At 64.5% G+C, this 57,178-nt stretch carries 50 protein-coding genes, 1 tRNA gene and 1 riboswitch (2 of these 52 only partly in view); of the genes, 30 read left to right on the top strand and 21 right to left on the bottom strand.

What is annotated here, in order from left to right; genetic code table 11:
• From addA to soxZ, 6 genes are all read left to right on the top strand, one after another.
• Positions 1 to 1,907, top strand: partial view of a double-strand break repair helicase AddA gene (gene addA / locus GTW25_RS08160; protein WP_252911560.1) — the 3' portion only. It extends 1,615 nt beyond the left edge of the window; the window shows 1,907 of its 3,522 coding nt (coding positions 1,616-3,522); the start codon falls outside the window, past its left edge; the stop codon is at positions 1,905 to 1,907.
• Positions 1,908 to 1,986: 79 nt separating this feature from the next.
• Complete coding sequence (locus GTW25_RS08155; protein WP_252911559.1) at positions 1,987 to 3,210, top strand: NAD(P)/FAD-dependent oxidoreductase; 1,224 nt, start codon at positions 1,987 to 1,989, stop codon at positions 3,208 to 3,210.
• A 146-nt stretch (positions 3,211 to 3,356) separates the two neighbouring features.
• Positions 3,357 to 3,674 (top strand): c-type cytochrome, encoded by a 318-nt coding sequence (locus GTW25_RS08150; protein ID WP_252911558.1) that lies wholly within the window; start codon positions 3,357 to 3,359, stop codon positions 3,672 to 3,674.
• 11 nt (positions 3,675 to 3,685) lie between these two features.
• Entirely contained in the window at positions 3,686 to 4,975 is a 1,290-nt protein-coding gene (locus tag GTW25_RS08145) for an NAD(P)/FAD-dependent oxidoreductase (protein ID WP_252911557.1), read from the top strand.
• Positions 4,976 to 5,181: 206 nt separating this feature from the next.
• Positions 5,182 to 6,243: a YeeE/YedE family protein gene (locus GTW25_RS08140; protein ID WP_252911556.1), complete on the top strand. Its 1,062-nt coding sequence runs from the start codon at positions 5,182 to 5,184 to the stop codon at positions 6,241 to 6,243.
• Between the two features lie 49 nt (positions 6,244 to 6,292).
• Positions 6,293 to 7,087 carry a thiosulfate oxidation carrier complex protein SoxZ gene (soxZ, locus tag GTW25_RS08135; protein ID WP_252911555.1) on the top strand — a complete coding sequence of 265 codons (795 nt, stop codon included), beginning with the start codon at positions 6,293 to 6,295 and terminating at the stop codon, positions 7,085 to 7,087.
• On the opposite strand, the gene GTW25_RS08130 is transcribed toward soxZ, so the two are convergent.
• On the bottom strand, positions 7,088 to 7,621 hold the full coding sequence (locus GTW25_RS08130; protein ID WP_252911554.1) for a cytochrome b: 534 nt from the start codon (positions 7,619 to 7,621) through the stop codon (positions 7,088 to 7,090).
• 130 nt (positions 7,622 to 7,751) lie between these two features.
• Here GTW25_RS08130 and GTW25_RS08125 point away from each other — a divergent pair, with 130 nt between their 5' ends.
• The 4 genes from GTW25_RS08125 to GTW25_RS08110 are packed head-to-tail and all read left to right on the top strand — an operon-like array spanning position 7,752 to position 11,652.
• A complete protein-coding gene (locus tag GTW25_RS08125; protein ID WP_252911553.1) occupies positions 7,752 to 8,486 on the top strand; it encodes a CDP-alcohol phosphatidyltransferase family protein in 735 nt (244 codons plus the stop codon).
• Positions 8,483 to 9,226, top strand: coding sequence for an FkbM family methyltransferase (locus tag GTW25_RS08120; RefSeq protein WP_252911552.1), 744 nt, complete (start codon positions 8,483 to 8,485; stop codon positions 9,224 to 9,226). The genes GTW25_RS08125 and GTW25_RS08120 overlap by 4 nt, the downstream gene beginning before the upstream one ends.
• A 10-nt stretch (positions 9,227 to 9,236) precedes the next feature.
• Positions 9,237 to 10,832 carry an alkaline phosphatase family protein gene (locus tag GTW25_RS08115; protein WP_252911551.1) on the top strand — a complete coding sequence of 532 codons (1,596 nt, stop codon included), beginning with the start codon at positions 9,237 to 9,239 and terminating at the stop codon, positions 10,830 to 10,832.
• Entirely contained in the window at positions 10,819 to 11,652 is an 834-nt protein-coding gene (locus GTW25_RS08110; RefSeq protein ID WP_252911550.1) for a RibD family protein, read from the top strand. Before GTW25_RS08115 ends, GTW25_RS08110 begins: the two co-directional genes overlap by 14 nt.
• 99 nt (positions 11,653 to 11,751) lie before the next feature.
• Here the strand turns inward: GTW25_RS08110 and GTW25_RS08105 are convergent, their stop codons facing one another.
• From GTW25_RS08105 to GTW25_RS08090, 4 genes are read right to left on the bottom strand one after another with little or no spacing between them, the layout of a single operon-like run.
• Positions 11,752 to 12,510: a class I SAM-dependent methyltransferase gene (locus GTW25_RS08105; RefSeq protein ID WP_252911549.1), complete on the bottom strand. Its 759-nt coding sequence runs from the start codon at positions 12,508 to 12,510 to the stop codon at positions 11,752 to 11,754.
• Complete coding sequence (locus GTW25_RS08100; protein WP_252911548.1) at positions 12,507 to 13,553, bottom strand: glycosyltransferase family 4 protein; 1,047 nt, start codon at positions 13,551 to 13,553, stop codon at positions 12,507 to 12,509. Before GTW25_RS08100 ends, GTW25_RS08105 begins: the two co-directional genes overlap by 4 nt.
• A complete protein-coding gene (locus GTW25_RS08095) occupies positions 13,550 to 13,945 on the bottom strand; it encodes a 6-pyruvoyl trahydropterin synthase family protein (protein ID WP_252911547.1) in 396 nt (131 codons plus the stop codon). Before GTW25_RS08095 ends, GTW25_RS08100 begins: the two co-directional genes overlap by 4 nt.
• Complete coding sequence (locus GTW25_RS08090; RefSeq protein WP_252911546.1) at positions 13,946 to 14,920, bottom strand: zinc-dependent alcohol dehydrogenase; 975 nt, start codon at positions 14,918 to 14,920, stop codon at positions 13,946 to 13,948. It abuts the gene before it with no gap.
• Positions 14,921 to 15,114: 194 nt separating this feature from the next.
• Here GTW25_RS08090 and GTW25_RS08085 point away from each other — a divergent pair, with 194 nt between their 5' ends.
• On the top strand, positions 15,115 to 16,392 hold the full coding sequence (locus tag GTW25_RS08085) for a polyhydroxyalkanoate depolymerase (protein ID WP_252911545.1): 1,278 nt from the start codon (positions 15,115 to 15,117) through the stop codon (positions 16,390 to 16,392).
• Positions 16,393 to 16,411: 19 nt separating this feature from the next.
• On the opposite strand, the gene GTW25_RS08080 is transcribed toward GTW25_RS08085, so the two are convergent.
• Entirely contained in the window at positions 16,412 to 17,218 is an 807-nt protein-coding gene (locus tag GTW25_RS08080; protein WP_252911544.1) for an undecaprenyl-diphosphate phosphatase, read from the bottom strand.
• A gap of 200 nt (positions 17,219 to 17,418) precedes the next feature.
• On the opposite strand from GTW25_RS08080, the gene GTW25_RS08075 reads away from it, so the two are divergent.
• The 8 genes from GTW25_RS08075 (at position 17,419) to GTW25_RS08040 (ending at position 25,250) form a co-directional block, all read left to right on the top strand.
• Positions 17,419 to 18,111, top strand: coding sequence for a glutathione S-transferase family protein (locus GTW25_RS08075; RefSeq protein ID WP_252911543.1), 693 nt, complete (start codon positions 17,419 to 17,421; stop codon positions 18,109 to 18,111).
• Position 18,112: 1 nt separating this feature from the next.
• Positions 18,113 to 19,264, top strand: a complete 1,152-nt coding sequence (gene queG / locus GTW25_RS08070; protein ID WP_252911542.1) for a tRNA epoxyqueuosine(34) reductase QueG — start codon at positions 18,113 to 18,115, stop codon at positions 19,262 to 19,264.
• Positions 19,261 to 20,151, top strand: a complete 891-nt coding sequence (locus GTW25_RS08065) for an SDR family oxidoreductase (RefSeq protein ID WP_252911541.1) — start codon at positions 19,261 to 19,263, stop codon at positions 20,149 to 20,151. Before queG ends, GTW25_RS08065 begins: the two co-directional genes overlap by 4 nt.
• Positions 20,120 to 21,214 (top strand): penicillin-insensitive murein endopeptidase, encoded by a 1,095-nt coding sequence (mepA, locus tag GTW25_RS08060; RefSeq protein ID WP_372493122.1) that lies wholly within the window; start codon positions 20,120 to 20,122, stop codon positions 21,212 to 21,214. The genes GTW25_RS08065 and mepA overlap by 32 nt, the downstream gene beginning before the upstream one ends.
• Positions 21,215 to 21,279: 65 nt before the next feature.
• Complete coding sequence (locus GTW25_RS08055; RefSeq protein ID WP_252911539.1) at positions 21,280 to 22,317, top strand: glucokinase; 1,038 nt, start codon at positions 21,280 to 21,282, stop codon at positions 22,315 to 22,317.
• Between the two features lie 179 nt (positions 22,318 to 22,496).
• A complete protein-coding gene (locus GTW25_RS08050; RefSeq protein ID WP_252912043.1) occupies positions 22,497 to 24,227 on the top strand; it encodes an ABC transporter ATP-binding protein in 1,731 nt (576 codons plus the stop codon).
• The gene (dapB, locus tag GTW25_RS08045; protein WP_252911538.1) at positions 24,224 to 25,039 is read left to right on the top strand and encodes a 4-hydroxy-tetrahydrodipicolinate reductase; all 816 of its coding nucleotides are present in this window, start codon (positions 24,224 to 24,226) and stop codon (positions 25,037 to 25,039) included. Before GTW25_RS08050 ends, dapB begins: the two co-directional genes overlap by 4 nt.
• Positions 25,040 to 25,165: 126 nt before the next feature.
• Positions 25,166 to 25,250 (top strand) — tRNA-Leu (locus GTW25_RS08040).
• Between the two features lie 267 nt (positions 25,251 to 25,517).
• Here GTW25_RS08040 and GTW25_RS08035 read toward each other — a convergent pair.
• The 7 genes from GTW25_RS08035 to glpD form a co-directional block, all read right to left on the bottom strand.
• Positions 25,518 to 27,308, bottom strand: coding sequence for an ABC transporter substrate-binding protein (locus tag GTW25_RS08035; RefSeq protein ID WP_252911537.1), 1,791 nt, complete (start codon positions 27,306 to 27,308; stop codon positions 25,518 to 25,520).
• Positions 27,309 to 27,380: 72 nt separating this feature from the next.
• The gene (locus GTW25_RS08030) at positions 27,381 to 27,662 is read right to left on the bottom strand and encodes a DUF2160 domain-containing protein (RefSeq protein ID WP_252911536.1); all 282 of its coding nucleotides are present in this window, start codon (positions 27,660 to 27,662) and stop codon (positions 27,381 to 27,383) included.
• A 12-nt stretch (positions 27,663 to 27,674) separates the two neighbouring features.
• Positions 27,675 to 28,493 carry a carbohydrate ABC transporter permease gene (locus GTW25_RS08025; protein WP_252912042.1) on the bottom strand — a complete coding sequence of 273 codons (819 nt, stop codon included), beginning with the start codon at positions 28,491 to 28,493 and terminating at the stop codon, positions 27,675 to 27,677.
• A 113-nt stretch (positions 28,494 to 28,606) separates the two neighbouring features.
• Positions 28,607 to 29,479 (bottom strand): carbohydrate ABC transporter permease, encoded by an 873-nt coding sequence (locus GTW25_RS08020; protein ID WP_252911535.1) that lies wholly within the window; start codon positions 29,477 to 29,479, stop codon positions 28,607 to 28,609.
• A 3-nt stretch (positions 29,480 to 29,482) separates the two neighbouring features.
• Entirely contained in the window at positions 29,483 to 30,562 is a 1,080-nt protein-coding gene (locus GTW25_RS08015) for an ABC transporter ATP-binding protein (RefSeq protein ID WP_252911534.1), read from the bottom strand.
• Positions 30,563 to 30,572: 10 nt separating this feature from the next.
• Entirely contained in the window at positions 30,573 to 31,655 is a 1,083-nt protein-coding gene (locus GTW25_RS08010; protein WP_252911533.1) for an ABC transporter ATP-binding protein, read from the bottom strand.
• A 73-nt stretch (positions 31,656 to 31,728) separates the two neighbouring features.
• Entirely contained in the window at positions 31,729 to 33,270 is a 1,542-nt protein-coding gene (gene glpD, locus GTW25_RS08005) for a glycerol-3-phosphate dehydrogenase (protein WP_252911532.1), read from the bottom strand.
• 316 nt (positions 33,271 to 33,586) lie between these two features.
• Between glpD and GTW25_RS08000 the strand changes: the two genes are divergently transcribed.
• Genes GTW25_RS08000 through mprF form a run of 4 tightly spaced genes read left to right on the top strand, consistent with a single transcriptional unit; the run spans position 33,587 to position 40,068 of the window.
• Complete coding sequence (locus GTW25_RS08000; RefSeq protein WP_252911531.1) at positions 33,587 to 34,855, top strand: AcvB/VirJ family lysyl-phosphatidylglycerol hydrolase; 1,269 nt, start codon at positions 33,587 to 33,589, stop codon at positions 34,853 to 34,855.
• Positions 34,856 to 34,896: 41 nt separating this feature from the next.
• Positions 34,897 to 35,895 carry an HlyD family secretion protein gene (locus GTW25_RS07995; protein WP_252911530.1) on the top strand — a complete coding sequence of 333 codons (999 nt, stop codon included), beginning with the start codon at positions 34,897 to 34,899 and terminating at the stop codon, positions 35,893 to 35,895.
• A 2-nt stretch (positions 35,896 to 35,897) separates the two neighbouring features.
• Entirely contained in the window at positions 35,898 to 37,433 is a 1,536-nt protein-coding gene (locus GTW25_RS07990; protein WP_252912041.1) for a DHA2 family efflux MFS transporter permease subunit, read from the top strand.
• Positions 37,434 to 37,455: 22 nt separating this feature from the next.
• On the top strand, positions 37,456 to 40,068 hold the full coding sequence (gene mprF, locus GTW25_RS07985; protein WP_252911529.1) for a bifunctional lysylphosphatidylglycerol flippase/synthetase MprF: 2,613 nt from the start codon (positions 37,456 to 37,458) through the stop codon (positions 40,066 to 40,068).
• Between the two features lie 7 nt (positions 40,069 to 40,075).
• Here the strand turns inward: mprF and GTW25_RS07980 are convergent, their stop codons facing one another.
• On the bottom strand, positions 40,076 to 41,092 hold the full coding sequence (locus GTW25_RS07980) for a substrate-binding domain-containing protein (RefSeq protein ID WP_252911528.1): 1,017 nt from the start codon (positions 41,090 to 41,092) through the stop codon (positions 40,076 to 40,078).
• A gap of 258 nt (positions 41,093 to 41,350) precedes the next feature.
• Here GTW25_RS07980 and GTW25_RS07975 point away from each other — a divergent pair, with 258 nt between their 5' ends.
• Genes GTW25_RS07975 through GTW25_RS07955 form a run of 5 tightly spaced genes read left to right on the top strand, consistent with a single transcriptional unit; the run spans position 41,351 to position 46,892 of the window.
• Positions 41,351 to 42,412, top strand: a complete 1,062-nt coding sequence (locus GTW25_RS07975; RefSeq protein WP_252911527.1) for an ABC transporter substrate-binding protein — start codon at positions 41,351 to 41,353, stop codon at positions 42,410 to 42,412.
• A gap of 54 nt (positions 42,413 to 42,466) precedes the next feature.
• Positions 42,467 to 43,273 carry an ATP-binding cassette domain-containing protein gene (locus GTW25_RS07970; protein WP_252911526.1) on the top strand — a complete coding sequence of 269 codons (807 nt, stop codon included), beginning with the start codon at positions 42,467 to 42,469 and terminating at the stop codon, positions 43,271 to 43,273.
• Positions 43,270 to 44,526, top strand: a complete 1,257-nt coding sequence (locus GTW25_RS07965) for a sugar ABC transporter permease (protein WP_252911525.1) — start codon at positions 43,270 to 43,272, stop codon at positions 44,524 to 44,526. The genes GTW25_RS07970 and GTW25_RS07965 overlap by 4 nt, the downstream gene beginning before the upstream one ends.
• A gap of 12 nt (positions 44,527 to 44,538) precedes the next feature.
• Positions 44,539 to 45,264, top strand: coding sequence for an SDR family oxidoreductase (locus tag GTW25_RS07960; RefSeq protein WP_252911524.1), 726 nt, complete (start codon positions 44,539 to 44,541; stop codon positions 45,262 to 45,264).
• A 2-nt stretch (positions 45,265 to 45,266) separates the two neighbouring features.
• Positions 45,267 to 46,892, top strand: a complete 1,626-nt coding sequence (locus GTW25_RS07955) for an FGGY-family carbohydrate kinase (RefSeq protein ID WP_252911523.1) — start codon at positions 45,267 to 45,269, stop codon at positions 46,890 to 46,892.
• A 37-nt stretch (positions 46,893 to 46,929) separates the two neighbouring features.
• On the opposite strand, the gene GTW25_RS07950 is transcribed toward GTW25_RS07955, so the two are convergent.
• Complete coding sequence (locus GTW25_RS07950) at positions 46,930 to 48,108, bottom strand: GNAT family N-acetyltransferase (protein WP_252911522.1); 1,179 nt, start codon at positions 48,106 to 48,108, stop codon at positions 46,930 to 46,932.
• Complete coding sequence (locus GTW25_RS07945; RefSeq protein WP_252911521.1) at positions 48,105 to 49,427, bottom strand: MATE family efflux transporter; 1,323 nt, start codon at positions 49,425 to 49,427, stop codon at positions 48,105 to 48,107. The genes GTW25_RS07950 and GTW25_RS07945 overlap by 4 nt, the downstream gene beginning before the upstream one ends.
• Positions 49,428 to 49,787: 360 nt before the next feature.
• A riboswitch (cobalamin riboswitch) is annotated at positions 49,788 to 49,998 on the top strand.
• 99 nt (positions 49,999 to 50,097) lie between these two features.
• Between GTW25_RS07945 and GTW25_RS07940 the strand changes: the two genes are divergently transcribed.
• Both GTW25_RS07940 and GTW25_RS07935 read left to right on the top strand, forming a co-directional pair.
• Entirely contained in the window at positions 50,098 to 52,989 is a 2,892-nt protein-coding gene (locus tag GTW25_RS07940; RefSeq protein ID WP_252911520.1) for a ribonucleoside-diphosphate reductase subunit alpha, read from the top strand.
• Between the two features lie 158 nt (positions 52,990 to 53,147).
• Positions 53,148 to 54,266, top strand: a complete 1,119-nt coding sequence (locus tag GTW25_RS07935) for a ribonucleotide-diphosphate reductase subunit beta (protein WP_252911519.1) — start codon at positions 53,148 to 53,150, stop codon at positions 54,264 to 54,266.
• 31 nt (positions 54,267 to 54,297) lie between these two features.
• Here GTW25_RS07935 and GTW25_RS07930 read toward each other — a convergent pair whose 3' ends face one another.
• The 5 genes in view from GTW25_RS07930 to GTW25_RS07910 are tightly spaced (each overlapping or abutting the next) and all read right to left on the bottom strand, a layout consistent with a single transcriptional unit that may run on beyond the window.
• A complete protein-coding gene (locus tag GTW25_RS07930) occupies positions 54,298 to 54,756 on the bottom strand; it encodes a PTS sugar transporter subunit IIA (protein WP_252911518.1) in 459 nt (152 codons plus the stop codon).
• Positions 54,753 to 55,148, bottom strand: coding sequence for a monovalent cation/H(+) antiporter subunit G (gene mnhG / locus GTW25_RS07925; RefSeq protein ID WP_252911517.1), 396 nt, complete (start codon positions 55,146 to 55,148; stop codon positions 54,753 to 54,755). Before mnhG ends, GTW25_RS07930 begins: the two co-directional genes overlap by 4 nt.
• On the bottom strand, positions 55,145 to 55,426 hold the full coding sequence (locus GTW25_RS07920; RefSeq protein WP_252911516.1) for a K+/H+ antiporter subunit F: 282 nt from the start codon (positions 55,424 to 55,426) through the stop codon (positions 55,145 to 55,147). The genes mnhG and GTW25_RS07920 overlap by 4 nt, the downstream gene beginning before the upstream one ends.
• A complete protein-coding gene (locus GTW25_RS07915) occupies positions 55,423 to 55,908 on the bottom strand; it encodes a Na+/H+ antiporter subunit E (protein WP_252911515.1) in 486 nt (161 codons plus the stop codon). The genes GTW25_RS07920 and GTW25_RS07915 overlap by 4 nt, the downstream gene beginning before the upstream one ends.
• Positions 55,905 to 57,178, bottom strand: partial view of a monovalent cation/H+ antiporter subunit D gene (locus tag GTW25_RS07910; protein WP_252911514.1) — the 3' portion only. It continues 346 nt past the right edge of the window; the window shows 1,274 of its 1,620 coding nt (coding positions 347-1,620); its start codon lies off the right edge, out of view; the stop codon is at positions 55,905 to 55,907. The genes GTW25_RS07915 and GTW25_RS07910 overlap by 4 nt, the downstream gene beginning before the upstream one ends.

The following is a 57,178-nucleotide window of genomic DNA, read 5'->3' as shown; positions in this document are numbered from 1 at the left end:
TCTGGCCGTCGCTGACGCCGCAGGAGGTCGAAGCGCCCGACGACTGGACGCTGGCCATCGACCATACGTCCGCACCGGCCGCGCGCCTGGCCCGAAACATAGCGGTGACGCTGAAAAGCTGGCTCGATTCGGGCGAGACAATTCCCGGTCACGGCCGGCTTCTGACGCCTGGCGACGTCATGGTGCTGGTCAGGAAGCGCGGCAGTTTCGTCCATGCGCTGTCGCGCGAGCTGAAGAACAGGCATGTGCCCGTGGCGGGTGCCGACCGGCTGGTTCTTGCCGACCATATCGCCGTCAAGGATCTGATGGCCATCGGACGCTTCGCGCTTCAACCGGAGGACGACCTGTCGGTGGCCGCATTGCTGCGCAGTCCCATCTTCGGCCTGTCGGAAGAACGGCTCTTCGAGATCGCGCATGGTCGCGGTCGCGCCTCGCTTTACGCTGTCCTGCGGGGAGAAGCCGAAAGCGATGTCGAATTCAGGCTGATCCGCGACCAGTTGAACGTCTGGCGCGACGAAGTCGGCTTCATGCCCGCCTTCGAATTCTACGGGCGGATTCTCGGCCGGGACGGCGCGCGCGCCCGGATCGTCGCCCGGTTGGGGCCGGAAGCCGGCGATGTCGTCGACGAATTCCTGAACTTCTGCCTTGCCGCCCAGAAAAGCGGCGCGGCCGGCCTCGAGGCGGTTCTGGCGATGCTCGACGGTGACGGCCCCGAAATCAAGCGCGAGATGGACCAGTCGCGCGGCGAGGTCCGCATCATGACGACGCATGCGGCCAAGGGTCTGGAAGCGCCGGTCGTCTTTTTGGTCGACAGCGGATCGGCTCCCTTTTCCGACAGCCATCTGCCGATCCTGATGCCGTTCGATGCGCCGAAGCGCGAATGGGCGGGGCGCGGATTTCTGTGGCGCGCCGGTTCCGACACCAACAACGATTTCGCGCGCGCCATCGCCGCAATCGCGCGGACAAAGGCGGAGCAGGAATATCGACGTCTGCTCTATGTCGGCATGACCCGCGCGGAAGACAGGCTGATCGTGTGCGGATATCAGGGCAAGCGCGCGCCCACCGACATGACCTGGCATGCAATGGTCGCGCGCGCGCTGGAAGCCTCGCCGGCGACGGCGCGCCAGACGCATGCGCCGACCGGCGACGACATCCTCGTCTATCGCGTCACGCCGCGTGCGACCGCACCCGTGATCGTGACGCCGGATGCGGCCAGGGACGAGCCCGTGCCCCTGCCGGCCGCCCTGAGCCATCGCCTCGCTGCGCCTCCGCCAGTGCCGCGCCCGCTCGCGCCCTCCGGCGTCAGGCTCGTGATCGAACCGGGGGCTGAAACCGCCGTTTCCGGCTCGCCGGTGCTGGACGCGGTTGCGGGAACGTCGCACGCGCTCGAACGCGGAACGGCGATCCACAGGCTTCTCCAGTCCTTGCCGGACGTTGAGCCGCAGGACCGGGAGGCGAGCGCGCATCGCTATCTCGGCCGGCTGGGCGCGGGGTGGAGCGAGGTCGATCGCGCGCAGGCCTGGAGCCGGATCGGCGCGATCCTCGGCGATCCCGAATTCGCGGACCTTTTCTCGGCGAACTCGCGCGCCGAGGTCTCGATCATGGGCCGCGTGCGCATAGGAAGCGCGGATCGTGCGATTTCCGGCAAGATCGACCGTCTGGTCGTGACGGACGACAGCGTGCTGATCGTCGATTACAAGACCAACCGCCCGCCGCCGGCCACGCTGGCGCAGGTGCCTCCTTCCCATGTGGCGCAGATGGCTCTTTACCGCGCCTTGTTGCAGCCGCTTTATCCCGGTCGTCCGGTGCGGGCCGCATTGCTCTTCACCGAGGCGCCGGTGCTGATCGAGGTGCCGGAGGACGCGATGGAGGCAAGCCTTGCCCGGCTTGGCGAAGCCGTCAGCTAGACGCCACGAAAGGGCTTGCGGCGCGTCTTGTCCGATCGCACATAGATGCCGAAATCGGATATGACGGCGAGGTTTGAGGGTGGAAGAGCGCGTGATCATCATCGGCGGCGGGCATGGTGGCTCGCAGGCCGCCGCAAGCCTGCGTCAGGAAGGCTTCGACGGGGCGATCGCCCTCGTCAATGATGAAACGGAACTGCCCTATCACAAGCCGCCTCTGTCGAAGACGTTCCTGAAGACGCCCGGTGGCGGCTCGCAGATGCTGCGCCCGGAGAGCTTCTATCGCGACAACGGGGTCGAGCTTCTGTTCGGCCGACGGGTCGAGGAACTCGACCGGTCGGCCGGAAGGGTGAGGCTCGATGACGGCGTGTCATTGCCCTTCTCCCAAATCATTCTCGCGACCGGGGCCCGGCCGCGCCTGCCACAGGTCGAGGGAAACGGTCTCGACGGGATTTTCGCGCTTCGCAATTTCGCCGATGCCGGTCGCATTCGCGAGGCGACGGCGGCGTCGCGGTCGGCCATCGTGGTCGGTGGCGGCTTCATCGGCATGGAGATCGCGCATACGCTGGCTGGTCTTGGAAAGCACGTCACGCTGGTCGAAATGGCGCCGCGCGTTCTGGGCCGCTCGGTCGCCCCGCTCATTTCGTCCTATGCGGAACGCCGTGCGCGCGAGGCGGGGATAGATCTGCGCACAGGCGTGGGGGTGTCAGGCTTCGGGGGTGCGAACGGGCGCGTCGATGCCGTCCGGCTGACGGACGGGTCGCGTATCTCCGCCGATCTGGTCGTCCTCGGCACCGGCGTTGTTCCCAATGTCGAACTCGCGGCCGCTGCCGGTCTCGCCATCGACAACGGCATCGTCGTCGATGAGCAGATGCGCACCGCCGATCCGCGCATTCTGGCATTGGGCGATGTCACCAGTTTCCATCACTGGCATGCCGCGCGCCCCGTCCGGCTGGAATCGGTGCAGAACGCAAGTGACCAGGCAAAGCACGCGGCACGGACGATCACCGGAAAACCCTCCGCTTTTCATGAGGTGCCGTGGTTCTGGTCCGACCAGGGAGATATCAAGTTGCAGACGGCCGGCCTCTCTTTCGATGCGGACAGGCATCTTCTTGCCGGCGATCCCGAGGCGAACGCGTTTTCGGTCTGGCATTTCGCCGGGCCACGGCTGCTGGCGGTGGATTCCATCAACCGCGCGGCCGATCACATGATCGCACGCCGTCTGCTGGCAGCCGGGATCGACCCGACCGAGGAAGATATCAATCTCGGTACGCCTCGATTGAAGGAAATGATTTCCTCCAAATAGCCCGTAAGCGAGTACTCAATTCCATTATTACCTCGGCTACGAAGCTGTGAAAGTATAGAGTTGCGAAGGGCGCATCCTTTTCTATAATCATTCCAAAGAGGCGATGCGTTTGCTCGCCGAGGGTTTTGGAAAAGGGGGGCTGATCCATGTTCTCGAAGCATTTTCGAAGGGGCGTCGTCGTCGCGGCGATGCTTGCCGCATTCGCCGGGCCGGCCAGTGCCCTCAGCGAAGACGAGGTGTCGGTGCTGGCCGGCACCTGCGCCAACTGCCACGGCACGGACGGCCGCTCGCCCGGCGCTATCCCGGCGATCGCCGGTCAGGATTACGACATCCTGCGCGAGCAGCTTCTCGCATTCAAGGCGGGCGAGGTCGAGGGTGCGACGATCATGACGCGTCACGCGACCGGCTATACCGACGAGGAGCTCGACGCCCTCGCCCGTTACTTCTCCGAAATCGAGCCGTGAGGGAGCGCACCATGATCACACGTCGCAACATGCTTGCACTGGGCGCCGCCGCTTTCGTCGCGCCGCTCGCCATGCCCAATATCCTGCGCGCGCAAGGTTCTGCCGGCCGCGTCGTCATCGTCGGCGGCGGCTTCGGCGGCGCGACCGCCGCGAAATACATCAAACGACGCAATCCCGACATCGACGTCACGCTGATCGAGGCACAGGAGCGGTTCTACACCTGTCCCTTTTCCAATCTCTATCTCGGCGGCCTGCGTGAGTTCGAATCGATCGGCCATTCCTATGAGGAACTGACCGGCGAATACGGCGTCAATCTCGTCACCGCGCTTGCCGAAGACGTCGATGGCGACGCCCACACGGTCACGCTGTCGAATGGTGAGACGGTCGAATACGACAAGCTGATCCTCTCGCCGGGGATCGACATCAACTGGGGCGCGCTGGAAGGCTATGACGAGGCGGCGGCGGAACTTGCCCCGCATGCCTGGAAGGCCGGCGCGCAAACGCAGCTCCTGAGGCGTCAGCTCGAGGAAATGGAAGATGGCGGCCTGTTCGTCCTGTCGGCTCCGGCCGATCCGTTCCGCTGCCCGCCCGGACCTTACGAGCGCGTCTCGCTGGTCGCGCACTATTTCAAGGAGCACAAGCCGAATTCCAAGATACTGATCCTGGATTCCAAGGACGCCTTCTCCAAACAGGGTCTGTTCACCGCCGGCTGGCAGTCGCTTTACGGCGACACGATCGAGTGGGTCGGCCTGTCGGATGACGGCCGCGTCGTACGCGTCGATGCCGAGGCGCTGGAAGTCGAGACCGAGTTCGGCATGGTTCACAGGGCGAATGTCCTCAACGTCGTTCCTCCGCAAAAGGCCGGCTTCATCGCCGAGCGCGCAGGGGTGACGAACGAGGGCGGCTGGGTGCCGATCAAGGCATCGACCTTCGAGTCGCGTCAGGTGGCCGACATCCATGTCATCGGCGATGCCGCGATCGCGTCTCCGATGCCGAAATCCGGCTTCTGCGCCAACACGCAGGGCAAGGTGGCGGCTGCGGCGATCGTCGCGAGCCTCGCGGGCAACGAGGCCCCGGCAGCGTCATGGACGAACACCTGCTACAGCCTGATCGGCCCGGATTACGGCATCTCCGTCGTCGGCGTCTATGAGGCCGTCGATGACGAGGTCGTTCAGGTCGAAGGCTCAGGCGGCGTCAGCCCGGCCGATGCGGATGCCGATTTCCGGCTGCGCGAGGCGCAATACGCGGTCGGCTGGTATGACGCCATCGCCAATGACACATGGGGCACCGTGCCGGCCTGATACCAGCGCGCTTGCCCCTGGCGGCGGCGCGCTTTATCGAAAAGAAAGCCGGTCCAGTCGCGAGCATCGGACCGAAAAGTGGAATCCGGTTTTCGGAATGATCCGATGCTCAACTAAAGTTTGGAGCGTCCTTTGTGCGTCTGAAAGACGCACGGCGCTCCACGCGGCCGGGCCGGTTCTCATTTGACGGGACGGGGACAAAACGCATGACGCCATCGCCGGAAACGATGCTCTGGGCCGCTTTCGCCATCGGTCTCGTCTTCGGTGCAGTCGGTCAGGTCAGCGGCTTTTGCCTGATGAGCGGATTACGCGGCTGGTGGGTCGAGGGTAACGGTCTTCGCATCCGTGCTTTCGCGCTCGCGCTCGCGGTCGCGATCCTGGGCAGCCAGATTCTCGATGAGTCCGGCACGGTCCGTCTGGCCGGCTCTCTCTACATGCAGCCCGTCCTGCCGATTCCGCTCCTGCTGATCGGTGGAGCGCTGTTCGGCTATGGCATGGTCATGGCCAATGGCTGCGGTGCGCGTTCGCTGGTGCTGCTCGGTTCGGGCAATCTGCGCTCGGTACTCGTCCTGCTGTGCCTCGGCATTGCTGCGCATATGACCCTGACCGGCCTGATCGCGCCGTGGCGCGTCGCCGCTCAGTCCGTTCTGTCGCTTCCGGCACCCGTCTCGCCGCCGACGCTGACTGCCCTTTTCGGTGGGCTGGGGCTGGCCGAAAGCGTCGCGCGATGGCTCATCGTGGCGATCGTCGCCGGTGGTCTTGCCGCTTTCGCCTTTGCGAATGCTGCTTTCCGCGCCGCGCCGATCCACAGTCTCGGCGGCATGATCGTCGGATTGCTCGTCGTCGCGGGCTGGTACGCGACCGGCGTGCTCGGCGCGGACGATTTCGATCCCGCCCCGCTCGCCTCGCTCACCTTCATCGCGCCGATAGGTGACACGATCCAGTATGCGATGCTGGCGACCGGCGTGCGGCTTTCGTTCGGCGTCGCGGTGGTCGCGGGCGTCGTCCTCGGCGCGCTCGGCACGGCGCTGATAACGCGCAGTGCGAAACTTCAAGGCTTCACGCGGCCCGGGTCCATGCTGCGCTACATGGGCGGCGGCGCGCTGATGGGGATCGGCGGCGCGCTCGCGCTCGGCTGCTCGATCGGGCAGGGGCTGACGGGTCTGTCCACGCTGGCGTTGGGCTCGTTCATAGCGGCCGCCGGCATCCTGGCCGGCGCCGCGCTCGGCCTGCGTGGACCCTTGCGCCTTCCCGCGCCGCAGCCTTGAGCGGTTCGGAGAAGTTTCTATATTCGAGGGCATGACGAGAATGCACGACATGACCCGCCTTACCCGCCGCTCCGTTTTGGCTTTGTCCGGCGCGGGCGCGCTGGCTTTGATGCTGAGGCCCGCAACGGCGCAGGCCGGAGCGTGGCAACGCCTAGACGCCGCGCGCGAACTCGTCGGTGATGCAACGCCGACGGATGGGATCGAACTCGAACTGCCGCTCGTTTCGGAAAATGGCGCGGCCGTGCCGCTTTCCTTCCGCGTCGAGCGCGCGCTGGACGATGCCGATCCGGTCGAGACGGTGCATCTGTTCGCGCCGAGCAATCCTGATCCGCTGATCGCCGTTTTTCACTTCTCGCCGCTTGCCGGCCGCGCAGATGTCGCAACGCGCGTTCGTCTGAACGAGAGCCAGACCGTGATCGCGATTGCCCGCACGGCCTCCGGTGAAGTGATGGTCGGCGAGCGCGAGGTCCGCGTGACGACGACGGGCTGCCTGATGGTCGACGACACCTATGAAAGCGCCAACGTCTTCCAGACGCGGTTGCGCGCGCCGGGCAGCGTGTCGACCGGCGAGCCGGGCAAGGTGCTGTCGATGATCAATCACCCGATGGAAACGGGCCTTCGCACCAATTCCAGCGGCGAGACGCTCCCCAAGCGGATCATCGAGCGGGTCGAGGCGACGATGGGCGGGGAACCGGTCCTGACTGCGGAACTCAACCGGTCCGTCTCGGCCAACCCGTATCTGCGATTCTTCGTGGCTCCAACGCAATCGGGAACGCTCGAACTGGTCTGGACGGAGGACACCGGCGAAACGGTCGAGGCGAGCGCCGAGATCTCTGTCGGATAGCTATGCCCGGCCGGCCGGCGGCCACATGCGCGAAAACACGCCGTCGCGGCGGATCAGGCCGTGATAGGACGCCGCGCCGATATGCAGAACGATGAAGAAGATCAGCGTGAACTTCGCCGTCGCGTGGATGGACTTCGCTCTCTCGGCCAGCGCCTCGTCGCGCGGCACGAATGACGGCACGCCGAGCGCATCGAGCATCTCGATGGGAAAGCCGCCCGCCCGCACCCGCACATAGCCGCTGACCGCCATGACGACGAGCAGCAAATAGAGCGCGAAATGGCTGACCTTGGCCGCTGCCTTCTGCGCGGCCGGCATCGCGGCCGGAAGGGGCGGCGCAGGGTGCGTGACGCGCCATGAGAGGCGGATTGCCAGGAGCACGATCAGCAGCGCGCCCGTATTCTTGTGAAAGATGAACAAAATGTCCTGAAGAGCGCGGTTCTCGGTATCGGCCATGATAAGGCCCGCCGGAATCATCGTCAGCACGATGACAACCGTCAGCCAGTGCAGAATGCGGGAAATCCGATCATAGCCCATTGGCGTATTGAACCTCGTTGGGACACTCGAAGAATGACGCGAATGTGAGCAAAGTCAAAGCCCTGAAAGACACGAAGGACTTGCAGCCGGCAAAGTCTCGGTCGACATCTTCGTCATGGAGGAGATCGTGATGGATGTGACGGCTCGCCGGCTCCCGTATGCTCGGGGCCTCGTTATGCGCACCGCCCTGTGGCTGCAGGCGGTGGGTTTGGTCGTCTGCATCGCGGCTGTCTGGCTGGACATGCTCGGTTATGGCTCAGGCGTCGCGGCGATCCTGCTCTATCTGGTCGTCGCCGCCTGCGTCATCACGCGCATTTCCGGCAGTCACCCGCATGAAGCCTTTGGTGCCGCCAACGCCGTGACGCTGGTCCGGGCCGGTATGATCGCGCTCGTTGCGGCGACGGCGTTCGAGACGCTCGACGATGGGGCGGCACTCGCCATTGCCGCCTTCTGCGGGCTGGCACTGGCGCTCGACGGAATCGATGGCTGGCTTGCCAGGCGAAGCGGGCTTGCGTCAACCTTCGGTGCGCGGTTCGATCTGGAGGTCGACGCGCTCTTCGTCCTGATCTTGTCCGTCTGCGCCTACATGCACGGCAAGGCCGGCATCTGGGTGTTGCTGATCGGCCTGATGCGCTACGGCCTGTTGAGCGCCGGGTTCCTGTCGAAACGGCTCGAGGCGCCGCTGCCCGAATCGCTGCGCCGCAAGGCTATCTGCGTCGTCCAGATCGCGGCACTGGCTCTTCTTCTGCTTCCGCAGATCGTGCCGCCCGTGTCGGCCTGGATCGCGGCCGTCGCGCTTGCCCTTTTGACCTGGTCCTTCGCGGTGGATATCCGCTATCTCCTGCGGCGGGACCGATCCGCATGAGCCTTCGCAGCGTCGCCGGTCTTGCCCGTTCCCTGATCATCTATTATTCCCGGCCGCACCGGATCGGCAGGACGGCGCGTCTTTATGCGCAGTTCGCCGGGCCGGGCGACGTCGTCTTCGATATTGGCGGCCATGTCGGCAACCGCTCGCGCGCCCTGCGCCGCACCGGCGCGAAGGTCGTCACGCTCGAACCGCAGCCGCTCTTCTATGGATTTTTGAGGCGCACATTGCCGGCCGATATCACCATTTTGCCGCTTGCCGCCGGGCCGCGCGGCGATCGTGCCGCCGCAATGGCCGTGTCGAGCCTGCACCCGACCGTGTCGTCGCTGCGAACCGACATTGCCGGCGCGGTCAAGGCCGATCCCGGTTTCGACCGCGTGGTTTGGGACCGGTCCGAGACAGTGGAGATGACGACGCTCGATGCGCTGATCGACCGCTTCGGCCTTCCCGCCTTCGTCAAGATCGACGTGGAGGGTTTCGAGGAACAGGTGCTGTCGGGGCTGAGCAGCCCGGTCCCCGCCCTCGCCTTCGAGTTCCTGCCGGCATTGCGGGAGGTGGCCGATTCCTGCATTTCGAAGCTCGAAACACTCGGGCGCTACCGCTTCAATCTGATGACCGGCGAGCGCCTTCGCTTCGCCTCGGGCGACTGGCTCGACGCGCCGGCTGTGCGCGCGCATATCGACCACGCGATCGCCAGCGGCAAATCGGGAGATGTCTATGCGCGCCTCGACCGCTCCTGACCGACCTCGCATGAGCGTAATCGTCGTCGCGCTCGCGATCCTGTTTGCCGTGCTTGCGCTGCCTGCACGGCCGCAGGACGCGACATTGCCGCAACTCGCTCATCTGCCGCTGGAACTGGTGGCGATCGTCGCGGTGCTTCTGATGCTGCCGCGTGCAGGCGCTTTTTCAAGATTGGCGCGGGCCGCCCTTACCGCCGCGCTCGTCGCGATCCTTCTCGTGAAGCTTGCCGATTTCGGGCTGTACGCGTCGCTGAACCGACCTTTCAACTTCGCCTACGACCTGCCGCTTCTTCATGCCGGCTGGATGCTCATGTCGGGGTCGAGCGGACTTGTCCGCGCAAGCCTCTACGTTTTCGGCGCAGCGGTCTTCGTCGTGCTGGCATCTACGGCATTCTGGTGGTCGACGGGCGTCGTCGGGCGGTCGTCGCCGCGCCGCGTCGGGCCGGCATTCGCGGTCTCGCTGATCTTCGCGGCAGCCCTCGCCTTGACCGGCCGGGCCTCCTTCGGCGCGACGGAATTGCTGGCGGATCATGTCGAGGCGGCGCGCACCGCGCAGCTTGCAATCGCGGCTGTCGAAGACGAAGCGAGATCCGACGATATCGCCGTCCCGGCCAGCGGCCGTCTCCTTCAGGCCCTTGAAGGCCGCGACGTCTTTCTGATCTTCGTCGAGTCCTATGGCCGCTCGACGCTCGACAACCCGCTCTACGCCGACACCACCCGCGACGCGCTGGCCCGTCTCGAGACGGACGCGGCCCGCAACGGACTTGCCGTCGAATCGGCATTCCTGACCGCGCCGATAGTGGGCGGGCAAAGCTGGCTCGCCCATGCCAGCGTTCTTTCGGGCCTGTGGATCGACACTCAGGGCCGCTACCGCGCCATGCTGGCCAGTTCGCGAAAATCCCTGATGGCACTTGCCTCACAGGGCGGCTGGGAAAGAGTGGCCGTCATGCCGGCGATCACCATGGCGTGGCCCGAGGGCGCGTATTTCGGATATGACCGCATATTGGCGAAGGACGATCTGGGCTATCGCGGCCTGCCCTTCAACTGGGTGACCATGCCCGATCAGTATACGCTCTCGGCTTTCGAACGGCTCGCATTGAAGAAGCCGGATCGCGCGCCGGTCTTCGCCGAGATCGCGCTGATCTCATCTCACGCGCCGTGGACGCCGATCCCCGAACTCGTTGACTGGGACGAGGTCGGCGACGGGACGATCTTCAACGGGCAGGCGCAATCGGGCGACACGCCGGAAGTGGTCTGGCGCGACCGCGACCGCGTGCGCGACCAGTTCCGTCAGTCGATCGACTATTCCTTGCGCACCGTCGCGTCGTTCCTCGACCGGCTGAAGGGCCCGCCGCCGCTGATCGTCGTTCTGGGCGATCATCAGCCCGCGACGTTCGTTTCGGGCAGCGAGACGAACCGGGATGTTCCCATTCATGTGATCTCCGATCGCGACACCCTGAACGCAATCGAAGGTTGGGCGTTTAGCGAAGGCGCGGTGCCGGGTGACGACGCGCCCGTCTGGCGCATGGACGCTTTTCGCAAGCGGTTCGTCGACGCGTTTTCGGCGCCCTTGCCGCAGGATGGCCAAAGCGATGAACCAGTATGAGCGTTTCGAGCCGATGAACCCGCCGAATCCGTCAGGCGAGACACCGCCACCGATGCCCCTAGCGTCGGCCGACGTGACCGATCGCGTCTGGGCGTCACTCGTCGCAGCCCGGGACGGTGCGCCTGATGCGCAGGACGGTTGGTCTGCTGCCGAAAAAGCCGCCTGGAGCCTTTATGAGCCTCTTCTCGGATCGAACGAAGGATCGGTCGTCTTCGCGCAGATCGGCCAGTCGCTCGATGGGCGGGTCGCGACCGTGGACGGCGACGCCGCCGATATTTCCGGCAGCGAAGGGCTGAAACATCTCCATCGGTGCCGGGCTTTGGCCGATTGCGTGGTCGTCGGTGCCAACACCGCCATCCAGGACGACCCGCGTCTGACCGTAAGGCTCGTCTCCGGCGACGATCCCGCCCGCGTCGTGATCGATCCGCGCGGACGGCTCGGCGACGATGCGGCGATGATGGCGGGAAAGGGCGGACGCTGCCTCGTGGTCCAGTGTTGCGACCGCACCCGTCCCGAAGGCATAGAGACGATCATGGTCCCCGCGTCGCATGACGGCGTCGATCCGGCCGCCATCCTCACCGCTCTGGTCGAGCGCGGTTTTCGCCGCATCATGATCGAGGGCGGCGGCATCACGATCGGTCGCTTCTTCGACGCTGGCCTGATCGACCGGCTGCATGTGAGCATCGCACCGCTCATCATCGGCGCAGGTCCGTCCAGCCTGACGGCGCGCCCCATTTCCCTTTTGTCCGAAGCGCGCCGTCCGACGTCTCGGGTCTACGGCCTTGCGACCGATATCGTTATCGATTGCGAGCTTGGCTAGAGCACGTCTCCCGAAAGTGGGCACCGGTTTCGGGATAAAGACGTGCGCAAAAACAAGAACCTAAAGTGTATGAGCGAATCTGAAAGATCGCGACGCGCTTTAGGAAGGAAGGGCGAGGACGTCGAGATGGCCGACGGTGCAGCGCGCCGTTTCAGCGCTTTGGAGCCTGCGCGCGAGCCACTCATCGGCATTCGCCATTCCCGATCGGGCGGCGGCTTCGGCAATTCCGCCCAGCAGCGAGCGCTGTAAGGCCGCCTCCGCGGCGCCGAGACGCCAGGGGCTGGGCGCGACATTCACCGCATAACCGCGAATTTTCATAGCCTCTGCAAGATGGCTGGCTCCATCCGGGCCGAGCGCCGGTCCGAAACCTTTCACGGTTCGCTGGTCCGCGTTGAACGCGTCCCGTGCGGCATCGTCGTCCGCGTCGGCCAGCTCCCATTGCAAAATGCCGTCATAGCTGAGCGCGGCGTAGATGCCGATGCGCGAAGCTGCGAGCCGATCCGCGAGCGCATCGATCCAGGCCCGGCTCGCCAGATCGAAAAGCGCGGAGGCGGTGACGAGCGATGAGCCGTCGAGCGGTATCGCCTCGACGCGCGTCAAATCCATTTCGACGGTCTCGATGGTCCCGCCGCGCCGCTCCGCTTCGGCAAGAAGGGCCGGATCGTTGTCGATCAACCGCCATTTCGCCTTCGCCGTTTTCAGCGCCCGCATGGTCGAACCGGTGCCCGCGCCGAGATCGACGACGAGCGGATCGCGCTGTGCGGCAATAAAGGTGACGGCGGTGTCTCGCAGGTCGGAATCGCGCGCGGCATTGTCCGCATCTTCCCGCAGGTCGAGCCAGTCCACGGCAAAACTCATGTGTCGATGCCTTCCAGTGCTCGCGCGATAATGGCGACGCTGTCCTCCCAGCGCGGCAAGGTTTCTGCCGCCCTGCGCGCGCCTTGCGCTGCCTTGTCATATGCGTTGGAATCCGTCAGCAGCTTGCGCAGCGCGGACGCGAAGGCGGCCGGATCGTCCGGCGGCACCAGCGCTCCGGCGTCGGGCGGCACAACTTCCGGCACCGCGCCAACCGCGCATCCGACCACAGGCAATCCGGCGGCCAGCGCCTCGGCATAGGCCATGCCATAGCCTTCATGACGTGTCGCGAGGACGAAAATGCCTGCCTGCTTATATTCGGAATCCAGATCGGCGAGCGGCCCGATAAAGCTGATGCGGTCTTCGAGGCCGTGCGTGGCGATCAGCCGGTCGAGCCTGTTTTTCCATCCATCGTCGCGTGGTGGTCCGACGAAACGGGCGGACCAATCGATATCCGCGAGGCGTGCCAGAGCTTCGATCAGCACGTCGTGGCCTTTGCGCGGGACGATGGAGCCGACGCAAAGAAGTATGGTCTTTCGTCTTTTATCCGTAAGTATTGACTTACGTTCTGTGCCGGGCGGCGCGACGTGAAGCTTTGCGGGCGACACCGCGTAACGCTCCACCAGCCTGCGCCCCGTCGTCTCGCTCGTGCAGATGACGGCGTGCGCCTGTTCCAATGCGCCGATCTCGTCCGCCTCGAATGCGCGGGCTGTGGGGGCCGGCAGATTGCCTTCGTCGGCCAGCGGGTGATGAACGAGCGCCGCAAGACGCAGCCGGCCGGATTGACGTTCCACGATCTGCGGCAGGCGTGCATAGGCCAGACCGTCGACCAGCGTCAGGGCGGTGTCTGGCAGCGCGGCGAAGGCGGCGGCTGCGGCTTCCAACGTTTCCGCGCCAGTGTCGGGATAGGTTCCGGGCAGCGAGACGATCTCCACCTGCCAGCCGAGATCGCGCAGGCCGGCTGCGATGCGGCGGTCATATCCATAGCCGCCGGTCGGGGTGTCGATATCGCCCGGAACGACGAAAAAGAGCCGCTTGCCGCTCACAATTCGCCTTCGTACCAAGCGCGGGCCACATGGCTTTCATGCAGCATGACGCGGATTTTCACAATGCGGCCATTGTCGCCGAGCCCTTTGGTGCGTGCTGCCTCGGCAAGCGCATCGAAGATGTGCCGGCACAGAAATTCGGTCGTCGTGATCTTGCCCTTGAACGCTTCGACATCATCGAGATTGCCGTAGCGCAACGGCTCGAGCGCAGCTTTCAGCGCCTCGGTGGCCAGACCGATATCGACCACCAGCCCGTTTTCATCGATGTCGCGGGTGTAGAAGGCCGCGTCCACGACGAAGGTCGCGCCATGCAGACCTTGTGCGGGACCGAAGACCGGCGAGGGGAGACTGTGGGCGATCATGATGTGATCGCGGACTTCGACGGCAAACATTCAGCGTCCTTTGGTGGAGGGTTCGTAGCGTATACGGTGGCAGAGCGTTTCGGGATTGCCGAGGATCGCGGCATAATCGCGGTCGAGCGTGTCGAACGGCGTTTCGCCGGAGATCAGCGTGTCGAGCGCATCGTCGTCCGCCAGAAGCTGCAATGCGGTGGAAAGCCGGCGCGCATAGGTCCAGCGCGCGGTTCGGTCGGGCGGTATCGAGCCGACCTGCGACGACACGAGTTGCAGCCGGCGGCTGTGAAAGGCGCCGCCCAGACCGATTTCGACGGACCGGTCGCCATACCAGCTCGCCTCGACGACGCGCGCCTGCACGCCTGCGCAGTCGAGTGCGGTTCGAAGACCGGCCGCGCTGGCGCTGGCATGGATGACGACGTCGCAATCGGCGGGCGCGCGATCCGGCTGAGCGAATACGACGCCGAGCGCGCCGGCCAATGATTGTCGTGCCGGGTTGATGTCGACAAGAGTGGTTTGCGCGCCGGGAAGGCGCGCGGCGAGCCAGGCCGTCAATGCTCCGACGACACCGGCGCCGATCACCGCGATCCGGTCGCCCGGACCCGCCTTCGAATCCCACACGATGTTGAGCGCGGTTTCCATATTGGCGGCGAGCACCGCACGTTCGGGCGGCAGACCGGCAGGCAAGGCATGAAGTTCGCCGGCGGGCAGGGCAAAGCGATCCTGATGCGGATGAAGCGCGAAAACGAGTTCGCCCTTACGTTCGCCGCTGAGGATGCGCCCTACCGCCGCGTAGCCATACTTCACAGGAAACGGGAAATCGCCGCCCTGATGCGGGCAGCGCATGCGCTCATATTCGGCTTTTGGGACCGATCCTGCGAAAACCAGCGCCTCGGTACCCCGGCTGATGCCCGAATAGAGCATTTCGACTTCGATCAGGGCGTTATCGGCAGACAACTCGTCCTGCCGCAGCGCACATTTCTTCTCACCCGTAATCCAAAACGCTTTCGGCACGATCACCCTCGCTGACCCAGCCAAACCTAGCGGCGGAGAGCGTCGAAACAAGCCGTTAAGCTTCGCTAAAGGCGTATGAGCGAGAATCTTGTTCTATTGCATTGCAACAAGAGCCTGCTTAATTTCGTTATGCAGGACAACAACCGCCCCGACCGAACGGCTCTTCGCCGGCCGAGGCTTTCTGGGGCAAAAGCATGTATTACCAGCTTTACGAACTGAACCACGCAGCGCTCCAGCCGGCGCGCGCCTTCGCTGACGCGGTGAAGCTTCTATATTCCAATCCGCTCAATCCGGTGTCGCACACTCCGATGGGACGCAGCATTGCGGCGGGCGCGGAGATGTTCGAGCGAACGACGCGGCGATACGCCAAGCCGGGCTTCGGCATCACGCAGACCAAGGTCGGCTTCGAAGACGTCGCGGTTTCGGAACGCATCGTCTGGAAAAAGCCCTTCTGCGACCTGATCCATTTCGAGCGTGCCTTGCCCAAGAGCCGCAAGGCCGACCCCAAGCTCCTGATCGTCGCGCCGATGTCGGGCCACTATGCGACGCTGTTGCGCGGCACCGTCGAATCGATGATCCAGCACGCCGAGGTCTACATCACCGACTGGGCCGACGCGCGCATGGTCCCGACTTCCGATGGCCGCTTCGACCTTGAAGACTATGTCGACTACGTGATTGAGATGCTGCAACATCTGGGCCCCGACACGCATGTCATGGCCGTATGCCAGCCTTCGGTGCCGGTTCTGGCGGCCGCCGCGGTGATGGAGGCGCGCGGCGATCGGTTTGCGCCGGCCTCGATGACGCTGATGGGCGGCCCGATCGACACACGCAGCAATCCGACCGCCGTCAACAAGCTCGCCGAGGAAAAAGGCATCGCCTGGTTCCGCGACAACGTCATCATGCAGGTGCCGTGGCCCGAGCCCGGCTTCATGCGCTCGGTCTATCCCGGTTTCCTGCAATTGTCGGGCTTCATGAGCATGAATCTCGACCGCCACATCATCGCGCACAAGGACTTCTTCATGCACCTCGTCAAGGATGACGGGGATTCGGCCGAAAAGCATCGCGACTTTTACGATGAATATCTGGCCGTCATGGATTTGACGGCGGAGTTCTATCTCCAGACGGTCGAGACCGTGTTCGTGAACCATGCCCTGCCGAAGGGCGAGATGATGCACCGGGGCGAGAAGGTCGACCCGTCCGCGATCCGCAACGTCGCGCTTTTGACCGTCGAGGGCGAGAACGACGACATTTCGGGCATCGGCCAGACAAAGGCCGCACACGATCTGTGCAAGAACATTCCAGGCGACATGCGGGCGCATTACATGCAGCCCAAGGTCGGGCATTATGGCGTCTTCAACGGTTCGCGTTTCCGCTCCGAGATCGTGCCGCGCATCGTCGATTTCATGGCAAGCAACCCCGGCGCGGGCAAGCGTCAGCGCCCGAAGCCGAAGATCGTCTCCTCGAAAGCCTGATGCAGCCAAAAACGGCCGATCAGCCGAAGACGAGCAGTGCCACGAGGCCGACCGAACCGACGATCAGCCGCCACCAGCCGAAAAGCCCGTAGCCGCGCTTTGCCACGTAATCGAGCAGATAGCGCACCACGAACACCGCCGAGATGAAGGCGGTGACGAAGCCGACGGTGATGATCCAGAAATCGTCGGTCGATAGAATATCGCGGTTCTTGAACAAATCGTAGGTGAAGGCGCCCGCCATGGTCGGCATGGCGAGGAAGAACGAGAACTCGGCCGCCGAGCGCTTGTCTGCGCCCATCAAAAGCGCGCCAACGATGGTCGAGCCCGAGCGCGACGTTCCCGGAATCATCGCGAGGCACTGGATGAGGCCGATGCGCAAGCACACCGACAGTGGAAACTCGGCCACATGGGTGTATTTCGGTTCGACCGTTCGCCGGTCCACCCACAGGAGGATGAAACCGCCGATTATGAGTGAGATGCAGATGACGATCGGCGTTTCGAACAGGACGGTCTTGATGAAATCATGTGCGAACGCGCCGATGATCGCGGCGGGCAGGAAGGCGAGCAGAACGCCGCCGACGAAATACTGCGTCTCGCGATTGTTCGGGAGGGTCACCAGAAGATGCCACAGCCGCGCGAAATAGACGGAGACGATGGCCAGGATCGCGCCCAACTGGATCAGCACCTCGAAGCTGCGGCCCGTCGATTCGAAACCGATGAAATGCCCGACCAGAAGAAGATGGCCGGTCGAGGAGACGGGGATGAACTCCGTCATTCCTTCGATAATGCCGAGCAGGGCCGCGATGAGAAGCGATTGATCGTCCATGAAAACTCCGGCGCGAGCGGGATGGCGGCAGGGCCTGTCACAAAGGTTCGCTTGTCACGCGCGCCACGCTTGCCTATAGCTCTGGCCCGCATCGGCGTGGTCGAACCCGAATTCGCGCCGAGGCTTATCCGCCGGAACGGGAAAAGGCCAGACCTTTCGTTGCCGCGCGCCGCACTGCCCATTCATGAGTTCGAGTGCCAATGCTGACGCTTTTCCACCATCCGCTCTACGCGCCCTGCCGTTTCATCCGCCTTGCTTTCGGCGAGTATGGCGAGGATTTGTCTCTGATCGAGGAAAAGCCCTGGGCGCGGCGCAGGGAGTTCCTGCAACTCAACCCGGCCGCGACGCTTCCCGTTCTTCTGGCCGAGGCCGACGAACCCATCGTCGGTGCCTCGGTGATCGCCGAATATATCGACGAGACACGCGGCGCGCTGAAGCGCGACAAGCGCCTGATGGCCGAAAACCCGATCACGCGCGCCGAAATCCGGCGGCTGACCGAATGGTATCTGGTCAAGGCAGAGAATGAGGTGACGAGACATCTGGTCCTGGAGCGCGCGCTGAAGCCGCAAATCCCGGCCGAACAGGGTGGCGGGTCGCCAAATTCGTCTGCCATCCGCGCCGCCCGCGCCAACATACGCCAGCACATGAAATACACGAACTGGCTGGCGGGCACCCGCAACTGGCTCGCCGGTCCGCGCCTGACCTATGCCGATCTGGCCGCCGCCGCCTCGATTTCCGTGCTCGACTATATGGGCGAGATCGACTGGTCCGAATATGGCGCGGCGCGCGAATGGTACACGCGCATGAAGTCGCGCCCGTCCTTCCGCCCCTTGCTCGCCGATCGCATCCGCGGCCTGACGCCGGCCTCGCATTACGCGGATCTGGACTTCTGAGATGAACGCCCCCCGAAACCCCGTTCCGGCGGCGCGTCTTCGGGAATTCATCGAAGACGAAGCCCGTGCGCTCGGTTTCGATGAGATTGCGATCGCGCGGCCGGATGCCGGCTGGCCTGCCGCTCCGCGCCTCAAGACCTTCGTCGAGAAAGGCCGGCACGGCACGATGGAGTGGATGGCCGAAACGGTGGAACGCCGCGCGCATCCGAACGCGCTGTGGCCGCAGGCGCGCTCGGTCATCATGCTCGCCATGAATTACGGGCCGGACGAAAATCCGCTATCCTTGCTCGAACGGCGTGACCGGGCCGCGATTTCGGTCTATGCGCGCAATCGCGACTATCACGATGTCATCAAGGGCAAACTGAAGACGCTGGCGCAGAAATTCGCCGCGCGGACGGGAGCCGAGGTCAAGGTCTTCGTCGACACCGCGCCGGTGATGGAAAAGCCGCTGGCGGCTGACGCCGGGCTCGGCTGGCAGGGCAAGCACACCAATCTCGTCAGCCGCGAATTCGGCTCCTGGCTGTTTCTGGGATCGATCTTCACGGCGGCGGATCTCGAACCCGATTCACCCGAGCACGACCATTGCGGCTCCTGCCGCGCCTGTCTCGACATCTGCCCGACGAACGCGTTTCCCGCGCCCTACCAGCTCGATGCGCGGCGCTGCATTTCCTACCTCACCATCGAACATAAGGGGCCGGTCCCGCACGAGTTCCGCCCTCTGATGGGAAACCGCATCTATGGCTGCGACGATTGCCTCGCGGCATGTCCGTGGAACAAGTTTGCGAAGGAGGCGAGCGAAGCGAAGCTTGCCGCGCGCGACGATCTGACCGCCCCGGCGATCGCCGAACTGCTCGGTCTCGACGATGCGGGGTTTCGGATCAAGTTCTCCGGTTCGCCGATCAAGCGCATCGGCCGCGACCGGTTCATGCGAAACGTGCTGATCGCGGCCGGCAATTCGGGCGACCCGGCGCTGTCGCCCCATGTCGAGGCGCTGCTCGCCGACCCCGCCCCTTTGGTGCGCGGAGCCGCTGTCTGGGCGCTGTCGCTTCTTGCCGACCCGCGCGATTTCGACAGGCTGGCCACAGTCAATCAGGCGGGCGAAAGCGATGGCGATGTGAGATATGAATGGGCGCACGCGATGGAGACGGCATGAAACGGATATTCTTTCTCTTCGGTGCCGGCTATTCGGCGAAGGCCTTTGCACGACTGGCGATCGCGGACGGGCATCGCGTCTTCGGAACGACGCGAAGCGCGGAGAAAACGGAGGGGCTGCGCGCGCTCGGCGTCGAGCCTTTCCTGTTCGACGGGGTGTCGATAGATGCCGCCGTAAAGGACGCCCTGCAGCAAAGCACGCATGTCATAATCTCCGCCGCGCCGGGCGACGAGGGCGATCCGGTGCTCGACGCGGCCGGCGCGACAATACGGCAGGACATGCCGGATCTTCGCTGGATCGCCTATCTGTCCACGGTCGGTGTCTATGGCGACCATGAGGGCGACTGGGTGGACGAAGAGACGCCCTGCCGCCCGGTCTCGACGCGCTCGATCCAGCGGCTGGCCGCCGAACGCGCATGGACGGATTTCGCCGGGCACCGAAACGTCCCGCTCGCGATCCTGCGCCTGTCCGGCATCTACGGTCCCGGTCGCAACGCCTTCGTCAATCTGGAGCGCGGGACCGCAAAGCGCATCGTCAAGCCGGGGCAGGTCTTCAACCGCATCCATGTGGCAGACATCGCCGGGGCGCTTGCGCATCTGGCGCATCGCGAAACCGGCGGCGTCTTCAACGTCACTGATGACGAGCCGGCCCCGCCGCAGGACGTGGTCGCTTATGCGGCAAGCCTCATGAATGTGGCGCCGCCGCCCGAAACGCCGTTCGCACAAGCGCAGATGACGCCGATGGCGCGCTCCTTCTACGGCGAGAACAAGCGTGTTTCGAATGCGAAGCTGAAGGCTGGCGGCTATGTTTTTCGTCATCCGACCTACGCGCATGCTTTCGACGCGATGTGGCGCGATCACGATTGGCGGGGCGAGGCGTCAGATTAGGATTGCGGTAACCATTCGGCGCAAGTCTCGGAATGAACGATCAGGGAGAGGCGGGATGAGATTCGGCAAACTGGCACGCAACGCGGCATTGATCGTGACCCTCCTTGCGGGCGGTGCGGCCGCCGCCGATCCGCTCGCCAAGGACCTCTTCGGCAACACGCCGCTCCCCGCGGCGACCGAGGCGCGCGTCTACGGCTCCTATTCGAAGGGATGCTTTGCCGGCGGCGTCGCGATCGCGACCGACGGGCCGCAATGGCAGGCGATGCGCCTGTCGCGCAACCGTCGCTGGGGACACCCGAACCTCGTCAATCTCGTCGAACGCCTGTCGCGCGAGGCGACCGCAGACGGCTGGCCCGGCCTTCTCGTCGGCGACATCTCCCAGCCGCGCGGCGGCCCGATGCTGTCGGGGCATGCCTCGCACCAGCTCGGCCTCGATGTCGATATCTGGTTCCAGCCGATGCCGCAGCGCCGCCTTTCGGCGCGGGAGCGCGACAATATGGAATTCGTCTCGATGATCCGCGACGGCGGGTTGACGGTGGACGAGCGCAAATGGACGCAAGCCCATGCCGGCATCCTGCGCCGCGCCGCATCCTACCGCGAAGTCGAGCGCATTCTGGTTCATCCCGGGATCAAGAAGAAGCTGTGCGACACGGTGACCGGCGACCGCTCCTGGCTCGGCAAGGTGCGTCCGTTCTGGGGCCATGATTCGCATTTCCACATCCGCATCGGTTGTCCCGCCGGCTCGCCCGGCTGCCGTCCACAGGAGCCCATCGGGCGCGGCGACGGCTGTGATTCCTCGCTTGCCTGGTGGTTCACCGACGAGCCGTGGCGGCCGGCGACCGGCCCGCAGCAGCCGCGCGCCCGCGATGTGATGCGCGTCTCGGACCTGCCGCGCGAGTGCCGGGCGGTGCTCGATGCACCCGCCCCGCAATCCGAAGCGGCGGTGACGATCACCGGACCGGGACGGACGATCGCGGCCACCGGCGTGCCGATGACGGCAAACGCCTATGCGCCGACGCCCGAAAGCCGCATTCCGCTGCCCATGCCGCGCCCGCAACCTTGACTCCGCTGCCCGCGTGTGACCTTCAAGAGCCTCTTGTCAGAACGTCTCACGCGGCAGCCGCTTCAATGCCCAGTCCGATCGACGCCGGTGGCGTCCTTGAATTTCCGGTTCTCGTCGGCGATATCGGCGGCACCAACGCCCGGTTTGCCATCCTGCCAGGGCCGGATGTCGATTCCATCGAGTTCCCGACCGTCGCGACGGCCGATTTCCCCGACATCGACATCGCAATCGAACGCGCGATCCTCGCCCGAAGCCCGGTCCGGCCGAAATCGGCTGTGCTGGCCATCGCCGCCCCGGTGACCGGAGACGAAATCCGGCTGACGAATTGCCCCTGGACGGTCCGGCCAAGAGTGTTGATCGACCGTCTCGGCTTTTCGGAGGTCGTGATCCTCAACGATTTCGAGGCGCAGGCGCTGGCCGTCGTCGCCATCGGTCAGGAGCACTGCGTCCAGATCGGCGGCGGCCCGGCCGATCCGAACGCCAGCCGCGTCGTTCTGGGGCCGGGCACGGGGCTCGGCGTTGCGGGCCTTATCAATGCAAACGGCGTCTGGATACCGGTCCCCGGCGAAGGCGGGCATGTGGATATGGGTCCGCGCACGGCGCGCGATTTCGAAGTCTTTCCGCATATCGAGCCGATCGAGGGGCGCATTTCGGGCGAGCAGATCCTGTGCGGGCGCGGCCTCGTGAACCTTTATCGCGCCGTCGCTTTGGCCGACGCGGAACCGGCGAAATTGTCCACGCCGGCAAGCGTGACAAGCGCGGCGCTCGCCCGAACGGACGGCGTCGCCGAGGAAGCGCTCGACATTTTCGTGACCTGCCTTGGCCGCCTTGCCGGCGACCTGGCGCTGATCTTCATGGCGCGCGGCGGCGTCTACCTGACCGGCGGCATCGCGCAGAAGATCGTCGCGGCGCTCCAGCATCCCCGCTTTCGCGCGGCGTTCGAGGACAAGGCGCCGCATTCGGCGCTGATGCGCCAATTGCCCGTTTTCGTCATCACCCATCCGCTGGCGGCGCTGTTGGGACTGGCCGCCTATGCTCGCACCCCGCAGGCGTTTCATATCCGCACCACCGGGCGGCATTGGCGCGCTAGCAAGGCCGGGTAGGGCCATTTGCGGATTGCATCGCCGGCTTTCAGCCTGCATAGGCTGGCAGCCGCATCGCACCGGCACCAACACGGGAAAGCGCCAGCTTGGCACAGGTCGATAAAGAACAGCGCAAGCCGGAACCGGGCGAAATCGTCGCGGTCATCAAGCGCATCCTGGCCGAGAACGGCCGCGACTATATGGGGCAATATGCCTTAGCGACCGTGTGTCTGGTCGCCGTCGCCGCGACGACCGCTTTCAGCGCATGGATCATGCGCGACATCATCGACGAGATCTTCTACCGCGAGAACTATGGGCTCGTGCCCTATATCTGCGGCGCCATCGTCGCCGCCTTCGCGATCCGGGGCGTTGCAAGCTACGGCCAGGCCGTGATTCTCGCCAAGATCGGCAACAATCTCGTCGCCCGCTACCAGCAACGCCTGTTCGATCATCTGATGAAGCTTGGGCTCGACTTCTATTCGAGCGCGCGGTCCGGCCAGCTTGCCGCGCAGATCAGCCAGAACGTCACCGGCATCCGCGACATGCTGTCGATCACGCTCACCTCGATCGCGCGCGATGCGGTGTCGCTGATCGCCCTCGTGGCAGTCATGATCATGCAGGACCCGCTTTTGTCGGTGATCGGTCTTCTGATCGGTCCGCCCTTGGTCTATTCGGTCAACTACCTCATGCGCCGCCTGCGCCGTGTCACGCGCGAATCGGTCGAGGTTAATTCGCATCTGTTCGGCGCCATGCAGGAGACCGTGCAAGGCATCTCCATCGTCAAGGCGTTCACGATGGAGGAGCAGCTTTCGGCCAAGATGGCCGACCTTGCCGCCTATGCCGAAAACCGTGCCAACCGGATCGCGCGCGTCTCGGAACGGCTGACGCCGATCACCGAAATGCTCGCCGGCCTGGCGATCGCCGGCGTCATCGCCTATGCGGCGTATCGCGCGGCCTCGGCCGGCCAGTCTCCCGGCTCGGTCTTCGCCTTCATCACCGCGCTGCTTCTGGCCTATGATCCCGCCCGCCGCCTCGCGCGCGTTCAGGTCAATCTGGAGCGCTCGCTGGTCAATGCGCGCATGATCTACGAGCTTCTCGACATGGAGCCGCCGCAGCGCGACGCGCCCGGCGCGGTGCCGATCGAGGTGGGTACCGGCGGCGTCGCCTTCCGCGACGTGTCCTTTTCCTATGCGCCCGACAAGCCGGTGCTGCACGACGTGTCCTTCGATGCCGGACCGGGCAAGGTGACCGCGATCGTCGGCTCCTCCGGTGCCGGAAAATCGACGCTCGTCGCCCTCGTCCAGCGCTTCTACGATCTGGATTCCGGCCGTATCGAGATCGACGGGCAGGACATCGCCCATGTCACCAAATCGTCGCTGCGGGCGAAGATCGCCTATGTCTCGCAGCACCCCTATCTCTTCGAAGGGACGATCCGCGAGAATATCCGATATGGGCGGCCGGATGCGTCCGATGCCGAGATCGAGGAGGCGGCGCGCCTTGCCAATGCGGACGATTTCATCGCCAGGACCGCCTTCGGCTACGACACGCTCGTCGGCGAGAACGGCGTCACTTTGTCGGGCGGCCAGCGCCAGCGCCTGTCGATCGCCCGCGCCATCGTGCGCAATGCGCCGATCCTGCTTCTCGACGAGGCGACGTCGGCCCTCGACAACGAATCCGAGGCCAAGGTTCAGGACGCGCTGGAGAAGGTGATGAAGGAGCGCACGACGATCGTCATCGCGCACCGCCTCTCCACTGTGGTCAATGCCGACACCATCGTCGTGATGGAAGAGGGCCGTGTGGTGGAAAAAGGCACCCATCGCGACCTGATCGTGGACCCGGCCGGGCTCTATGCGCGCTTCCATCGCCTGCAGGGAGAGCGTAGCCTCGAACTCGTCGACGACGCGCGGCAGGCCGGGGAGACGGACGCATGAGCGAAATGGGACTGGTCGTCGTGGGAGCGGCGGGACGCATGGGGCAGGCGATCCTGCGCACCATAGCTGCGACAAACGGCGTACGCATCGCCGGCGCGCTCGACCGGAAGGGCTCGGACCATGTCGGCCGTGACGCTGGCGAGACCGCCGGGCTCGGGCCTATCGGCGTTCCGATCACCGACGATCCGCTGCCGCTTTTCGCAAAAGCCGACGGCGTGATCGACTTTTCAGCACCGGCGGCGAGCGTCGAATATGCCGGCTACGCCGCGCAGGCGCGGATCGTCCACGTCATCGGCACGACAGGGTGTTCGACTGACGACGATGCCGCCATCCTGGCCGCCGCGCGGCACGCGATGATCGTCAAGTCCGGCAATATGAGCCTCGGCGTCAATCTGCTGGCGGCCCTGGTCGAGCAGGCCGCACGGGCGCTTCCCGCCTCCGATTTCGACATCGAGGTTCTGGAGATGCACCATCGCCACAAGGTCGATGCCCCGTCCGGGACCGCGCTGCTTCTGGGAGAGGCAGCGGCAAAGGGACGCGACGTGGCGCTCGCCGAGCATTCCGTGCGCGTACGCGACGGCCACACGGGCGCGCGCGCGGCCGGCACGATCGGCTTCGCCACCTTGCGCGGCGGTTCTGTCGTCGGCGACCATTCTGTCATCCTGGCCGGAACAGGCGAGCGCATCACGCTGTCCCACCACGCCGAGGACCGTGCCATCTTCGCGCGCGGCGCGGTGCAGGCCGCGTTGTGGGCGCGCGAGAAGAAGCCCGGCCTCTATTCGATGCGCGACGTTCTGGGCCTGACGCGATAAATTGCGCGGCACACCGTTTTGCCGTTGACACCCTAGCCACGCCCGCTTACATCGGCGGCGCGCCCGGAGGCCTCTTGCCGATCCTCCGGATGTTCGCGAGCGAGGGTTTTTTCAGGCATCGCTCCGGCCCAGGTGGCGGAATTGGTAGACGCGCACGGTTCAGGTCCGTGTGCCGCGAGGCGTGGAGGTTCGAGTCCTCTCCTGGGCACCACCTTTCTGTAAGGTGTTGACGTTGCTGAAAAACAATAAAATGACGAACTTAGGTCGCCGGGTGCTGTGAGTGCGGCCTCAAGAGATCGCACGCTCTATAGCGTGGCGGAATCGGCTTCACTGGGTGATTTCGGGCTTGGCGAGCCTGGCCAGCATCGGCCGACACTCCACGCCGCTTTTCTGTTGGCCATCCGTCCCGAATGCGAAAATGCCGGAGCAGGTTTTCGTGCCCCGGCATTCGCCTTCATTCTAGGCGTTCCAGCAGCCGCTATTCGGCCGGCTGTGCCTCCGTATCGGCTGCCGGGGCTGCGCCGGTGGCACCGCCGGCATCGGCCGCTTCCCAGCTCTGGATGAGTTCGTCGTAGCCGATCGTGATCGGGTCCTCGTCCTCGTTTTCCTTCTTGAGCTGCGGGGCTAGCGTACCGTTCGCCACGGCTTGCTCGTTCCAGTATTCCAGGCTCTCCTCCGGGTTCAGGACCGGCCCGAGATCGCCCTGCACGCCCGCGCGCTCGAGACGCTCCATCACCGCTTCCTGTTCGGCGCAAAGCTGGTCCATCGCTTCCTGGGCCGTCTTTTCACCCGAGGACGCATCGCCGATCGCCTGCCACCAGAGCTGGGCGAGGCGCGGATAGTCCGGCACGTTGGTGCCCGTCGGTGACCACTGGACGCGGGCCGGCGAGCGATAGAACTCGACCAGACCGCCGAGCTCCGGCGAACGTTCCGTGAAGCTTTCATGCTGAATGGTCGATTCGCGGATGAAGGTGAGGCCGACATGGCTCTTCTTCACGTCGACCGTCTTCGAGGCGATGAACTGGCCGTAGAGCCAGGCCGCCTGGGCGCGATCGACCGGGGTCGACTGCATCAGCGTGTAGGACCCGGCGTCCTGATAGCCGAGTTTCATGCCGTCGACCCAGTAGACGCCGTGCGGGGATGGAGCCATGCGCCATTTCGGGGTGCCGTCCTCGTTGAGTACGGCGGCCGCGCCATCGCCGACCATGTCGGCGGTGAAGGCGGTGTACCAGAATATCTGCTGCGCGATGCGACCTTGAGCCGGCACGGGCCCTGATTCGGAGAAGTTCATGCCTTGCGCTTCCGGCGGCGCGTAGGCTTCCATCCAGTCGAGATATTTCTGGATCGAGTAGACCGCGGCCGGACCGTTGGTGTCGCCGCCGCGCGCGACGCACGAGCCGACCGGCTGCGAGTTCTCGTTGACCCGGATGCCCCATTCATCGACCGGCAGGCCGTTCGGCAGGCCCTTGTCGCCATTGCCGGCCATGGACAGCCACGCATCGGTGAAGCGCCAGCCCAGCGAGGGGTCGCGGCGGCCGTAATCCATGTGGCCGAACATGGACGTGCCGTCGACATCCTTGCCGGTGAAGAACGCCGCGATGTCCTCATAGGCGGCCCAGTTCACGGGGACGCCGAGCTCATAACCGTACTCCTCCTCGAACTCGGCCATGATTTCAGGGTCGGTGAAGAGGTCGTAGCGGAACCAGTAGAGGTTCGCGAATTGCTGGACCGGAAGCTGGTAGACCTTCTCGTCCGGGCCGGTGGTGAAGGAGATGCCGATGAAGTCTTCCAGATCGAGGTCCGGATTGGTGAACTCCGCCCCTTCGCCCGCCATCCAGTCGGTCAGATTGCGGACCTGCTGGTAGCGCCAGTGCGTCCCGATCAGGTCGCTGTCGTTGACATAGGCGTCGTAGAGATTTTCGCCCGTCTGCATCTGCGATTGCAGGCGCTCCACCACGTCACCTTCGCCGATCAGGTCATGCGTGACGCGGATGCCGGTGATGGCCGTGAAGGCGGGAGCGAGCACCTGCGATTCGTATTCGTGCGTGGTGATCGTTTCCGACACGACGCGGATGTCCATGCCGGCATGGGGTGCGGCCGCGTCGATGAACCATTGCATTTCCGCTTCCTGCTCTTCGCGGGTCAGCGACGACATGTCGCCGATTTCCGCGTCGAGGAAAGCGCGCGCCGCTTCCATATCGGCATGGGCCGCGCCCACCCCGAAAAGCAGCGCAAGCGCAGTTGTCGATGTGAACAGTTGCTTTCGCATGAGGCTCCTCCCTTTGAGTGCGATTGCAGTTGCCGTCCCGTTTCCCGGCACATGTCGCCGGAATTCCTCTTCCTAAACCAGGCGGAATACGCCGATCGCGTAGACCACCGACAAGGCCAGAGCCCACCACAGGTCCGGGCCGACGAGGCCCAGCCATGCGAGATGAATGAATGCTGCGCCCAGAAGCGACAGGAACAGCCGGTCGCCGCGCGTCGTCTCGAAGCGCAGGATGCCGACGCGCGGATTGCCGCCGGGCGAGAAATATTCCCACACGCCCATTGCGACCAGCAGCGCCAGGATGCCGATGAAGAAGAGCGCTGTGGGGAGCGTCCAGGCCATCCATGAGAAATTCATATCCGCTCCCCCTCAAACCCGGCCCAGGGCAAAGCCCTTGGCGATGTAGTTGCGCACGAAATAGATGACGAGCGCGCCCGGAATGATGGTCAGCACGCCGGCGGCCGCAAGTACGCCCCAGTCGAGACCGGAGGCGGAAACCGTGCGCGTCATCGTCGCGGCGATCGGCTTGGCGCTGGTCGTCGTCAGCGTGCGCGCCAGAAGCAGTTCCACCCATGAGAACATGAAGCAGAAGAAGGCGGCAACGCCGATGCCCGACGCGATCAGCGGCATGAAGATCTTCACGAAGAAACGCGGGAATGAGTAGCCGTCGATATAGGCGGTCTCGTCGATCTCCTTGGGTACGCCCGACATGAAGCCTTCGAGGATCCAGACGGCGAGCGGCACGTTGAACAGGCAGTGGGCGAGAGCCACCGCGATATGGGTGTCGATCAGTCCAAAGGACGAATAAAGCTGCAGGAACGGCAGCGCGAAGACGGCCGGCGGGGCCATGCGGTTGGTCAAAAGCCAGAAGAACAGGTGCTTGTCGCCCAGAAAGCGGTAGCGCGAAAACGCGTAGGCAGCCGGCAGCGCGACGCTGACCGAGATCACCGTATTGAGCGATACGTAGATGATCGAGTTGATATATCCCGAATACCAGGCCGGATCGGAAAAGATGATCGCGTAGTTCCGCAGCGTGGGATTTTGCGGCCACAGCGAGAATGTCGACAGGATTTCGGCATTCGTCTTGAAGCTCATATTGATCAGCCAGTAGATCGGCAGCATCAGGACGATGATGTAGATGGTGGGAACCAGCCACGAGAACCGCGCCTCGCGTCCGCGCCGGCGCATGCGGCGGGCGATCGCCTCGCTCTGGCCGAGCGCGGCCATGGTGGCGGAGCCGGCCGCACCGCCCCTCATCAAACTGTCGGAAACCGCTGTCATTCGTGTCGCTCCGCTGTCGGTCATCGCGAGCGCTCCGTGCCGTAATTGGTCATCACGGTGTAGAAGACCCAGGAAAGCGCGAGGATGATCAGGAAGTAGATGATCGACATCGCCGCGGCGGGGCCGAGGTCGAACTGGCCGATCGCGATCTTGACGAGGTCGATGGACAGGAAGTTGGTCGCGTTGCCGGGGCCGCCGCCGGTGACGACGAAGGGCTCCGTATAGATCATGAAACTGTCCATGAAGCGCAGCAGGACGGCGATGAGGAGCACGCGGCTCATCTTCGGCAACTGGATGTAGCGAAACACGGACCAGCGCGAGGCGCCGTCGATCTTTGCCGCCTGATAATAGGCGTCGGGGATCGAGACGAGGCCGGCATAGCAAAGCAGCACCACGAGCGACGTCCAGTGCCAGACATCCATGATGACGATTGTGAGCCAGGCATGCGTCGGATTGGTCGCGTAATTATAGGTGATGCCGAGTGAGCGCAGCGTATAGCCCAGAAGCCCGATATCCGCGCGGCCGAACACCTGCCAGATCGTGCCGACGACGTTCCAGGGAATGAGGAGCGGCAGGGCCATCAAAACGAGGCAGACCGGCACGCCGATCCCCTTGCGCGGCATGTTCAGCGCGATGAAGATGCCAAGCGGAATTTCGATCAGCAGGATCACCAGCGAGAAAGTCAGGCTGCGCGCCAGCGCGCCGTAGAAGCGCTGCGAGGTGATGACCTGCTCGAACCAGTCCGAGCCGGCCCAGAAGAAGACGTTGTTTCCGAACGTGTCCTGCACCGAATAGTTGACGACCGTCATCAGGGGAATGACGGCGGAAAACGCCACGAGCACGAGCACGGGAATGACGAGAAACCAGGCCTTGTTGTTGTGAACCTTGTCCATCGGTCAAGCCCCTCCATGCCTTGGTTCAACGCGCCAGGAATCGGCGTAGAGATTGATGCGGCCGGCTTGGAAGACGATTTTGGGATCGGCCGGAACCTCGCCGTCTTCCGGGACGACGACGGCGATATCCTGCCCTTCGAGCCGGGCGCGGACGATTCTGTGACGGCCGATATCCTCGACCTTGGAAACCTCGATGGGGATGCCCTCGCGCCCGAGGCTTACATGTTCGGGCCGAACGCCGAGTTCGGTTCGCGCGCCCTCGCGCACGACCAGGCCATCGGGCAGCTTGATCGAATGCGAGCCCATATGCGCCCGGTTCCCGTCAAGCGTGACCGGCAGGACGTTCATGCCGGGCGAGCCGATGAAATAGCCGACGAAAGTGTGGCGGGGCCGCTCGAACAATTCGGCTGGAGTGCCGATCTGAACGATCTCGCCCTCATACATGACGACGACCTTGTCGGCGAAGGTCAAAGCCTCGGTCTGGTCGTGAGTGACATAGACCATCGTGAAGCCGTAGCGCTTGTGAAGCTTCTTGAGCTGCGAGCGCAGCACCCATTTCAGATGCGGGTCGATGACGGTCAGGGGTTCGTCGAACAGGATCGCATTGACGTCGTTGCGCACCAGACCGCGCCCGAGCGATATCTTCTGCTTCTGGTCGGCCGTAAGGCCGCGCGCCTTGCGCTTCGTCCAGTCGACGAGGTCGATCATCTCGATCGTCTCGCGCACGCGCCGGTCGATCTCGGGCGCGGGCACGCCTCGGTTGCGCAAGGGGAAGGCGAGATTGTCGTAGACGGTCATCGTGTCGTAGACGACGGGGAACTGGAACACCTGGGCGATGTTGCGCTCTTCGGCCGAAAGCTGGGTGACGTCGACGCCGTTGAACAGGATTTCGCCATGCGAGGGCCGCAACAGGCCGGAAATGATGTTGAGCAGCGTGGTCTTGCCGCAACCCGACGGGCCGAGCAGGGCATAAGCGCCGCCATCCTGCCAGGCGTGGTGGACTTCCTTCAGCGCATAGTCGGCGTCCGATTTCGGATTTGCCGAATAGGCGTGGCGAATATGGTTCAGGTCGATGCGCGCCATGGGGTTCTCCTCACGCCGCCAGTGCCGGCGGCGGCAAGGCAGCCCTGCCGTGGCCGTCGAACGCCATCAGGCGCGCGGGATCGATATAGACGTCGATCTGCTCGTCCGGTTCGAAGTGGCAGATGCCGTGAACCAGCGAAACCCAGCTTTCCTCCTGAAAGAACAGATGGACGAAGCTTTCCGACCCGGTGATCTCGGTGATGGTGACGCGGCCCGGCAAGGGCGGCGTGCCGTCGCCCGGAGCATCCAGCCTCAGATGATGCGGGTGGAAGGCGAGCGTATAGCTGCCGTCCGAAAGCGCGCGAAGATGATCCGGCACGGGCAGTTCCGCGCCCTCGCCGAGCGTGAAGCGCAAGCCCGATTTCGTGGCGGCGACCGTGTTGAGCGGCGGGTCTGCGAAGGTCTGCGCGGTGATGAGATCGGCCGGCATGCGATAGACATCGATCGTCGGCCCGAACTGCGTGACGCGGCCTTGCGACAGCGCCGCGGTGTTGCCGCCCAGAAGAAGCGCCTCCGAGGGCTCTGTCGTCGCATAGACGAAGATCGTGCCAGCTTCGGCGAAGATTCGCGGCAGTTCCGCACGCAGTTCCTCGCGCAGCTTATAGTCGAGATTAGCGAGCGGCTCGTCGAGAAGGACGAGACCCGCATTCTTTACGATGGCGCGCGCGAGCGCCGTGCGCTGCTGCTGACCGCCCGACAGGCTGAGCGGCATGCGATCGAGATAGGGCGTCAGGCGAAGGAGTTCGGCGGCCTTTCGAACTTCACGGTCGATGACGGCTTTTGCCACGCGCGCGACGCGCATGGGCGAGGCGATGTTCTCGTACACACTCATGTTGGGGTAGTTGATGAATTGCTGGTAGACCATCGCGACGTCGCGTTTCTGAACGGAAACGCCGGTCACATCCTTGCCGTCGAAATGAACGGTGCCGGAGGTCGGCCGGTCGAGCCCCGCCATCAGCCGCATCAGGCTGGTCTTGCCGGACAGAGTGGGGCCGAGCAGAACGTTGAGCGTGCCGCGCTCGAAGCGCAGATCGACGGAATGGATATGGGTCTCGGCGCCGACCGTCTTGGTCACGCCCTTCAACTCGATCATTCTCTTCTCCTCCCGCGCCGACCTTGAGGCCGGCACAATTCAGGTCGATCCGAAAACCGGCCCGTCGTCCTCCCTACCCGGCCGCCGAGCGGCGTTTTTGCACGCCTGCTTCCATATAATCCTCCAAAGCCGCGCGTTCTCCAACCGTCAAGGCAAGGCCACGTTTCGTCCTGCGCCACAGCAAATCGTCGGCCGTCGCCGCCCACTCCTGCGCCATGAGATAATCGACTTCGGCCGTATAAAGATCGGCGCCAAAAAGGGGGCCGAGATCGGCGGTCGCTTCGGCCGCGCCCAGCATCGCGCGCGCCCTCGTGCCATAGGTCCGAAACAGGCGATCGGCATGGCTCGCCGGCAAAAACGGATAATCACGGCGCAGCCGCGCGGTTTCGGTTTCGAAACCAGCAGCGTTAAAATCGCCGCCCGGCAATGTTGCGCCGGACGTCCAGCGCGGGCCTTTCCCGCCGATCGCCGCTTCGATCTTTTCCATCATGGATTCGGCCAGCCGGCGATAGGTCGTGATCTTGCCGCCGAATATATTGACCAGCGGCGGAATTCCGGTCGCGTCCTCGCGCATCAGCACATAGTCGCGCGTGGCTTCCTGCGCCTTCGACGCGCCGTCGTCATAAAGCGGCCGCACGCCCGAATAAGCCCACACGACGTCGCCGGGCTCGACCGGGCTTTCGAAATATTCGCTTGCGGCAGCGCACAGATATTCGATCTCCGCCACGGATATCCCGGCATGCCCCGGATCGCCGTCATAGTCGAGATCGGTCGTGCCGATCAGCGTGTAGTCCTGCTCGTAGGGGATCGCAAAGATGATGCGACCGTCTTCGTTCTGGAAGATGTAGCATCGGTCGTGATCGAAGAGCTTGGCGACGACGATATGACTTCCCTGCACCAGCCGCACATTGTGCACCCCGGTCAGGCCGAAGGCGGACGCCAGGACGTGATCGACCCATGGGCCCGCCGCATTGACCACAAACCGGGCGCGAACCTCGTCCCGTTCACCGGAGCGCTGGTCTTCGAGCGTGAGCAGCCAGCGATCCGTATCCGTCCGCGCGGTGACCAGCCGCGTGCGGGTGCGGATATCCGCGCCGCGATCGGCCGCGTCGCGGGCGTTGAGGACGACCAGCCGCGCGTCATCAACCCAGCAGTCGGAATATTCGAAGGCTTTTGAAAAGCCCGGCTTCAAGGATTTCCCCGCCTCGTCTCGCGTGAGGTCGAGCGTGCGCGTCGCCGGCAGTCGCTTGCGTCCCCCGATATGATCGTAGAGGAACAAGCCAAGCCGCAGCAGCCATGCCGGGCGCAACCCCTTGTGGTGCGGAAGAACGAAACGAAGCGGCCGGATGATATGCGGGGCCATGGCCCACAGCACCTCGCGCTCCATCAGCGCCTCGCGGACCAGTCGGAACTCGTAATGTTCCAGATACCGCAAGCCACCGTGAACGAGCTTGGTGGACCATGAAGACGTGCCGGATGCCAGATCGTTCATTTCGCACAGGCAGACCGAATAGCCCCGCCCGGCGGCGTCGCGCGCAATGCCGCAACCGTTGATGCCGCCGCCGATGATGAAGACGTCGACCGGGTCCTGCAAATGAACGGCATGGGCTGTCATCTTGCTACCTCGCCCCCGGCTTTCGCATTGCACAATAGATTGCGCTAATACGAAAGCATACGAAACAATATCGAAACCTTACCTTAAGTCAAAACAAAAATGCCAATGGGCTGGTACGCGACGCGATAATCCGGCGGGAACGGTTTCCGGAAAATCCACCGGCGCGCAAATCTGTGATCGCAGCCGCTCTGGAAGGTCTCGAACGGCACGTTAGATTGAAAGATTAACCGCAGCGAAGGCCGGGCTGATGATGCATGGCGTGGTGAAACGGTCCGGATGTGTTGCGGCAGCGCTCGTCGGTATTTGTTTTCCAGCTATGGCCGAGGCCCCGACCGTTTCGAGCGGACGCCTGAACGACGTTCGAATCCTTGCGCCCGAAGGTGCGGCCCAGGCGCTCGTCATCCATTTCTCGGATCGTGCCGGCTGGGATCGCGACGACGATGCGACGGTGCGGGCCATGGCGGACGAGGGCGCGGCGGTGCTCATGGTCGATTACGCGGTCTATGGCGAAGCGCTCGACGCGGATGGGGGCGAATGCCTTTATCTGGGCGGCGAACTGACCGACCTTGCCCAGAAGGCCCAGCGCTCGCTTGGCATCGACACCTACATGCAGCCGATCCTGGCCGGACGCGAGGAAGGGGCCTCGCTCGCCTTCATGGCGCTGGCGGATGCGCCGGCCAATACGTTCGGCGGTGCGATCGCCCTTGGCTATCGCAATGCGTTGTCGCTTCGCCTGCCGATCTGTCCCGGCCCGGCAGTCGCCGGGGCCGAAGGGAACTGGCGCAGCTACGCGATCGAAGCGGAATTGCCGGCGCAAGCCTTCGTCTTCGCGCCGGATGACGCCATTGAGGGGATGCGGACCGAATTCGCGCGACTGCGCACGATCCATCTGGCCGAGCATGACGAGGACGCCGATCTCGTTCAGGCCGCGTCCGCCCTGCGCCGGCTGACCGCGCCGGATCTGGCCTTCGACGGCCTGCCGGTGGTGCAATTGGGCAGCAACGGCGAGGCCGGTCTCGTCTTTTTCGTGTCGGGCGACGGCGGATGGCGCGACCTCGACAAGACGATGGGCGAATGGCTCGCCGGAAACGGCTACGGCGTTCTCGGCTTCGATGCGCTCGCCTATTTCTGGCGCCAGCGCACGCCGGAGGAATTCGCCGCCGATCTGGTGCGTGCCGTAGCAACGGCTGACCCGAAAGGCGAACGGCCCCTGATGCTCGTCGGCTACTCCTTCGGCGCGGACGCATTGCCGCTCGCGTGGCCGCTTTTGCCGGCCGCGCTTCAGGAGCGCGTCCGCGTCATCGGCCTGCTCGCGCCCGGCTGGTCGACCTCGCTGGAAGTGACGGTGGCCGGCTGGCTCGGCGTCGTGGGCGAGCAGCAATATGACGTCACGGGTGCCATTGCGGCGCTGCCGCAGGACAAGGTCCTGTGCATCTATGGCACGGACGACGCGACGAGTTCCTGCCCGCTGGAGCATCTGCCCGCCGACGCGGTCATCGAAACGAAGGGCGGCCATCATTTCGACGGCGACTATGACACGCTCGCGCAGGCCATTGTAGCCCGCTTCAATGCAACGCGCGATTGATATAGCATGCCGCAGCGTAAGGCGGCGAGGGACGGGTTCCGATGAGCCGATTGAAGGTCTTGCTTGTTCTCGCGGCGATAGCGGTTCTGGCGGCGGGCTTTTACTGGTGGTGGCGTCACCAGACGCTCTACCCGTCCAGCGACGACGCTTATCTGCAGGCCCATATCTTCACCGTGACGCCGCAGGTGAGCGGCACGATCAGCGAGATCGATCTCGTCAACAACCAGCATGTGACGGCCGGTGACGTGCTCCTGCGCATCGACGATACGGATCTTCGCCTCGCCGTCGATCAGGCGCGGGCACAATTGACGATCGCGCAGCAGAATGCGGATTCGGCCGGCCAGAACGTCGCGGCGGCGCAGGCGCAGGTGGAAGCTGCTCAGTCCGGTCTGACCGAAGCGACGACGGAGCTGACGCGCAACGAGCAACTCCTGGCGACGGGCGTCGTCACCAATGCGGTGGTCGACCAGTTGCGCGCCGCGCAGCAGCAGGCGACCGCTCAACTGAGCGCCGCGCGCGCCAATCTTGCCGGGGCGCAGTCGCAGGCCGGCAGCGGCGCGATGCTGACGGCTGGCGTCGAGGTCGCGCAGGCCGCGCTCGGACAGGCGCAGGTGCAGCTCGACCATGCGACGATCACGGCGCCGGCGTCCGGCTGGGTCGCCAATCTGAGCCTTCGTCCCAATCAGGCAGTGATGGCCGGACTGCCGCTCTTTTCGGTCGTCGAGGACGAGTTGTGGTGGATCGACGCCAACTTCAAGGAAACCGATCTGGACCGCGTTCGCCCCGGCCAGAAGGCGACGGTCAGCATCGACATGTATCCCGGCGTCAAGCTCACCGGTGAGGTGGAGAGCATCGGGGCCGGCTCCGGCGCGACCTTCTCGCTGCTGCCGCCGCAGAACGCTACCGGCAATTGGGTAAAGGTGACGCAGCGCTTTCCGGTCCGCATCCGGCTGACGGAGGAAACCGCCGATCCGGCGCTTCAGCTTCGCGTCGGCGCCAGCGTCACGGTCACCATCGATACGACGGAGGCGGCAAGGTGACGATGGCCGCGACCGCCGGACCCGAGACGCCCGCCATCAGGGCGCGCTGGCCGGTCGTGCTCGCCGTCGTCCTGACGGCCGTTCTGGAGGTTCTGGATTCGACCATCGTCAATGTGGCGCTGCCGCATATGCAGGCCGCTTTCGGCATCGCCGCCGACCAGACGACATGGATCCTGACGAGTTACATCGTCGCCTCAGTCGTCGTCATGCCGCTAACGGGTCTTTTCTCGCAATGGCTCGGCAGGCGGCGTCTGATCACCACAGCGATCGTCGGTTTCGCGACATTTTCGGCGCTGTGCGGCGTGGCCTGGAGCGTCGAAATCATGGTGCTCTGCCGGCTCGGGCAGGGTCTGTTCGGCGCCTTCCTGATCCCGCTGTCGCAATCGATCCTCTTTGATGCGTTTCCACGCGAAAAGAGGGGGCAGGCGATGGCCATGTTCGGCCTCGGTGTGGTCGTCGCGCCCGTGCTCGGTCCGACGATTGGCGCGCTTCTGACGGAGTATTTCTCATGGCGCGCCGTCTTCTACGTCAATCTGCCGATCGCTGCCTTCGCACTGATGATGATTTCCGGTGAGCTGAAAAAGGACGAAACGCGCAAGGTCAGGATCGACTGGACCGGCCTGATCCTGATGGTCGTCGCGATCGGTACGCTGCAATATATGCTGGATCAGGGGCAGTCGAAGGAATGGTTCTCCTCGCACGCGATCCAGATCGCCGCGACCGTCTCGCTCTTGGCTGCGATCGGCTTCGTCGTCCACGGCTACGGCAACCGTGCCAATATCATCGACTTCGCGCTTTTGCGCGACCGCAGCTTCGCCAGCGCGAACATCGCCATCGTCGGCTTCGGCCTTGCCATGTTCGGCTCCATCGCCTTGTTGCCGCTCTTCGTTCAGGGCCTGCTCGGCTACCCGGTCCTCGACGCCGGCTTTCTCTTCATCCCGCGCGGGCTCGCGGCCGGGTTTTCCATGGTCATCACGGGTGCGGTGCTGGTCCGCAAATTCGACGCCCGCCTGCTCGTGCTGATCGGCCTCGGCCTGACGGGCTCGGGCAATGTGATGCTCGGCTTTCTCGATCTGGACGCCGGTTTCTGGGACCTGGCCTGGCCCGGCGTCGTGTCCGGGCTCGGCATGGGGCTCTTCTTCGTGCCGATGTCCACGCTCGCCTTCCAGAACATCGGCTCCGACAAGCAGGACGAGGCGTCCGGCATCTACGGCGTCATGCGCTCGCTCGGGTCCTCCATCGGCATCGCTTTCGTCGGCTGGCAGTTCGTCCAGCGCACGCAGATCCACTGGGCGAACCTGGCGCAGAACGTGACCCCTTTCAATCCGGCCGCCGACGCGTTCCTGCGCCCGCTCGGCCTGTCGCCATCGACGCCCGAAGGTGCCGCGGTCATCGCTACGCATCTGACCGCGCAGGCGCAGATGCTGGCGTTTCAGGACGTGTTCTTCCTGGCCGGCGGCGCGGCATTCCTGATGATGCCGCTGGTCTTTTTCATGCGTGCGCCGGCGGCGAACATGGCCGCGGCACCGGTTCACTGAGGCGGGGGTGAAGGAAAAGGCCATGAGCGCTGCCGACGATCCCTCCCTCGGGCAGACGGGCGACATGCGCGTCTCGGCGCTCTCGCGCCTTCTGGAACCGCGCGTTGCCGGCCCGCTGATCGGCGCGCTCGCGGTGACGATCGGTTTCGTCGTCATCCACGAGATCAGCGGCCGCATCCATTTGCGCGAGGTCCATGCCGCCTTCGCCGCCACGCTTTGGTGGGCCATCGCCGCCTCCGTCGCGCTGACGGCCGTGAGCTTTCTCGCCATGTCGCTTTACGACGTTCTGGCGACGCGCCGTGTCGCACGCGACAAGGTGCCGGCGCGGATTGCCGCCTTCGCGGGCCTCGTCGGCTACGGCTTTTCCAATACGGTCGGCTTCCATGTCTTCGTCGGCGGGCCGATCCGCTACCGAATCTACCAGAGCGTCGGTCTCGATGCGGCCGATGTCGGGCGCATCGTCGGTATTTCCTTCCTGACATTCACCGGGGGACTGGCGACCATCGTCGGGGCGGCACTGCTTCTCGAACCTGCCGGTGTTCCCGCGCTCCAGATCGGATCGCCGGTGACCGACCGCATCATCGGTGCGGGCATTCTCGCGCTGGTCGCTTCGGGGATCGTCTGGCTCGCGCTCGGACGCGGGGAAGCGACGATCTTTCGCTGGCGCTTCCCGCTGCCCGGTCCCGGCAGCGCGCTGGTCCAGATCCTCGTCGGCGTCGTCGACATAGGCGCCGCGGCGGCCGCGCTCTATGTCCTGCTGCCGGCCGATGTCGCGCCCGGCTACGCCGCCTTTCTCCTGATCTTTGTCGCCGCCATCGTCGCCAGCGTCATCTCCCACGCGCCCGGCGGGCTCGGCGTTCTGGAGGCGACGATCCTGCTCGGCCTTGGCGCGGGCATGCGGCCGGACGTGATCGCCGCGCTTTTGATGTTCCGCATCATCTACTACTTCGTGCCGCTCGGCGCAGCCGCGCTGGCGCTTCTCGTCTTCGAGGCGCTTCGGGCGCGCGTTCGCGTCAAATCGGCTTCGGCCAAGGCCGGCGCGCTGGCCGGCGTGGTCGTGCCGCCGGTCGCGACCGCTCTGGTCTTCTTCGGCGGTCTCGTGCTTCTCGCCTCGGGCGCGACACCGACGCTCGACGAGCGGGCTTCGGTGCTGGGCGATATCCTGCCCTTGCCGTTCGCCGAGGCCTCGCACCTTCTGGCGAGCCTCACCGGGCTTCTTCTCCTGATCATCGCGCGCGGGCTCTTCCGGCGCATCGCTCTCGCGCGTCTGGTCGCCATAGCTCTGCTTCTTGCCGGCGCGGCGTTCTCGCTCCTGAAAGGGCTGGACTGGGAGGAAGCTGCGATCCTGACGGCACTCGCCGGCCTCCTCTACCTCAACGGCTCCGCCTTCTACCGCAAGGGCAACTGGCGTTCCTTCCGGCCGACATCGGGCTGGATCGCGCTGGTCGTCATCGTGCTCGCCTCGGCGACGATCGTGGGCCTGTTCGCCTATCGTCATGTGGATTATCGCCAGACGCTGTGGTGGCAATTCGCCTGGGACGGAGATGCCCCGCGCTTTCTGCGGGCCTCGCTGGCGCTGGCGATCGTCGTCGCGGCTTTTGCCGTCGACGCGCTCATCAACCGGCCCGCCCAGCCTCGCCCCGGAAGAACGCCGGTTCCCGATCCGGTGCGGCGCATCCTGGCGAGTGCTGCGGGCACGCAGCCTTGCGTCGCGCTTCTGGGCGACAAGGCGTTTGTCGTCTCGGGCGACGAGAGGGCGTTCGTCATGTACGGCGTCTACGGACGCTCCTGGATCACGATGGGCGACCCGGTCGGAGACGAGAAATCCGCGCAATCGCTGATCTGGCGCTTCGCGGAAATGGCGGACCGGGCGGGAGGACGTGCCGTCTTCTATGCGGCGCAGCCGCAATTCCTGTCGACCTATCTCGATCTGGGCATGGCGATCTTCAAGATCGGCGAGATCGCCCGCGTCGACCTTGCGGCTTTCACGCTGGAGGGACCGGCGCGCCAGCCTTTCCGTTATGCCGACAACCGCGCGCGCCGCGAGGGGATCGAGTTCGACATCGTTCCCAAGTCACAGGTTCCGGCGATCCTCGGCGAATTGCGCGAGGTGTCGGACGCCTGGATGGACGGCAAGACGGGCCATGAAAAAGGCTTCTCGCTCGGCCGGTTCGACGACGACTATCTGAGCGAGTTCGACTGCGCGGTGATGCGCCGGGACGGGCGGATCGTCGCCTTCGCCAATCTGTGGCGAAGCGGCGACGGCGACGAATTGTCGATCGACCTGATGCGCTATCGGCCGGGCGTATCCCACGTTTTGATGGATGCGCTGTTCGCCCGGCTGATGATCTACGGCAAGGCCGAAGGCTATCTCTGGTTCAGCCTCGGCGCGGCCCCCCTGGCCGGTCTTGCCGATCATCCGCTGTCCTCGACCTGGAACCGCATCGGCACCTTCATCTACCGGCGCGGCGACGAATTCTATAATTTCGAAGGGCTGCGGGCCTTCAAGCAGAAATTCGATCCGGTCTGGACGCCGCAATACATCGCCTGCCGCAGCGGCATTGCGCTGCCGCAGGTTCTCATCGACGTGACCGGACTGATTTCAGGCGGTGCGATCCGAACGATCCGCAAATGAGTGGATGTTAAAGGCTCGCCCTGAGCAGGCACGGCACGAGGATCGGTTCGGTCGGCCGGTCGCCCGCTTCAATGAGGTCGAACGCGGCGTGGAGCATCGACGCGATGTCCTGCTGCACCATGCCGACATTGCCCGGCAACAAGGCGGCGAATGGATCGTAGTCGAAGCAGCCGTAGCGCAGGCCAAGCGACCGCCCTTCACCGCGATTTTGAAACCAGCGGACGACGCCTTCCAGAGAAATCGTCGAATTGACGAAAAGCCCCATCGTCTCGTTCGCCAGAACCGATTTCATGGCCTCCTCCGCCTTGTCCGCCGAATAGCCGGGCACCAGCACATGGCGGTCCGGCACGACCAGACCGCGCTCGCGGTGGATATCGAGAAAGCCGCGCAACCGCTGCGCCGTGTTGTGGTCGCTCAGTCGTCCGCCGACGAAATGCAGCGGCCCGGAAAACCCGAGGTCGCGTTCGCAGCGGTCGAACAGGAGCCGGGTGAGGTCACGGGCGCCCGAATAATTGTCCGAGATGACGGACGGCGCGTCGTGTCCCGGCAGGTCGAGATTGATGGAGCGTACCCCAGCGGCCCGGCACAGCGAGGTCAGATGATCGGGATCGGTGGCGCCGGTTGCGATCAGGCATTCGGCCTGAAACGAGATCAGCTCCTTCGCCGCCTCCACTTCGAGCGCCGGCTCTCTTTGGGTGCAGGTCACGACCGGAAAGAGGCCGCGCGCGCGCGCGATCGCCTCGAATTGCTCGGCGATGGCGCCAAAATAGCGGTTGTCGTATTTCGGAACGATCATCCCGACGATGTTCGAGCGTGCGCGGCGCAGAAGGCTCGCCTGCGCGTTGGCGGCGTAGCCTTCGCGGTCCGCGATCTCGATGACCTTGTCGGCAAGGCGCTTGCTGATGCGCCGCTTTCGCCAGGAGCCGTTCAGAATCGAACTGACCGCGCTGGCGGACGTTTCCGCGAGCTTGGCTATGTCGTAGATCGTCGTTCGCTTGCCGGCATCGGCCCGATCGTCGCGCACCCGACACCCTCTTCAAACAGATTTGACGGAAGTGAACTTGACAGCAAAAACCATCGGTGACAACCTTGCTCCATCGATTGAGCAAAGATGCGCAATCGATGATGCACCGTTGAATGCCGTGCATCGGGAGGAGAGTGCGTCGCCCCGAAATCCGCATCCGCGCAAGGAGTGCGGCGGAGTGGAGCATGCCTCGCACTTGCGGTTTTGTTTTCCGCCATGGCTCTTGCTGACGCCGGCGGCAATTGGGAGGAGACGGAAATGACATCCACGAAAACCTCGCTCGGCCTGGGAACGGCGCTTGCCGCCGCCCTGTTCATCACGGGCACGACAGGTGCCGGCGCGCAGGATGCGACGACCATCGCATTCCTCATGCCCGATCAGGCCTCGACCCGCTACGAGGAGCACGATTGGCCGGGCTTCGAGGCCGCGATGAAGGAGCTTTGCGCGGACTGCACGCTGATTTACCAGAACGCGAACGCCGACGTCGCCTTGCAGCAGCAACAGTTCAACTCCGTCATCGCGCAGGGCGCGACGATCGTCGTGCTGGACCCGGTCGATTCCTCGGCCGCCGCTGCGCTGGTCGAAATCGCAAGGTCGCAGGACGTCAAGGTCATCGCCTATGACCGGCCGATTCCCGACACCCCGGCCGATTATTACGTCTCTTTCGACAATGAAGGCATCGGCTATGCCATCGCCCAGTCGCTGGTCGAGCATCTGACGGAAAGCGGCGTCGCGGATGGCGACGGCGTGCTTCAGATCAACGGTTCGCCGACCGACGCGGCCGCCGGCCTCATCCGCGACGGCATCCACCGCGCGCTCGAGGAATCCCCCTACGAGACGTTGTCCGAGTTCGATACGCCGGAATGGGCGCCACCGCGCGCGCAGGAATGGACGGCCGGCCAGATCACGCGCTTCGGCGGCGACATCAAGGGCATCGTGGCGGCCAATGACGGCACCGCCGGCGGCGCGATCGCCGCGCTCAAGGCGGCGGGTGTCGATCCGCTGCCTCCCGTCACCGGCAATGACGCGACCATCGCCGCCCTGCAACTCATCATCGCGGGCGATCAGTACAATACGATTTCCAAACCCTCCGAGATCGTGGCCAAGGCCGCCGCCGAGGTCGCCGTCACCTTCATGAAGGGCGAGACGCCGACGGCGCAGACGACGCTCTACGAGACGCCTTCGCAGCTCTTCGTTCCGGACGTCGTGACCCGCGAAAACATCAAGGAACTGATCTTCGACGCGGGCATCCAGACTGCGGCCGAAGTGTGCACCGGCGAATATGCCGAGCCCTGCACGGAACTCGGCATCACGGAATGAGATAACTGACGCGGCGCCGGCCCTCCGGCGCTGCGACCAGGGAGGATCGACGACATGGCACAAGCTGCGACCCGGCACGCGAAGGGGGATTTGCTTCTTCGCCTCAGCGACGTTTCGAAACAGTTCGGCGCCGTAACGGCCCTGTCCGACATCGAGCTAGAGGTCAATGCCGGCGAAGTGGTGGCCCTTGTCGGCGACAATGGCGCGGGCAAGTCCACGCTCGTCAAGGTGCTGGCCGGCGTCCATCAGCCGACCACGGGCACGATCGAGTATCTGGGTGAGAAGGTCACGCTCGACAATCCCAGCAAGGCGCTGGAACTGGGGATCGCGACCGTCTTTCAGGATCTGGCGCTCTGCGAAAACCTCGACGTCGTCGCCAATCTCTTCCTCGGTCACGAGCTTGCGCCCTGGCGGCTCGACGAGGTGCAGATGGAGGTGCGTGCATGGACGCTTCTTCAGGAACTCGCCGCCCGTATTCCTTCGGTTCGCGAGCCGATCGCGTCGCTGTCGGGCGGCCAGCGCCAGACCGTCGCCATCGCGCGCTCGCTTCTCCTCGATCCGCAGATCATCATGCTCGACGAGCCCACCGCCGCGCTCGGCGTTGCGCAGACCGCCGAAGTGCTGAACCTGATCGAGCGCGTGCGCGACCGTGGGCATGGCGTCATCCTGATCTCGCACAATATGGAAGACGTGCGCGCGGTGGCGGACAGGATCGTCGTGCTGCGCCTTGGCCGTAACAACGGCGTCTTCACCACCGCCAACACGCATGAGGAACTGGTCGCCGCCATCACCGGCGCAAGCGACAATTCCGTTTCGCGCCGCACGGCGCGCAAGCTGGAAGCGACGGGGGACGTGACATGAACGAGACCGCTCCGCAAAAACAGCCCGCGACCAAACTCGACCGGGCCGATGCGCGCGTGCGCGACGACGAGAGGATCGCCGGCGCTGCCCGCATCTTCTACGACCGCGTGCGCTCGGGCGATCTCGGCATGCTGCCGGTCATCGTCGGCCTTCTCATCATCTCGACCGTTTTCAGCGTGCTGAACCCGGTGTTTCTCGCGCCGAACAATCTCGTGAACCTGCTGTTCGACGCTGCCGCCGTCGGCTTCATCGCGCTCGGCATCGTGTGCGTGCTTCTGCTCGGCGAGATCGACCTTTCGATCGGCTCGATGAGCGGGCTGTCGTCGGCCATCCTCGGCGTCCTTTGGGTTCATCTCGGTTTTCCCGTTCCGGTCGCCATCGCCGGCGCGGTGACGATGGGCGCGCTGACCGGCCTCACCTACGGGTTCCTGCGCAACCGGTTCGAGATGCCGAGCTTCGTTGCGACGCTTGCCGGCCTGCTCGCGCTTTTGGGCATGCAACTCTATATCCTCGGGCCGACGGGCTCGATCAATCTGCCTTTCGGCTCGCCGCTGGTGCGCTTCGGCCAGATTTACATCATGCCGATGTGGCTCTCCTATCTGCTGGCTATCCTGCCCGGCATCATCCTCGTCATCGGGGGGCTGCGCGTCATGAAGCGACGCAGCGAGGCCAATCTGTCCTCCTCGGGCATGAACGTCGTCGTGCTCAAGGCCGTCGTGCTGACGGCTGCGCTGGTCTTCGCCGTCTACTATCTCGGCAAGGGGCGCGGTGTCCCGTGGATGTTCGCCGTCTTCGTTCTGTTCGTCGTCGTCATGGACTACGCGCTGCGCCGCACGAAATGGGGCCGCTCGCTGTTCGCGGTCGGCGGCAATGCGGAGGCGGCACGCCGCTCCGGCATCAACGTCAAGCGCGTGCGCCTGTCGGCCTTCGTCGTCTGCTCGACCTTCGCCGCGCTCGGCGGCGTGTTCGCGGCATCGCGTCTCGCCTCGTCGAGCCAGCAGGCCGGCACGGGAGACGTGAACCTCAACGCCATCGCGGCGGCGGTTATCGGCGGCACGTCGCTCTTCGGCGGGCGCGGCTCGGCCTGGTCGGCGCTGCTCGGCGTGCTCGTCATCCAGGCGATCTCGAACGGGCTGACGCTGCTCAACCTGTCCTCGTCGCTTCGCTACATGATCACCGGCGCCGTTCTGGCCATCGCGGTCATCGTGGATTCGCTCGCGCGGCGTTCGCGCGCCAGCCATGGCCGTGCCTGAGGAAACAATCAGATGAAGCAACTCGAAGGAAAGACCGCGGCGATCACCGGCGCGGCATCCGGCATCGGCCTCGCCTGCGCAAAGCGTCTCATCGAGGCGGGCGCGACGGTCGTTCTGATCGATCGCGCCGGCGACCAGTTACGCGCGATCTGCGAGGATCTCGGCCCGCAGGCCAAGCCACTGGTGGTCGATCTGCTCGACGGCGCTCAGGTGTCGGCGATGCCGAAGGAGATCGAGGCGCTCGTCGGCCCGCTCGACATCTTCCACGCCAATGCGGGCGCCTATGTCGGCGGTGCGGCGGCCGAAGGCGATCCGGACCAGTGGGACCGTGTCCTCAATCTCAACGTCAACGCAGCGTTTCGCTGCGTCAACGCAATCCTCCCAGGGATGATCGGGCGACGGAGCGGTGACATCCTGTTCACCAGCTCCGTCGCCGGCGTCGTGCCGGTCGTCTGGGAGCCGGTCTATACGGCCTCGAAATTCGCAGTCCAGGCGTTCATGCACGCCACGCGGCGGCAGGTTTCGCAACACGGCATTCGCATGGGCGCGGTCCTGCCCGGCCCGGTCGTCACCGCGCTGCTCGACGACTGGCCGAAGGAAAAAATGGAGGAGGCATTGGCGAACGGCTCGCTGATGCAGCCGCAGGAAGTCGCCGAAGCGGTTTTGTTCATGGTCACGCGGCCGCGTGGCGTCGTCATCCGCGACCTCGTCATCCTGCCCAACAGCGTCGATCTTTGATCATGGCCTCCCTTATGCCGGACAAGCGTTATGTGATCGGCGTCGATGTCGGTACCGGCAGCGCGCGAGCCGGGATTTTCGATCTGGACGGCAACCTCGTCGCGAGCGCCAAAAAGGACATTTCGCTCCATCGCGCGCCCGGCGGGCATGTCGAGCAATCGAGCGCCGAAATCTGGCAGGCGGTCTGCGCCACCGTCCGGCAGGCGATCGATACGGCAGGTGTGGCCGCGAAGGACATCGTCGGGATCGGCTTCGACGCGACCTGTTCGCTGGTCGTCATCGGCGACGACGACACCGGCTTGCCGGTGGGCGACGCCGACCGTCCCGACCGCGATATCATCGTGTGGATGGACCATCGTGCGATCGATCAGGCGCAGCGCATCAACGCGACGGGACATGACGTGCTGCGCTATGTCGGCGGCGTCATCTCGCCCGAGATGGAAATGCCGAAGCTTCTGTGGCTGAAGGAGAACCGGCGTGCCGTGTTCGACGCGGCGCATCACTTCTTCGACCTCACCGATTTTCTCACATGGAAGGCGACGGGCAGCCTTGCGCGGTCCTCCTGCACGGTGACGTGCAAATGGAACTATGTCGGCCACGAAAACCGCTGGGACCTCGACTATCTGCGCCTGATCGGCCTCGGCGAACTCGCCGCCGACATCTCCAGCATCGGCGAGAATGTCGTCACGCCCGGCGCGGCGCTCGCAAACGGACTGACGCAGGACGCGGCGGATGCCTTGGGGTTGGCGGCCGGAACACCCGTCGCGGCGGGCCTGATCGACGCGCATGCGGGCGGTATCGGAACCGTCGGCGCGATTGGTGAGGTAACCGAAAATCTAGCCTATGTGTTCGGCACATCGTCCTGCACCATGACGACCACGCAACAGCCCGTCTTCGTGCCGGGCGTCTGGGGTCCCTATTATTCCGCGATGGTGCCGGGCCTGTGGCTGAACGAGGGCGGTCAGTCCGCCGCCGGCGCGGCGATCGATCATCTTTTGAAGCTTCACCCGGCGCGGGACGACGCGGCTTCTGCGGCGAGGTCTAAGGGTCTGTCCCTGCCCGACTTTCTCGGTCGCAAGGCGCTCGAGGCGATTGGCGGCAAGCCATTGTCGCATCTGGCGGATCTGGCGCGGGGCCTGCACGTCGTGCCCGAATTCATCGGAAACCGCGCCCCCTACGCAGATCCGCAGGCGCGCGCGATCATCGCCGGGCTCGGCATGGATGATAATGTGGAAAGCCTCGTCGCCCTTTACGTGGCGGGTCTGTGCGGGCTGGGCTACGGGCTGCGGCAGATCGTGGAGACGCAGGCACGCCACGGCGCGGCCATTGAGCGGATCGTCATCAGCGGCGGCGCGGGACAGTCGCCCGTCGCGCGCCGGATCATCGCCGACACGGTGGGCAAGCCGGTCGCCACCGTGGTTTCTCAGGAACCCGTCCTGCTCGGCTCGGCCATTTTGGGCGCGGTCGCGGCGCGCTGTTTCGACGACATTGCGAGCGCCATGCGGGCCATGTCGTCGATGGACAGCCTCGTCGAGCCTGCCGGTGGAGACATCGTGGAAAGGCACGACCGACGCTACGTGGCCTTTCAGGCTCTTCAGGCAGCCGGCCGCGAATTCAGGAATTGCTGATCAGGCATGATGAACCGCCGGACGTCAGGGCGCCGATTCAGGCACGGCCCAGCGCCGTCTTGATCCGCGCCTTGCCCGATACGCCGGCGGTGATGGCGGCGCGCAGGAACTTCGTGCGGGGACCGCAAGGTCCGGCGACGACAGTTCCCATGGTCTTTTCCCCGTCCCAGAAGCTGGCGATCACATGCCCGTCGACGGTGGTCGAGGCGTCCATCTCGTCGTAGCGGTCCTGCGAGAAAAAGTCCGAGACGACCAGATATTCGAGCGCCATGCCGGGGCCGTATTTGCGATAGGTCTCGTCAAAGGCGCATTTGGGTGTGAAGAGCAGGCGGCCGTCGCCGATATTCACGCTGATCGCAATCGGTTTTCCGTCGAGCAGGAGGCTGTCAACCACCGCCAATCCGGGCGCGAACGCGGCGCGGGCAAAGGCGGCATGGTCTGGGCGCGACAGGAACGCCGTGCCGCGCGCTCCCTTCCAGCCGGCATTTTCCAGCGCGAGGAACGCTTCGATGCGGGCGGCGACCGTCTCGGAATCCGTGGCGCGTTCGAACGCGACTTTGCCGAGATCGGCCAACCGCCGCAGATTGCGCTCCACGTCCTTGGCGCGCTTCTTGCCGATAACCGTCTCGACATGCGTCTTGAAATCGCCGGCCGATCTCGTCAGCACCGCGCGCCGGTAGGTCGTCGCAGCCTCGGTCGAATAGCCGAATTTATGCGCATTGGGCGCGAACATCTGCATGAACGGCCCATCGAGGACCATGTGCGGAAACACCCAATGCCGGGGCAATTCCTTACCTTCGGCCATCATGTGCGCAAGCGTGGCAGCGGCGTCTTCGGCATGGCGGCGCGCGATCAGCGGGGTGCCGCCGACCCGATAAAGATTGAGTGTCGGCAGGCCCACGGCCATCGGCCCGGCGCCCTTCACCCTGAACGGCAAAAGGCCGGCAAGGCCCCCGCCGCTGCGTGGGCGAAGGACCAGCGCCTTCAAGCCCTTGCCCTCGCCCAGCGCTTCGATTCCCGCCATGACCATGGGGCGGCAAAAGAAGGGATTGTCTTCCAGAGCATCCGCCGAAAGCGCGTTCCAGTGCTCCGCGGGCAGTGCCGCCAGCCCGTCGGCGTCGACGATTTCGGCACGGCATGGAAGGTCCATGGCATGCCGGGCCGAGACTGCGCCGCGCCGCGCATAGCTGGTCGATTGATAAAGCGCGTCGCTCATATGCGGACCTCCTGATGTGCCGTACCGGCGATGCGACCGAACCCTGCGGGCAGGACGATCCCGAGCCGCCTATGGGCGAAGATGGCGAGAATGACGCCCCGCAGGGTCAGGGCGGTGACGGTCGCGATCGCCGCCCCCATCATTCCAAGAAGCGGGATCAAGGCGAAGTTGAGCGCCAGATTAACGACGAGTGCGATGAAGAACCCAAGCGCGCACAAGCGCTCCGCGCCCATCATGGTGAGAATGTCTTCGCCCGGACCGAGCGCGCAGGCGAGCACGATGCCGAGACACAGGACCGGAACGATCGCGGCTGCCGCGTCATATCCGTCGCCGAACAGGTTGAGCAGCGGGCTGGCGAAGACCCACAGGAACAGCGCGCCGGCGATGGCGAGCCCGGTCGACAGCGCGGTCGCCGCCGAGACGAGGTTCTGGAGCTTCTCGCGCTCGCCCTGCGCCGCGAGCGCGGCATATTTCTGTGCCGTGGCCGCCGAAAGGCCGTAAGGGACGTAGGACAGGATCTGGGCCAGCCGCGTCGCGGCGAAATAGAAGGCGACGATCTCGGGCGGCATGAAAAGACCGAGGATCAGGATGTCGGCATTGTGGAACAGCACTTCGCTGGCGTCGAGCAACGCGACCGGCAGCGCGGTCCTGAACCAGTAGCCGACCTGGTAGCTGGCCCTGACGCCTGCGAGCATCGTTTTCAACTCGCCCCACAACAGCAGGGACTGGACGGCCACGGAGGCGACCAATCCGCCCACGGTGAAGCTCATGATGGTCACGGCGTCGGCCGATCCGCCAGTAACGAAAACGAAGCCGACGCCGGAGATGATCGCCAGATGCCGCAGGAGCATCGTTGGCCCGATGCCAAGCAGCGGCTTGTCGAGACCGCGTGCGATCGCTTCGAGAAACTCCTGAAGCACGAGCAGGGGGATAACCAGAAAGGCAAGCGTCGCAAGCGCGATGATCTGCGGCGAAAGCGCCGGCCCGAAATGGACGACGGCCAGCGCGGCGAGCGTCACGGCGACCGATACGCCAAGCGCCAGCGCGAACGAGAAATGGAGAAGGCCGAGCATCGCCCCCGCGTCGCTCTTTGCCCGATAGGCGGACACGAAGCGGCAGACGAGCTGGTTCGTTCCAACCGTCGCGCCATGGCCGAGCAGAAGCAACCAGACGAGGACGAGCGCATAGGAGCCGAAGGCTTCCGCGCCGACCAGCCGCGCGGCCGCCACCTGGGCGATGAAGGCCAGTCCCGCCGCGCCGATGCGCAGGCCCATGACGGAAATGCCGGTGCGGGAAAACCCGCCCGGATGAAACGCCATTCTTGCCTTGACTGCGTCGATCAGGCCCGCGCCCATTCCCTCACCCTTTGTGCTCCACAGCACTTTACCGCCAAGTGGAGTCCCTGCATGTCGTGAACATCTTTATGCTTAATAAGAAGTTATAGGGTGACGTTCGACCCATCGACTTCCTGTCACGCCAAGAGCATTTGACGGGCAAGTTAGCCGGGAAGGGTTAAACTTCGAAGAATCGGCATTAATACTGAACTGAAGCATGTCTGCCGGATTGTTACTGAACGCGTGCGTTCGGTTGAGCCGTGTCACATCCGCACAATATGACGAGCATCGACGCCTGATCGTGAATCTTTTCATCAATATGTTGACGACCGCATGCGCGTGAACGCAATATGCAGTCGTCAGGGTCTTCCGAAGCCGATTCGGCAAAGGAGGCTAAGAGGGAAGCCGGTGCCCCGTCAGCGGGAAATCCGGCGCTGCCCCCGCAACTGTAAGCAGCGAGCGTTTCGTCGAGTAATGCCACTGGTGATTCACCGGGAAGGCTGACGAAAGGCGGCGACCTGCGAGCCAGGAGACCTGCCTTGACGATGTGAACGAACCTCGGGCGGGGTGCTCCGGCGGTGCGCAAGGCGCGTGGATGCTTCATCCGCGGCCGGCGTTTTGCCTTCATCCCGTCCACAGCACCCACGGGGACGAGATGCCGGCAACACACGCACTTCACACCAACGGAACACGCCCGATCCAACCTGCCGCGGAAACGGTCGCGCATGCGCCGGCCGAGCCTGGCTACCGCCTGATCCGGCGCAATGGCGGCGTCACGCCGTTCGATCCGGCCAAGATCACGGTCGCGCTGACCAAGGCGTTTCTCGCGGTCGAAGGGTCGACGGCAGCAGGCTCGCGCCGCGTCCACGATATCGTCGAGGACCTGACCGATCAGGTCGTTTCCGCGCTGACGCGGCGCGTCGGCGAGGGCCGCACCTTCCATATCGAGGACGTGCAGGACCAGGTCGAACTCGCCTTGATGCGCGAAGGGCATCACAAGGTCGCCCGCGCCTATGTGCTCTATCGTGCCGAGCGCGCGCGTGAGCGTGAAGCCGAAAAGCCCGCGACCGTGCAATCCGCAGCGCCGTCCCTCAACGTGAAGGGCGAGAAGGGCGCGTTGCTGCCGCTGGACGAAGCACGCCTTGCCCGCATCGTGGACGAGGCATGCGAGGGGCTGGAAGCGGTCTCGCCGGCTCCGATTCTCAGCGAGACGAAACGCAATCTCTACGACGGCATCACGCTGGACGAATTGTCGCTTGCACCGATCCTTGCCGCGCGCACCATGGTCGAGCAGGAGCCGAACTACACTTTCGTCTCGGCGCGGCTTTTGATGGACAAGTTGCGGCGCGAGGCCCTGACCTTCGTTTCGGGTCGGCCGGAGCAGGCGACGCAGGCCGATATGGGCACGCGTTACGCGACCTATTTTCCCGACTTCATCCGCACCGGCATCGAGGCGGAACTGATCGACCCTGAACTCGGTCGCTTCGACCTTGCCCGCATCGGCGCCGCGCTGAAGCCGGAGCGCGACCTGAACTTCCAGTATCTCGGTCTCCAGACGCTCTACGACCGCTATTTCCTGCACACGAAGGGCAAGCGGTTCGAATTGCCGCAAGCCTTCTTCATGCGCGTCGCCATGGGCCTCGCGATCCGCGAGATCGACCGCGAGGCGCGCGCCATCGAGTTCTACGACCTCCTGTCGTCCTTCGACTTCATGGCCTCGACGCCGACCCTATTCAACTCGGGCACCACGCGGCCTCAACTGTCCTCCTGCTTCCTGACGACCATCGGCGACGATCTCGACGCGATCTTCAAGGGCGTGAAGGACAATGCTTTGCTGGCAAAATATTCCGGTGGCCTTGGAAACGACTGGACGCCGGTTCGCGGCCTCGGCGCGCATATCAAGGGCACCAATGGCGAGAGCCAGGGCGTCGTGCCGTTCCTGAAAGTGGCCAACGACACCGCCATCGCCGTCAACCAGGGCGGCAAGCGCAAGGGCGCGGTCTGCGCCTATCTCGAAACGTGGCATGTCGACATCGAGGAGTTCCTCGACCTGCGCAAGAACACTGGCGACGACCGCCGCCGCACGCACGACATGAACACCGCCAACTGGGTGCCGGACCTGTTCATGGAGCGCGTGGAGGCGGATGGCGAATGGACGTTGTTCTCGCCGGACGAGACGCCCGATTTGCACGATCTCTATGGCAAGCCTTTCAAGGCCGCCTACGAAGCCTATGAAGCCAAGGCGGCGGCCGGCGAGTTGCGCGTGTCCCGCAAGGTCCGGGCGCTCGATTTGTGGCGCCGGATGCTGACCATGGTCTTCGAAACCGGCCACCCGTGGATCACCTTCAAGGACCCGTGCAACATCCGCTCGCCGCAGGGCCATATCGGCGTGGTGCATTCGTCCAATCTGTGCACCGAGATCACGCTGAACACGTCGAAGGACGAGGTGGCCGTCTGCAATCTGGGCTCCGTCAACCTTCTCAACCATGTCACGGAAAACGGTCTCGATTTCGACCGTCTGGCCAGGACGGTGAGCACCGCGATGCGCATGCTCGACAACGTCGTCGACATCAATTTCTACACGATCCCCGAAGCCCGCGCCTCGAATCTGCGCCACCGCCCGGTCGGCCTCGGCCTGATGGGCTTTCAGGACGCGTTGCAGAAGCTCAAGATCGCCTATGCGTCGGATGCGGCTGTGGAATTCGCCGACCGGTCGATGGAAGCGATCAGCTATCACGCGATTTCGGCCTCCGTCGATCTCGCCGCCGAGCGCGGCCGCTATCCGAGCTTCGACGGTTCGCTCTGGTCGCGCGGCCTCCTGCCGATCGATTCGATCAAGTTGCTTGAGGATGCGCGGCCGGGCGTGGACATGGATGAAGGCGCGACGCTCGACTGGGACGCGCTGCGTCAGCGCGTGAAGACGACCGGCATGCGCAATTCCAATACGATGGCGATCGCGCCGACGGCGACGATCTCCAACATCTGCGGCGTGTCGCAATCGATCGAGCCGGGCTATCAGAACCTGTTCGTCAAATCGAACATGTCGGGCGACTTCACGGTCGTGAACGCGCAGCTCGTCCATGATCTGAAGGCGCGCGGGCTCTGGGACGAGGTGATGGTGTCGGACCTCAAATATTTCGACGGGTCCGTCGGCCAGATCGACCGCATCCCCGACGATATCAAGGTGCTCTACGCAACCGCTTTCGAGATCGATTCGGCGTGGCTGATCGCGGCGGCCTCGCGCCGGCAAAAATGGATCGACCAGGCGCAGTCGCTCAACCTCTACATCGCCAATCCGTCCGGCAAGAAGCTCGACGAGCTTTACCGGCTTGCCTGGAAGATGGGGTTGAAGACGACCTACTATCTGCGCTCGCGCTCGGCCACGCATGTCGAGAAATCGACGCTGAAAGGCACGGACGGAAAGCTCAATGCCGTCTCGGCTCTTGCCGTTGCCAAACCTGCCGCCGCGCCCATCGTGGTCGATCCCGATGCTGCATGGGGCAAGGCCTGCGTCATCGACGATCCCGAGTGCGAAGCCTGCCAGTAGGCGATCACCCCTCACCCTTACCCTCTCCCCGTAAAAACGGGGAAAGGGGGCGCCGACGTTGGAGCTGTATTCTTCTCCCCGTTCTTACGGGGAGAAGTGCCCGGCAGGGCGATGAGGGGCAGCGCAGACCGCGCAGAACAATCTTAAGGAGAACACAAATGCTCGACTGGTCAGAACCCAAAGCCGCCTCATCCATCCCGTCGCTCGCCGCCGCGACCGCCGCCGACGCCACCGGCCTCGGCGAGATCGAACGTGGCGGGGCGCGCGTTTCGGTGGACGACAAGCGCATGATCAATGCGCGCGCCGACGTGAACCAGCTCCTGCCGCTCAAATATCGCTGGGCGTGGGAGAAGTACTTGTCAGGCTGCAACAATCACTGGATGCCGACGGAAGTGTCCATGCAGGCCGACATCGCGCTGTGGAAGTCGAAGGACGGCCTGACCGAGGACGAGCGGCGCATGATCAAGCGCAATCTCGGCTTCTTCGCCGCGTCCGAATCGCTCGTGGCGAACAACATCGTGCTGGCGATCTATCGCCATCTGACCAATCCGGAATGCCGGCAATATCTCCTGCGCCAAGCCTTCGAGGAGGCGATACACACGCATACCTTCCAGTACATCGTTGAAAGCCTCGCCCTCGACGAGGGCGAATTGTTCAACATGTATCGTGAGGTGCCGTCGATCACCGACAAGGCGGCATGGGCGCTGAAGCACACGCAGAACCTCGACAATCCCGATTTCAAGACGGGCACGCTGGAGGCCGACCAGTCGTTCCTGCGTGATCTGGTTGCATTCTACGTCATCTTCGAAGGCATGTGGTTCTACACGGGCTTCGCGCAAATCCTGTCGCTCGGCCGGCGCAACAAGATGGTCGGCATCGCCGAGCAGTATCAGTACATATTGCGCGACGAGTCGATCCACCTGAATTTCGGCATCGACGTCATCAACCAGATCAAGCTGGAAAACCCGCATCTGTGGACGAGGGAGTTTCAGGACGAGGTGCGCGGCATGATCGCCGATGCGGCCGAACTGGAAGCGTCCTACGGGCGCGATACGATGCCGCGCGGCTTCCTGGGGCTCAATGCGGCCTTGTGCGAGCAATATATGCACTTCATCGCCAACCGCCGCTGCGCGCAACTGGGTCTGGCGCCCGTCTTCAAGGAGGCGGAGAATCCCTTCCCGTGGATGTCGGAGGCGATGGACTTGAAGAAGGAAAAGAACTTCTTCGAAACCCGCGTCATCGAATATCAGAGCGGCGGCGCGCTGAGCTGGGACTGAGCGCCCGATACGCAAACGCCGCCGGCATCGTTCATTCCGGCGGCAATGTGCATTTGCGCTGCAAGGTGTCGACGACATCCTGCGGCGTTGCGGCGCTGCGCAGCGCATTGAGGAATTTGGGGTCGCGCAGATATTTGGCGAAATGCGCGATCATCTGCACGTCGGTGGCTTCGGGCGGCGTCACGATGCCGAAGACGATATCGACCGGCTCGTCGTCCGGTGCCTCGAAATCGAGTTCGCCCTGTAAAAGGATGATGGCGACGACCGGCTGGTCGATTTCGGCCAGCTTGGCGTGCGGGATGGCGACGCCCTTGCCGATCGCGGTCGAGCCCAGCTTCTCGCGCGCGCCGAGCGCATCGGAAAAGACCTCCGGCTCAAGCGCTGTCCCGTCCGCCATCAGGCGCGCCAGCGCCTTGATGACGGCGCGCTTGTCTGCGTAGGACGCTTTGGTCTCGACGCGTGCTGTAGAGATGAAATCGGTGAGCTTCATGTGTTTTGCTCTTCTTTTTCCTCGTCCTCCGGCTCCGGCACATGGCGGGCGGCTTTCGGCAGGTCGGGGCTGTTTTCCATGCGGTCGCGATAAAGCGTCGCCCGCCCCAGCATCATCAACGTGACGGGCGTGGTGACGGTGACGAAGATGCCGATCAGGATTTCGTGAAAGACGGGCCGCGCGGACGCGGCCGTGAAGATGATCATCGAGGCCATGACCATGCCGCCCGCACCCCAGCTCGTGGCCAGGGTCGGCGCGTGGATGCGGTCGTAGAATGTCTGCAGGCGCACGAGGCCGAGCGTTCCCAGCAGTGACAGGCCCGCCCCGATGACGAGGAACGCGGCTGCCGGAATGGCGGCCCAGATTGGAACGTCGGCGAGATCTATGGTCATTCGATCACCTCGCCGCGCATGAGGAACTTTGCCAGCGAGACCGTGGCGACGAAGCCGAGGACGCCGATGACGAGCGAGGCTTCGAAGAAGATCGTGTTGCCCGTGCGGATGCCGAAGGCCAGCAATTGCAGCATGGCGCAGACGTAAAGGGCGTCCATGGCAAGCACCCGGTCCTGCGCACGCGGACCGAGCACCATGCGCCAGGTGCAAAGGCACATGGCGAGAGCGAGGGCCCCCTGCGCAATCCAGATCGCACTGACGAGGATGATCTCGCTCATTCGAAAATCTCCATAAGCAGGCGTTCGTAGCGCGTCCCGATCAGTTCCACCCATTGCTCCGGATCGACGAGGTCGAAGACGTGGATGAGGAGTTCGCCCCGCGCCGAACTGTAGTCGAGCCAGGCGGTGCCCGGCGTGCTCGTCAGAATGATCGACAGGATCGCCAGCGCGGACGGATGGCGGACCTTGAGGGGAATGGTGATGAAGCCCGAACTGCGTGTCCGGCGCTGGCCGGACAGGATGATGCCCGCGACGGCGATGTTCGAGCGCACGATATCGTAGAGTACGATGCCGAAGAGCCTCGGGATCGCCAGCCAGCGCCGCACCTTGAGGCTCTTTTCGCCCAGCGCCGCAAGCGCATGCGAACAGCCGACGCCGACGATGATCGACAGCACCAGATGACCCGGCGTGAAGCCCCCGAGAAGCAGCCACATCAGGACCAGGCCGGCGGCGAGCAGCGGATAGGGGATGATTGCGCTCATTGGCTGGTCTCCGCGAAGGGCGGCACGCGCTCGGCGCCGAGCACCGCATCGAGATAGCGGTAAGGATCGTGAAGGTCTTCCGCCGTCGCCAGGAACAGGTCCATCGCCGGTCCGGCCATCAGCGCCAACGCCAGGAGCAGGCCGAGAAGGAACAGGATCGGCGCCGTCTCCATGATGGTGATGCGCGGCAGGAACGGCTCCACGGGCGCCCAGAATGTTCGGATCGCCATGCGCGAAAGCGCGATGAGCGCGACCACGCCGGACAGGACCAGAAGCGCTGCGAGGATGGTGCGCATGACGACGAAACCGTCCAGTTCCGTCGCACCCGTTCCGATGATGGCATTGAGGATGGCGAATTTGGACAGGAACCCGGATAAGGGCGGCAGTCCGATCAGCACCAGCGACACCATGGAAAAGCCGATGCCGAGGATCGCGATGGAGCCGGGCATGGTGCGGCCTACCTCGAATTCTTCGGGAGCTTTTTCGTCTTCGCCGTCACCATAGGCTTCAAGCGTGACGGCGAGGACGCCCGCTGCCGAATCCTGCTCGCGTTCGAGAAGCTCGACGATCAGGAACAACGCGCTGACGGCGAGCGTCGAACTGATGAGGTAGAAAAGCGCACCGGCGGTGGTGGCGGGCTGCGAAATGCCGAAGGCCGCCAGAAGGGTGCCCGACGACATCAGGATGAAATAGGCCGAAGCGCGCTTCATCGATTGCGACGCGAGGACGCCGACCGAGGCGAAGGCCAGCGTCGCCGCGCCGCCGATGAAGATGACGATCGAGCCGAAAGCCGCGCCTTCGTCCGGAACGAGCAGCGCCAGACGCAGCAACGCGTAGATGCCGACCTTGGACAGCACCGCGAAGACGGCGGAGACCGGACCTGCCGCCGCCGAATAGGCGGGAACGAGCCAGAAGCCGAGCGGCCACATGCCGGCCTTGACGAGGAAGGCGAGGCCGAGCATCGCGAGGCCGACATGGAGCGCAGGTTGCGCGAAACCCTCGAGGTTTGAGGCGACGGCCGCAATCTCCGCCATGTTGAGGCTGCCGGTTGCGCCGACGACCATCGCGATGCCGATCAGGAAGACGAGGGCCGCAGCGAGATTGATCGCGATGTAGTGCAGACCGGCGCGCACGCGCAGCGCGCCGCCGCCATGCAGCACGAGACCGTAGGAAGCGGCCAGCATCACCTCGAAGAAGACGAACAGGTTGAAGAGGTCACCCGTCAGGAACGCGCCATTGAGGCCGACCAGCAAAAACTGGAACAGCGAGT

The sequence above is a fragment of the Aliihoeflea aestuarii genome, assembly GCF_024105665.1.
GTDB classification, from domain to species: domain Bacteria; phylum Pseudomonadota; class Alphaproteobacteria; order Rhizobiales; family Rhizobiaceae; genus Aliihoeflea; species Aliihoeflea aestuarii.
Note: the sequence above shows the minus strand (reverse complement) of the source record. Positions and strands in the feature narration are given on the sequence as shown.

Excerpts from the sequence above, each read along its gene's own strand:
- GTW25_RS08150 (WP_252911558.1), top strand. The coding sequence starts at position 3,357 with ATGTTCTCGAAGCATTTTCGAAGGGGCGTCGTCGTCGCGGCGATGCTT.
- GTW25_RS08145 (WP_252911557.1), top strand. The coding sequence starts at position 3,686 with ATGATCACACGTCGCAACATGCTTGCACTGGGCGCCGCCGCTTTCGTC.
- GTW25_RS08140 (WP_252911556.1), top strand. The coding sequence starts at position 5,182 with ATGACGCCATCGCCGGAAACGATGCTCTGGGCCGCTTTCGCCATCGGT.
- soxZ (WP_252911555.1), top strand. The coding sequence starts at position 6,293 with ATGACCCGCCTTACCCGCCGCTCCGTTTTGGCTTTGTCCGGCGCGGGC.
- GTW25_RS08130 (WP_252911554.1), bottom strand. The coding sequence starts at position 7,621 with ATGGGCTATGATCGGATTTCCCGCATTCTGCACTGGCTGACGGTTGTC.
- GTW25_RS08125 (WP_252911553.1), top strand. The coding sequence starts at position 7,752 with ATGGATGTGACGGCTCGCCGGCTCCCGTATGCTCGGGGCCTCGTTATG.
- GTW25_RS08120 (WP_252911552.1), top strand. The coding sequence starts at position 8,483 with ATGAGCCTTCGCAGCGTCGCCGGTCTTGCCCGTTCCCTGATCATCTAT.
- GTW25_RS08115 (WP_252911551.1), top strand. The coding sequence starts at position 9,237 with ATGAGCGTAATCGTCGTCGCGCTCGCGATCCTGTTTGCCGTGCTTGCG.
- GTW25_RS08110 (WP_252911550.1), top strand. The coding sequence starts at position 10,819 with ATGAACCAGTATGAGCGTTTCGAGCCGATGAACCCGCCGAATCCGTCA.
- GTW25_RS08105 (WP_252911549.1), bottom strand. The coding sequence starts at position 12,510 with ATGAGTTTTGCCGTGGACTGGCTCGACCTGCGGGAAGATGCGGACAAT.
- GTW25_RS08095 (WP_252911547.1), bottom strand. The coding sequence starts at position 13,945 with ATGTTTGCCGTCGAAGTCCGCGATCACATCATGATCGCCCACAGTCTC.
- GTW25_RS08085 (WP_252911545.1), top strand. The coding sequence starts at position 15,115 with ATGTATTACCAGCTTTACGAACTGAACCACGCAGCGCTCCAGCCGGCG.
- GTW25_RS08080 (WP_252911544.1), bottom strand. The coding sequence starts at position 17,218 with ATGGACGATCAATCGCTTCTCATCGCGGCCCTGCTCGGCATTATCGAA.
- GTW25_RS08075 (WP_252911543.1), top strand. The coding sequence starts at position 17,419 with ATGCTGACGCTTTTCCACCATCCGCTCTACGCGCCCTGCCGTTTCATC.
- queG (WP_252911542.1), top strand. The coding sequence starts at position 18,113 with ATGAACGCCCCCCGAAACCCCGTTCCGGCGGCGCGTCTTCGGGAATTC.
- GTW25_RS08065 (WP_252911541.1), top strand. The coding sequence starts at position 19,261 with ATGAAACGGATATTCTTTCTCTTCGGTGCCGGCTATTCGGCGAAGGCC.
- GTW25_RS08055 (WP_252911539.1), top strand. The coding sequence starts at position 21,280 with ATGCCCAGTCCGATCGACGCCGGTGGCGTCCTTGAATTTCCGGTTCTC.
- GTW25_RS08050 (WP_252912043.1), top strand. The coding sequence starts at position 22,497 with ATGGGGCAATATGCCTTAGCGACCGTGTGTCTGGTCGCCGTCGCCGCG.
- dapB (WP_252911538.1), top strand. The coding sequence starts at position 24,224 with ATGAGCGAAATGGGACTGGTCGTCGTGGGAGCGGCGGGACGCATGGGG.
- GTW25_RS08035 (WP_252911537.1), bottom strand. The coding sequence starts at position 27,308 with ATGCGAAAGCAACTGTTCACATCGACAACTGCGCTTGCGCTGCTTTTC.
- GTW25_RS08030 (WP_252911536.1), bottom strand. The coding sequence starts at position 27,662 with ATGAATTTCTCATGGATGGCCTGGACGCTCCCCACAGCGCTCTTCTTC.
- GTW25_RS08025 (WP_252912042.1), bottom strand. The coding sequence starts at position 28,493 with ATGCGCCGGCGCGGACGCGAGGCGCGGTTCTCGTGGCTGGTTCCCACC.
- GTW25_RS08020 (WP_252911535.1), bottom strand. The coding sequence starts at position 29,479 with ATGGACAAGGTTCACAACAACAAGGCCTGGTTTCTCGTCATTCCCGTG.
- GTW25_RS08015 (WP_252911534.1), bottom strand. The coding sequence starts at position 30,562 with ATGGCGCGCATCGACCTGAACCATATTCGCCACGCCTATTCGGCAAAT.
- GTW25_RS08010 (WP_252911533.1), bottom strand. The coding sequence starts at position 31,655 with ATGATCGAGTTGAAGGGCGTGACCAAGACGGTCGGCGCCGAGACCCAT.
- glpD (WP_252911532.1), bottom strand. The coding sequence starts at position 33,270 with ATGACAGCCCATGCCGTTCATTTGCAGGACCCGGTCGACGTCTTCATC.
- GTW25_RS08000 (WP_252911531.1), top strand. The coding sequence starts at position 33,587 with ATGGCCGAGGCCCCGACCGTTTCGAGCGGACGCCTGAACGACGTTCGA.
- GTW25_RS07995 (WP_252911530.1), top strand. The coding sequence starts at position 34,897 with ATGAGCCGATTGAAGGTCTTGCTTGTTCTCGCGGCGATAGCGGTTCTG.
- GTW25_RS07990 (WP_252912041.1), top strand. The coding sequence starts at position 35,898 with ATGGCCGCGACCGCCGGACCCGAGACGCCCGCCATCAGGGCGCGCTGG.
- mprF (WP_252911529.1), top strand. The coding sequence starts at position 37,456 with ATGAGCGCTGCCGACGATCCCTCCCTCGGGCAGACGGGCGACATGCGC.
- GTW25_RS07975 (WP_252911527.1), top strand. The coding sequence starts at position 41,351 with ATGACATCCACGAAAACCTCGCTCGGCCTGGGAACGGCGCTTGCCGCC.
- GTW25_RS07970 (WP_252911526.1), top strand. The coding sequence starts at position 42,467 with ATGGCACAAGCTGCGACCCGGCACGCGAAGGGGGATTTGCTTCTTCGC.
- GTW25_RS07965 (WP_252911525.1), top strand. The coding sequence starts at position 43,270 with ATGAACGAGACCGCTCCGCAAAAACAGCCCGCGACCAAACTCGACCGG.
- GTW25_RS07960 (WP_252911524.1), top strand. The coding sequence starts at position 44,539 with ATGAAGCAACTCGAAGGAAAGACCGCGGCGATCACCGGCGCGGCATCC.
- GTW25_RS07955 (WP_252911523.1), top strand. The coding sequence starts at position 45,267 with ATGGCCTCCCTTATGCCGGACAAGCGTTATGTGATCGGCGTCGATGTC.
- GTW25_RS07950 (WP_252911522.1), bottom strand. The coding sequence starts at position 48,108 with ATGAGCGACGCGCTTTATCAATCGACCAGCTATGCGCGGCGCGGCGCA.
- GTW25_RS07945 (WP_252911521.1), bottom strand. The coding sequence starts at position 49,427 with ATGGCGTTTCATCCGGGCGGGTTTTCCCGCACCGGCATTTCCGTCATG.
- GTW25_RS07940 (WP_252911520.1), top strand. The coding sequence starts at position 50,098 with ATGCCGGCAACACACGCACTTCACACCAACGGAACACGCCCGATCCAA.
- GTW25_RS07935 (WP_252911519.1), top strand. The coding sequence starts at position 53,148 with ATGCTCGACTGGTCAGAACCCAAAGCCGCCTCATCCATCCCGTCGCTC.
- GTW25_RS07930 (WP_252911518.1), bottom strand. The coding sequence starts at position 54,756 with ATGAAGCTCACCGATTTCATCTCTACAGCACGCGTCGAGACCAAAGCG.
- mnhG (WP_252911517.1), bottom strand. The coding sequence starts at position 55,148 with ATGACCATAGATCTCGCCGACGTTCCAATCTGGGCCGCCATTCCGGCA.
- GTW25_RS07920 (WP_252911516.1), bottom strand. The coding sequence starts at position 55,426 with ATGAGCGAGATCATCCTCGTCAGTGCGATCTGGATTGCGCAGGGGGCC.
- GTW25_RS07915 (WP_252911515.1), bottom strand. The coding sequence starts at position 55,908 with ATGAGCGCAATCATCCCCTATCCGCTGCTCGCCGCCGGCCTGGTCCTG.